Source organism: Robertmurraya sp. GLU-23 (genome assembly GCF_052983275.1).
In genome coordinates this window covers 1-57,671 of the sequence record NZ_JBRKCV010000011.1, presented here as the reverse complement: position 1 = coordinate 57,671, position 57,671 = coordinate 1, and the positions used below count along the sequence as shown (strand labels likewise).

Sequence of the window (57,671 nt, the reverse complement as noted above, 5' to 3'; positions counted from 1 at the left end):
AATAGGAAGACAGTTAAATTGATCAAATGTCCCATTACAACGGTACTCGAGGGTTGAACTATTGGTAATCCGATTCCTAAAACGAGAATGGCTGGTGTGTATATGGCCAGCATGATTTTATTAGTGGCGTGAAACAGAATCGATACACACATAAAGTTCACAACAAACGCCATGACATGTCCGTACTCTTTTTGGTCTACGAGCGTTACAATTGCACCCCAAACTAAAAACAAACTGACAAGGGTTAATAACACAGGTTTAGCCCACTTATTCCGGGAGACCTGGTGCTCGAACCAACGTATTAATAAAAGCATCGTACTAGCCATGATGACTAAAGTGATATACAGAATAAAATATGTATTTCCATCTACTAAGATTTGTTTCGTAGCGTAAGTTTCAGCCATATTCATTCCAAGTAAAATAGCTTCGAATAATATAACAATACTAGCGAATAGCTTACAGCGTTGGATGTTTTCTTTAAACAGATATTCTTCTAATAATATTTTCTTTTCCCTAGGGATATCTGGTGTAAGAAAGGAACGTTTGATCTTCATTTCACAACCTCATTTCGGTACTATTTACCTAGTATACAAAAGAAGGAAGATGAAATATATTCTTTTCTTTTTAAAAAGCTTGTGGACAATCGCCACAAGCTTTCCCGTTAGTCGTTCGATAGAGACATAGCCGTTTCCGCAGTCCTCAAATCCACCTCTAGTTGTTTTTTCGTATCTTGAGGATGATAATACCCCTTTTCCATCATATACGTCGAAATTTTCCGATGAGCATCAATCGCATCCTCGAGTTGATCCATTAAGGTTTGTCTAATTTCTGGAGTAGCGGTTTCCGTAATGGCAAATGAGTAGTTTCTTACGGCCGTTTTTGATGCCATTAAAAGGTCAGTCGCGATGACCTGATCGGTTAATGGAGCCATGCCTGTTAGTTTTTCAATGAATCCGTTCATAGTACCCTCCGTTACGTAAGATGACGTTTTAACCCTTCGATATGTCTGGAGGAAGCTGAGACATCCTCCTGCATTAATTCCTTTAAAGCCGGGTCAGTTACTAAGGCTTGCATGACTGTTGATTTGGTTAAACATAAGCTTTTAAACGTTAATAGTTCATGTAATTCCAGACTTTCGTGAACTCCGATATTGTCTATCATGATCTCACCTCCACTTATAGTTCAAGAGCTTCTGTTGCGTAAGAAATATCCTTTTTTAACTGCTCTGGGATGTTGTAAGCATCATAAATGCCCCTGTCCTGAAGGAATCCGTATATTCTTTCATGGTAGGCGATCGCGTTTCGTAACTCTTGTCGTAAAAATGTATGTACCTCATCTGATGTCGCTTCCGTAATTGCTACGGAAAGGTCTTTTATGGATGCTGTGGTTTCAAACAGCATATCCGTTGCAATCACATGATCTGTAAAGCTTAATGGTTTTACCTCCAAATATAACACCTCCTACTGGTCCATTTTCGTTTGAGCTCTTGCCAATATATCTCTCATTTGGCTCAACGTCGCTGTTCCTAATCGAATGTTTTCTTCCACTAATTCTTTTAGATCCGGATTTTCTACTCGGTCGAGTCGAGCTTTAGCCTCCACTAAACATGCCACCTTAAAGGCATTTAGTTCTCTTAAATCAATAATTTCATGTACCCCAATTTCATGACTCTCCATTTGCTTCACCTCCTGCTTTTTAGCTTTTGTTCGAACACAGAAACATATCCAAAAATAACAATGTTTGAAGAGTGGGAATGTGTAACACAATAAGAACGCTTTGAAGGAGGATTTGGATGAAAAAAGTAAGCTGTGGTTCAGGCCAAGCAAAAGGAAATGCACCAAAAGGGGATTTAAAATGGTGGCAGCTGAGCCTTATCGGTATCGGATGTACGATTGGAACAGGGTATTTTCTTGGATCTGGTATTGGGGTAAAAATCACCGGACCTGCGATCGTTTTCTCCTTTTTGTTAGCTGCGATTGGAACGTATGTGGTGTATCATTTTTTAGCGATGATGACAACGAAAGATCCGCAAGAAGGTTCGTTCTGTTATTATGCCGGAAAAGCTTTCGGACGCTGGGCTGGATTTAGCTGTGGTTGGAATTACTGGATTTCGAAAATTTTAATTATCGGAAGTCAGTTAACAGCATTAGCGATTCTTTCTCGATTTTGGTTCCCTAAGGTTCCACTGTGGGTATTTGCTGCAGGCTATGCGGTACTTTCTATAATTGTCGTTTTTTTAGGAACAAAAGGGTTTGATAAGGTAGAAAATGTGTTAGCCGTAACGAAGACGTCGGCTATTCTTATGTTTATTGTTCTTGCCATTGCTGCGCTTATAGGATGGGTTCATGGAGGTGATACCCATCAGCCAGGAATGCCAAATTCCTTTCATGACCTATTCCCTAAAGGTGGACTAGCATTTTGGTCTTCCCTGCTTTATGCATTTTATGCGTTTGGTGGAATTGAAGCGATTGGATTATTATCCATGCAGCTTGAAAATAAAGAAGATGCTCCAAAAGCAGGACAGATTATGCTAATCGTATTGACCATTATCTATGCGATATCCATGGGACTTGTTGTCACTATGGTTTCTTATCAAGCGATTGATGAAAAAGAAAGCCCCTTTGTGACTGCCTTGTCTCATTATAAGCTGCCATTTTTTCCGCATGTGTTTAATGCAGCCATTATAACAGCCGGGTTCTCCACGATGACAGCATCGTTATTTACGGTAACCAACCTGTTAAAAACATTAGCCAAAGATAAGGATGCCCCAGCTATATTTGAAAAAGAAAAGAAGCTCTTTTTCGGAAAAGAAGTTCCGCTTCCTTCGTTAGGGCTGGCTACGTTAGGTTTATCGGCATCAGTCGTTGCCGCCTTGCTTTTACCAGGAAAAATCTATGCGTATATCACAACGGCAGCTGGAATTTTACAAATGTATAACTGGGCGTTTATCATCCTCTCTGCCTTAAAAATTCTAAAGCTCAAGGCTTGGGATAAAACACTATGTATCCTCGGATTGATTTTGCTTGCTGCTGCTGTATCAGGGACGATATTTGAAAAAAGTATCCGACTTGGATTCTTTATTAGTTTGATCTTTGTCGTACTGATTGCTCTTGTCACTTTTATTATGACTCGAGTATGGAAAAAGGCAAAACCAGCGTAAATAAAGTCCCAATAAGGGCAAACTTATTGGGACTCTACCTGCTATAACAGCTGAATATTTGCCTCTCTACAAGATTGCAGAATCTCCTCATTCCATATGGACACTTGAACCTCGCCAATATGTGCTTTTTGCAGGAAAAACATACACAATCTTGATTGACCGATTCCTCCACCAATGGTGTATGGAACTTCCTTATTTAAAATGGCTTGGTGAAATTCTAACTGTGCACGATCTTCAGCATCCGCTAGTTTTAACTGCTGTTTCAAGGCTTCTTCATCTACTCGTATCCCCATAGAAGACACTTCAAATGCCATTTCAAGGGTCGGATTCCAAAGGACTATATCTCCATTCAACGTCCAATCGTCATAATCTGGGGAGCGGCCATCGTGTTTGTTGCCTGACTTTAATGCACCACCAATTTGAGAGATAAACACGGCACCGTATTCCTTAGCAACCTTATCTTCTCTTTGCTTCGGTGTTAAGTCTGGATATTGATCTTCGAGTTCCTGTGTCGTGACAAAATGAATATTCATCGGAAGCGATGGTTTTAATTCTGGGAAAAAGTCATTAAGGTAAATCTCTGTGGATCGAAGCACATTATAAATTTTTCGAACTTCCGCTTGCAAGGTTTGGACATTGCGTTGTTCTTTGGTAATGACCTTTTCCCAGTCCCATTGGTCCACATACAGGGAATGAAGATTGCTGAGGATTTCGTCACGACGAATGGCATTCATATCAGTATACAACCCTCTGCCTAAACCAATTCCGTACTTTGCTAAAGCCAGCCGTTTCCATTTAGCTAAAGATTGGACCACTTGAATTTGTGTATCTTCTATATCAAGAGCATCGAAGGAAACAATCCGTTCCACACCATTTAAATTATCGTTTATCCCGTTCCCTTCTTTTACAAGAATCGGCGCTGACACTCGAATTAGATTCAATTCTTCAGCCAAATTGCTCTCAAAATAATCCTTCACCTTTTTTATTGCTTGTTCGGTTTGTAGTAAATCGAGTTTTGACTTGTAACCTGCAGGGATTTTCCTTGTCACTTCACATCACCTATTTCTAAAGAATAATCAGATTTTTTTGCTTTAAATGGATGAAGGGCATCCACTTCACGTACAGTGTATGAATATGTTATTAGGTGGTGAATGTCCCGCATGTTCTTTTTGGATTTCTGGAAGACTTTGCATACCCCACCTTAAAATGGACATTCTATGACAGTAATAATGATTTAGGAGGTTATCTTTTTGACAGAGAACAAAGATAAAAATGCTTCAAACGGACAAGATGAGAACCGTGAGACGTTAACCACTCGTCAGGGCCATCCAGTACCAGATAATCAAAATATCCGTACGATTGGTAACCGCGGACCAGCTACACTTGAGAATTATCACTTCATTGAAAAGATTTCCCATTTTGATCGTGAGGAGATACCAGAGCGTGTAGTACACGCACGTGGCTCTGGAGCATTCGGGTATTTTGAAACGTATGGAAAAGTGGGAGATGAACCAGTAGAAAAGTATACGCGCGCCAAAGTATTTTCTGGAGCGGGGAAGAAAACGCCATTAATGGTTCGATTCTCTACTGTGGCAGGCGCGAAGGATTCGCCCGAAACCGCACGTGACCCACGTGGCTTTGCTGTAAAAATGTATACGGAAGACGGAAACTGGGATCTTGTTGGAAACAACCTGAAAATTTTCTTTATTCGTGATGCGATGAAGTTCCCTGATATGATTCACGCTTTTAAAGCGGATCCTGCTTCTAACGTTCCTAATCCACAGCGGATGTTTGATTTCGTTTCCCGCACACCCGAGGCGACACATATGATTACCTTCCTCTTCTCTCCATGGGGAATTCCAGCTACATACCGTCATATGCAGGGTTCTGGTGTGAACACTTATAAATGGGTGAATGCCGAGGGTGAGGCTGTATTGGTAAAATATCACTGGGAGCCAAAGCAAGGAATCCGAAATTTAACACAAGATGAGGCTAACGAGATTCAAGCCAAAAACGTAGGGCATGCTACACAAGATTTATATGAAGCAATTGAACGTGGTGAATATCCAGAATGGGAGCTTTTTGTTCAGATAATGGAAGATGATTACCATCCTGAACTTGATTTTGACCCGCTCGATGATACCAAACTGTGGCCAGAAGATCAGTTCCCATGGTTACCAGTAGGTCGCATGGTTCTAGATCGAAATCCAGTAGATTTTCATGCTGAGATTGAGCAAGCTGCCTTCGGTACAGGAGTTCTTGTCGATGGAATGGACTTTTCAGATGATAAAATGTTGCAAGGGCGTACCTTCTCTTACTCCGATACGCAACGCTATCGTGTGGGAGCTAACTATTTAAAAGTTCCTGTAAATGCGCCAAAGGCACCTATCCACACCAATCAGCAACGCGGGCAAATGGATGTGCGTGACCCAAAAGAGTCAGGGGATAATCCACATATTAACTATGAGCCATCGATGTTAGGTGGATTTAAGGAAGCAAGTAGAGAAGGTCGTGCACCTCACCAACCCATGTATAATGCAGCAGCCATGAGTGCGCCAATTGATCGACCTAACAACTATGGGCAGGCTGGTCACACTTACCGAAGCTTGGAAGATTGGGAGCGCGATGAATTAATTAAAAACCTATCCGAAGCACTTGCCGTGTGCGACCCGAAAATTCAAGATGCCATGATTGATCACTTCACACAAGCCGATGAAGAGTATGGTCGTCGTGTGAAGGAAGGTCTTCACATGAAAATGAAAGAAATGGAAGCTATGGAAGCAGGGAAAGTTCCAGGTCGTGAAGCAGGTCAATCCAAATATGGCCAAGGTTCATTAGCTGCGAATGAAGCAACAGAAGAAGCGGTAAAGAAAAGCCACGAAGCGGATCCTTATTAAGGCTCTAGTGAATGTTGGGTGTCAATTATGTATGAAATAGGCTGATTTTTATTAATGAGAGGCGAGCTACACGTGGTGTGGCTCGCTTTTTGTTGATTTGGAGCCACGCGTTTTGGGAAGGTCGCTGATATATTTCTTATGGTGCTGATATATTGTGGAAGTCGCTGATATATTTGATATGACGCTGATATATTACCGAAGTCGCTGATATATTTGATTATGGCGCTGATATATTGAAAGAGGACGGAAGGATCCTGGAGACCACACCAATTTCTCCCCCATTTTGTTACAGAATGCCATGAAATTCCAACCAGATTCAGCTATAATAAAACCATAAGCTAGTCTTCTATTGAATTTACCTTAGGATGTGTAAAAGAAATGAGCCATTATTCTGCAACGAATATAAAGATTAGTAAATTATCCATTTTTAGTGGGTATCAGGTTCTATTTGAAGTGAAAGGTCACTCTTATCAAATGTTAGTAGGGGGAGGCGATTTCAACTTCCCAATGAACATTATTCATTATTTTAAAGAGGACGGGAAATGTCCTGTTTGCGACAAATACACGCTAACTTATCCAATGGGACAGCAACCATGTTCTGCATTGTTGCGAGACAAAATGATGTTGTTCGATCTTTTCCAAAGAAAATTCCAGGCAAAATAAAACAAGGCAGCCCGAATTCAAAAGTGGCTGCCTTTCCTTATGCGGCTAGTTGCTGTTGCTTGAAGCTTGTTAGTTTACGATATTGGAAGAATACGACACCTGCTGCAAGAATTCCTATGAAGTTTACGGCAAGCGCAAATACAAATACGCCTTGAATATCTACATATCGGGTGATGAATCCTGATACCATCGGAATAAGAGTCGTTGCTAATCCTGTTGCGGTGTACATAATTCCTGTTACTGAGCCTTTACGATCCCAGAAGAACTCGCATAATACGGTTAATCCTAGCTGAAGAACACCTGCTAGAAAGAAGCCGATCAGGAATGCTGAAATCATTGCGAGCACTGGTGTTTTAAAAGTCAATAATACCAAAATCGACAAAAATGATAGTATCGGATACACAAGAACAATGGTGACGGGACGAATCGTCTTTCTTACTAAGAATGCTAAAGAGATAACAGAGAGAAGAGCTCCCCAGCTGTAATAAGACATCAGCTTTAACGAATCAACTAGAGGCATTCCTATCATTTCCTGCCCGTAAGTGGGAATCCAAATATTCATTAAATACAGTAGAGCTGGAGCAGTAAAACCAATTACGATAATGGCCACTCCTTCAATCTTAAAATTAGGCTTTGTATAGAACACGACAGGTGGGCCGCTTTCTGTACTTTCTGCGCTAACCTTATGATTAGGAAACTTTGCCTTTATTAACATGAAGCCAGACACCAAGAAAATGATGGCAGGAATAAAAAACGATGCTCCGTAAAAAATATCATGCTGAATAAAAAAGGCAATCAGAAATGGAAGTAAAGCAGAGCCGAAAGAAATAAATGCCTTTAAAGCAACCGTAGCTGAACCAGCTGTCTTTGGGAAAACCTCCATTAACGTTGGGTACGTTCCTGCATCTAGAAATGCATTGCCCAATCCACCACAGAAGGCAAAGACAATTGCCAATTCATAGGTTGGACTAAGAGGAATACCAATTAGGAAGAAAGCAAATAACAGACAACCAGCGACGATAAATGGTTTTCTACCAATCTTATCAGACCATACACCACCTAAATAGAGTGACAAGAGCCGACCGAGCCCAAATGCCGAAATGATAAAGCTGACTCCAGCTTTATCTGTGTGAAATTGCTCCGTTAGGAACGACATATTTTGTGCAATCATAATATAGGCCATGCCAAAGACAAAATAGTTAATGTAGCAGCCAATTGCAGTGAAAGAGTATTTATTTTTCATGTTCAGCACTCCTTTCTTCTTCAGTAAAGTACACTTTGTGAGAACTTGAGCATATTATAACAGTATTAAGATACTTATTACGGTGTAAATGCGTCTACTTTTTGAAATCAAATGGTCTAACTGGAGAACTTTCTAGAATCATAGGGGATGGCACTAATACATGTGATTAGTGCCATTTCCTTTTTAACTCGCCATTTTAACCGGAGCTGTTGCCTTTTCTGCATACTTCTTGTTCACATATACGGCAAGTCCGACACCGATGGCTGTGATGGCAAAGTTAAATAATAGTAGATACAATGGGCCATTTACTCCGCCAGCTTTCGTGATGGCTCCTGCAGCTGTTAGAATCGTGTAGTTTGCGAGACTTGAAGCGATCATTACGACAGATGTCATTTTCCCACCGTTTGCTGGTGATAACTCTACAGCTAGAGATGTGACTAATTGAAGTACTCCACCTGCAGCAGTAAACCCAAGCACGAAACCACCGACTAATAAAATAGAAGGTACTTTCACAAAGTAAATCACTAGCAACATGACGGCAGCAATCGCTGGGTAAAGAGCAACGACTTGAACCGATTGAAGAATTTTTTTGTTAATTAAATAGGATGTTACTAGAATTGCAATAACTGTACCAAGTGCATAATACGATTGAATTTTACTTGGGTCTGCTAAACCGTATAGTTTTCCTAATTCCTGATTCGCATTTAACCATAAGATAAATGTAGAAGTAACGGTAAAACCTAAGATCACAATCGCCAAACTTGGTCCTGTTAACTTTAATTTTTCTGATTTTTTAGAGTCTGTTTTTTCAACTTTCACCAACATTGGAGGGAATGGTAAAACCGACATTAGTACCCCTGATACAGCTAATAAAATTGCTGATAAATAGAATAATGATGTAAATGGCATCGTATTTGCTGCTACAAAACCAATCATAAACGGAAGCAAAAATTGTCCAATAGAGATCGAGAACTTTACAAATAGATTACCCACATCGCCTTTTTTCTTAAAAATTTCCATGATGGCCGGATAAACCGCTGTATCTATGAAAGAGTTCGCCACCCCACCTAATAAAGCAAATGCATAAGCAACATACATACTTGGTGAGAATACAAGACCGATAAAATAAGTAACATAGGCTGTAATACCAATTAATCCAGATACTCTTCGTCCAAACTTATCTGACAGTGGTCCTGCAATGGGAAGTGAGATTAAACGTCCCAAGCCTAATGCGGCAATGACCGTAAGCACCATACTAACGTCAAATGTACCATCCGTTAATGTAGTAGCCCCCCATTTTTCTGCAAAATTCTGCTTGTATTGCGCTAAGATGGATACTCCAATTCCGTGAACTAAATAAGTAAAATAAAGTGCAAAAGCGATTGGGTAATATTTTTTATTTGTCTCCATACCTTCTTCTCCTTTCAAATTTGTGAATCACTTCACATTATTAATGAAAAAAATATATTTAGCAGAGAAAGGAATACCATTCCTTTCTCTTTTAAAACATTTCCTCTTTTACATACTCAACGGGCATATCTTCGCCAGTCCAAAGCTTAAAGGCTGCGGCACCTTGCCAAAGCATCATTCCTAATCCATTGATTACTTTTGAACAACCAGCTTCTTCTGCTAATTCTAGTAATCTTGTTTTACGTGGAATGTATACGACATCAGATACAATGAGCTCTGGACGTAACCAAGATGCATCTGGCACCACGCTCTCTCCTTCTAACGGCTTCATTCCTACACCTGTTGCATTTGTAAGAATATCACTAGTTGCAATTTCTTCCTTTAAACGATCGGCATCATCTAAATTGTAAACCGTTGCCTTACAATTGATTCCTTCTATTTCTTCGTTAATGATTTGGGCATTTTTTAAAGCACGATGATAAAAGTCGTCCTCTCGGTTAAAAATCGAGATTTCAGCTACTCCATCCAAGGCAGCTTGAATGGCAATCGCTGTCGCAGCTCCACCAGCACCCATCAAGGTCATTTTCTTGCCAACAACGTCCACACCTGCTTCTTTTAATGCTCTCATATATCCAGTTCCATCAGTAATATGACCAATTAGCTTTCCGTTTTCGTTAACCACTGTATTCACTGCACCCGTAAACTGAGCAGCAGGAGAAAGTTCATCTAATAATGGAAGAATTTTCGTTTTATTGGGCATGGATACATTAAAGCCTCTTACTCCTAACGCTCTCATCCCAGTTACTACATCGGCTAATTGCTCATTTCCTACCTCGAATGCCATATATGAATAATTTAACCCACGTTCTCTTAATGACATATTTTGCATAGCTGGTGATAATGAGTGTCCGATTGGGGTTGCTAAAAGTCCAATTAATTTTGTTCTGCCATCGATGCGTCCTAAGTCTGCCATGTTCCTTGCCTCCAATTGAATTGTTGTTTACCTAGCTGGTTTATTGTGAAATGATTCACAAGATTAAACAAACTTTTTTTCATGAATTCATGTTATGCCTTAATTGTATGGGGGAGAGAAAGGAAAGTCTAATTAAAAAAAACAGTCTAATTCATAGGCTGTCCCTATTAAAAACTCCAATAAAAACAAAAAAACCATTCGTTGAATGGCTTGTTCGTCATATATTATCTTGGCTCATAAATATCCCAAGCAACTTTTAATGAATCCACGATATAGTCAGCGATCTCTTCTGCTTCCTGTGTATCGGTTTTTACCCTTGAATGGTGGTATTGATAGATCTCTTGTCTACTATTAAAAAGCTCCAAAATCTCATCAATATTCCTACCTTGAAGAACGGGTCTTGAATCAATAATTAAACTAATACGATCCTTCCAATATTCCCACGATAGGTCCAGGAAAAATACGATACAATTTTTCGTGCACGCTTCCCTTATATCTTCTTGAAGAAATGCACCACCACCTAAAGAAAGTACTGAAAGCTTCTTCTTGCTTAATTCAGTAATTACTTCCTTTTCTTTGGCACGAAAGGCTTTTTCCCCAATTTGCTTAAAAATTTCTGAAGTTGGTGCACCGTATTCTTCTTCGATCACTTGATCAATATCTATAAAATCACGATAAAGCTTTTTAGCTACTAATTTTCCAATGGTTGTTTTCCCCACACCCATAAAACCGATAAATACAATACTTTTCTCTCTTAATGGAACTTCTCTTCCTGTCACTGTCATCACTCCAACGTTCACTCCAATACTTAACCGGACTAAAGCATATTGTATGCTACCATGTTATCACTTTTTTACGTTTGTTCCAAAGTAAATTTCTGAGAATTCAAGTTTTTTTATCACCAAATGACCAATTTTATGATAATATACATATATGAACATATGCTCATATGTTAAATTACTGATTAAAGGGGCTAGATGATGGAACGTACTGATCATTCTTTTCTTAACCAAGCTACTGCGGATGAAGCAGCCAGAATTTTTAAAGCACTAGCTGATCCAACAAGAATCAAAATTTTATACCTACTCTCCCAAGAGGAATGCTCTGTGAGTCATATTACGGAAGTACTGGAGATGACTCAATCGGCCGTTTCACATCAACTGAGCACACTGCGAAAGCTTCGATTAGTCAAGTATCGTCGGGAAGGAAGCACCTTGTACTATTCATACGATGACGAACATGTTATCACGATTCTTCAGCAAGTCCTTTCCCATATTAATTGTAATTAGGAGGAATTCACATGGGTCATCATCATCACCACGGTCATGGACATCATCATCACCACCATGCTCATGACCATTGCCATGATCATTTTGATTCGCAGCGGGAAGGAAATAAAAAGGGATTATTAATCGCTTTATTGGTTACAACAGGAATTATGTTCGCCGAATTTTTTGGAGGATTAATGACCAATAGTCTTGCACTTTTGTCAGATGCAGGGCATATGCTTAGTGATGCGAGCTCTTTATTGCTTAGTTTGGTAGCTCTATGGATTGCTTCTCGTCCGGCTACACCAAAGAAAACCTTTGGATTTTACCGTTTTGAAGTATTAGCGGCTCTATTTAATGGAGTAACATTATTTGTCATTGCTGGTTTTATCGTGTGGGAAGCATTTGAACGGTTTATTGAGCCTCCGACCGTAGCAAGCGGAACGATGATCCTCATTGCTTGTATTGGTCTCGGAGCCAATTTAATTAGCGCTTGGTCTTTATTACGAAATGGTGATGTGAAAGATAACGTGAATGTGAGAAGTGCCTATTTACATGTATTAGGAGATGCGTTAGGGTCAGTTGGGGCGATTATTGCTGGAATCGTCATGCTCGTATTTGGATGGTATATCGCCGATCCTATTATTTCCGTTATTGTCGCTTTATTAATTTTACGTAGTGCATGGGGTGTCATTTCTCATTCTCTTCACATACTAATGGAGGGAACACCACCAGCTGTGAATCAAAAGGATGTAAAGAATACTCTTGAATCGATTCCAGGCGTGGTCGATGTACATGATCTCCATATTTGGACGATCACATCTGGACTACATTCGCTAACATGCCATCTGCTTGTAAAAGATGATCAGCCTTCACAAACGATACTTCAAGAGGCGATTTCTTTGGTACGTGAGAAATATCATATTGATCATGCAACCTTTCAAATCGAAACATCCACCCAACTTCATCAAGAATTGAAAATATAAAAAAGTGCTCCCTCATCTGGGAGCACCTTACATATATTAATGAGAACCAGCCTTTTTCAACTCGAATGTTTCTTCGTTTTGCGTTGCAAGCTGTTTCTTTTTCTTGGTCATACGACCTGCCAATAAAACAGCAGCAATGACTAGGATCTCAAAACCATACTTGATAAATCCGTTAGCAAAAATTCCATTTAGGAATCCTTCTCCAACGATCATTTTTGCTGCTGTCCAAGCTAGAATAGCTGAACCAATGGTTACGATAACTGGGTAACGCTCGATCCATTTAATAATCATTGTACTACCCCACATAACAACAGGCACGGAAACAAGTAATCCAATAATTACCAATGTCATATTCCCATGAGATGCACCTGCAATTGCCAGTACATTGTCTAATCCCATTAACGCATCAGCGATGATAACCGTACGAATGGCTGCCCAGAATGTATCTCCGGCTTTTACGTCACCGTGGCTATCGTCATCAGTCAATAGCTTATAAGCTATCCAAACAAGTAATAGTCCACCTACTAAATGTAAACCTGGGACTTTTAGCAACCAAACGACAGCAAGTGTTGCCACTACACGAATGACAATTGCTCCAACTGAACCCCAAAGGATTACTTTTTTCTGCTGTTCTTTTGGAAGATTTCTAGCTGCTAATCCAATAAGAATAGCATTATCACCGGCAAGAACTAAGTCAATAGCAATAATGGTAAGTAGTGCGGTTAAAAATTCTAGTTCCATAACAAATTCCCTCCTAAAAAATAAGTTCTTATCGATTTTTTTGCCCACAAAATAAAGAGACCTTGCCATTGTAGGCAAAGGTCTCGCTAAGCACATTTTATGCCAACAAAGCCGATGGATTGCTCCATGGATTGACGACTTTGTTTCAGGAAAAATCCTGACGCTACTCCCCTTTACTGAGAAAGGAAAACCGATAATATTCTTTTTACTATACTATTAATATAGTCGAAACAAAATGATTACATTCCTATTATGACACAAATTTATTACTATATGCAACTATAAAACTTGTAACATTTTCCCTTTTATAATAATTGGATATCATCAGGCAGTACCACAGTTTTTAAAATATCTACCTCTTCTATTCGCTTGTACGTATAGGAGGAGCCATTTAACAGTGCCGTATCTAAGTAAGCTGGGTGAGCCATGACTTCAATTTTTATTGGTTGGGTGAAGCTTTCCTTAAGATTGTCAAAATACGTTGCTTCCAACCCGTCTCCATAAAAATCAAATAGGGCCACATCAGAAAACGGCTCAACTCCTTGAATTTGGTCTCCCCCATTTGCTCTCACCGGTAAGTTGTATTTTTTAGATAATCGTTGAACAACCGGTAATAGTTCCTCAATCGTATGAACATGATGATGACTATCCATATGTGTAAGGGGAACACCTGAGCTGAGGAACTTTTCAATTTGAGCTGTCCATTCTCTCTCCACTTCTTCAAGATGTACAGAATCTTTTTTCAAGTGGAGCTCTGATAAGGAGTGAAAGAATCCCTCTTCATTTGTAAGTGACCCAACATCTTGTAAAAGGGGTTTGCCACATGTAAGGACCAAATGAATCCCTACTTGTAGGCTAGGATGCTCTTTTGCAAGCTGAATGGCGTGCTCGGTTCCTTCCATATTCATCATCATTGTGGCGGAGTTCACAATTCCATTCAGATGAGTGTCAATAATCCCATAATTCACTCCAGAACTAAAACCAAAGTCGTCTGCGTTTACAATTAATTGAATCATGTACATTCTCCTTATTTTAAAGTAAACTGCGGCAAATGCTCTTTATGCGCTTCTAACATTTCATTAAGAATCGTCTTTGCGGTTTGATCACTTGGAATAAAGGGATTCATGGTCATGGCTAGAAGGGCTGTATTATAGTTTCCGGTTACCGCAGCTTCAATGGCCACCTCTTCAAAGGATTTCATATACCCCACTAGTCCTCTAACCGCTACCGGCAATTCTCCTACACTAACTGGTTTCGGACCGTCTTTTGTAATGACACAGCTTACTTCTACAGCTGCTTGCGTAGGTAAATTGGAAATAGCTCCGTTATTTCTTGTATTCACTGCTTGAATATCACGTTTATCTGTATACATCGAGTGAATTAAGCGAACAGCAGCATCACTGTAGTAAGCTCCACCTCTTTTTTCTAGCTGTGGTGGCTTGATGTCAAGGCTTGGGTCCTTGTACAGCTCAAATAAATCATCCTCTAATCTTTTTACAACCTCCGCTCGAATATTTCCTTCACGGAATTTTTTAAGTTCTTCTTCTAGCATGTTACCAGACTTGTAATAATAATTATGATATGGACATGGAAGAACATTTAATGCTTGTAAAAATTCAGGTTCCCATCCCATCGCATGGATATTTTGCATCGTAATTGCCTTTTCTGGATTTGTTAAAAGAGAAATAACTTCCTTTTTCACCGATATTCCATCAACAAAAACATCCAATCCATACACCAGATGATTTAACCCAGCAAAATCGATTCTAACGCGACTGTGGTCCACACCTAATAATTTCGCCACTCCCATTTCCATCCCGATCGGAACATTGCAAAGCCCTACTACTTTTATTTTCGTATGTTTTAATACGGCCTCTGTTACCATACCAGCTGGGTTGGTAAAATTGATGAGCCACGCGTTCGGACAAAGCTCCTCCATCTCACGACAGATATCAAGGATCACCGGGATGGTTCGGAATGCTTTAAACAATCCACCCGGTCCGTTCGTTTCTTGTCCTAACACGCCATGCTTTAACGGTATGCTTTCGTCCAGTTTCCGAGCCTCTAACAATCCTACTCGCAATTGAGTTGTGACAAAGTCTGCCCCTTCTAACGCTTTTCTTCGATCGAGTGTTAAGTGAACTTCGATTGGAAGCCCTGATTTTTCGACCATTCGTTTGGCTAAGTTTCCAACAATATCGAGCTTTTCTTTTCCTGCTTCTATATCCACAAGCCATATTTCTCTTATTGGTAGTTCGTCATAATACTTAATAAATCCTTCAATTAATTCAGGCGTATAGCTAGATCCTCCGCCAATCGTTACTATTTTTAATCCTGTATTCATGGTATGACCTCCTTATATTGTTAAAAAAGAAACTCCCTGGGAAGATGAATCATTTTGCCCAGGGAATCATTTTTACATTTTCAAAGTATCAGTTGGTGCTTGAAGTTCTCTTTCGCGGTCTTTTCTTGCTTCGATCTTTCCTTGGGCAATCACAAATGGGAGATAAATAGCAATAGAGACTACTAGATTTACAGCCGAAAGAACGGCTCCAGAGATATGACCACCCGTAGCGAGTAGTCCACCTAGGATGGCTGGTGTTACCCATGGGATATCCGCCACAACTGGATGAACCAAACCGAAACTAATCGATAGATATGCAATAATTGTCATAACAATTGGACCTAAGATAAACGGAATAAACCAAATCGGGTTTAATACAATTGGGAGACCAAATAAAATCGGTTCGTTAATTTGGAAAACCCCTGGAGGAGTTCCTAGCGCTAATAGCTGTTTATGCCTTCTTCTTCCGGCAATAAACAGTGCAATCAGCAAACCAAGCGTTGCCCCTGAACCTCCTAAGTAAACAAAGGCATCTAGGAATGACCCGGCAAGAATGTTATAGTCCCCCAGCTTCTCCACACCTTGTGCATACATATTCAAGTTTTCTTGTCCAAGCTTCGTCATTAATGGCGTCGTGATTCCACCTAAAATATTGGGTCCATGTAATCCAATCACCCAGAATCCGTGAACTAAAGCAACAATCAATACCGCAAATGGTAATGAATCGACTGCACCCGTTAAAGGGGTAACAAGAACTTTATTTAACCAATCATTTAAATACGCACCATCACTAATAAATTTTCTTAAAATAAGACCAAATAAGCCCATGGTAAAAATGGTCGCCATTCCAGGAAGTAATTTTGAAAAAGATCGTGCAACGGCAGGTGGTACTCCATCTGGTAACTTAATCACCAAATACTTGATTTTCGCCAACCGCACAAAAATCTCAGTCGCAATAATAGAAACGATAATACCTGTAAAAAGTGCAGTAGCATTAAAATAATTCCAACTAATAAAGCCCCAAGCGCCACCAGTGACGGCCTCTCCTCCTTCAGGTGTGAGTGTCACATTTCCTATTTGAGGAATGAGTACAAAGAAAGCAGCTCCTGCAACGAGCATCGCTTCAAATCCATCATCACCATAAGATTTTGCAAGCTTGTAGGCAATTCCAAAGACAGCAAAAACGGTCATGAACGCAAGCGTCCCCCACCAGATGTCTCCGCCAAGTGTGTTCCATGTTTCTCCGAATAAGGCAACCATCATTTTTTGATACGGCTTTCCAATCCCTGGTACTGATCCTAAGTTGTTTAACAGGACGGCCAAAGAACCTACCATCGTAATCGCGATCATTCCAACCAACGCGTCACGAATCGCAAGTAAATGCCTGTTATTCCCCAACTTGTTCGCCACCGGCATGATGTATTTATCAATAAAACTCATCATCCACCTATTCCCCCTTATGTTGTTATTCTGAGAGCGCTTACCGAGATGTACCTTCATTGTAATGACTTATGTATTATATTTCAATACAAATATTTAATTTGTTATTACAAATTATTTTATACCTATATGAAGATACAAATTACGAATAATATTTGCTATAATGAAACAAGGAGGTTTTCCGATATGAATGAAGAGATAAAAGATGGAAATGCCCTACATTTACAAGTAAAGGAAGCGATTATCCAGCTTATAAAAGATGGAGAATATCCACCGGATTCGCAGCTTCCGACAGAGGCAGAGTTTTGTGAAACCTTTGGGGTGAGTCGTACGACCGTTCGAACAGCACTTCAGCAGTTAACATCCGAGGGATATGTTTACCGAAAAAGAGGAAGCGGTACATTTGTATCTAACAATAAAGTGAAGCAAGTGTTGACCACAACGATTGAACGATTTTCAGATCAAATTTCGATGCAAGGAAAAATACCGTCCATTAAGGTTATTAATTTAGAAGTAGTGCCTGCGGACGATTATTTGATGAATCTTCTAAAAGTGAACGAAGGTGAACCTGTAAATGTACTCGAGCGCGTTCGTTTCGTGAATGATGAACCTATTCAATATGAGGTCTCTTATCTACCTTGGTATAAAGCACCTGCTATTAATAAAGAAGGCTGTGAAGATTCACTGTACAAGCTGTTACAAACTCAATACAATCTTCACATAAATAAAACGGTTGAGCATTTAGAATTGTATCTTCCAGATGAGGAAGTAGCACAAAAGCTCCAAATTCCAGTGGCCAGCCCCTGCTTTTCTTTAGATACACATGCATACTTAGAGGATGGAACCATTATTGAGTACTCCAAAACGATATTCCGTGGAGATTTGACCCATTTTATTATTGAAAGAAATTACAACAGAGTGTAAAACTCTGTTGTTTTCATTTGTTGTGACAACATAAGTTTCCATTTAATTTACCCATGACAGATTTTAGAAAAACTTATATAATAATCTTCGGGAAACGAAATTTTTTATCAACATAAGAATATATTAAATTAAAAAAGAGGCTATAAAATCATGTGGAAAAATCGGAATGTATGGATTATTTTAATTGGCGAGTTTATTGCTGGGGTTGGATTATGGACCGGAATTATCGGAAACTTAGAATTTATGCAAGAGAAGGTGCCCTCTGATTTTGTTAAGTCACTTATCCTCGCTACTGGCTTGTTAGCAGGAATTCTTGTTGGTCCACTTGCTGGTCGAATGACCGATCAGTATAGTAAAAAAACAATTATGATTTATTCGGGAATTGCCCGTATGTTCAGCGTTATCTTTATGTTCCTCGCTCTTTACACCGGTTCCGTCTGGTGGATGGTCGTATTTATGATCGGTATTCAGCTCTCAGCTGCTTTTTATTTTCCAGCTCTACAATCAGCCATCCCTCTAATTGTTGCAGAAAACCAACTTCTCCAATTGAATGGAGTACATATGAATGTGGCAACCATTTCACGTGTACTAGGTACGGCTTTAGCTGGCGCCATGCTGGTTGTTATGCCGTTATCTATGTTGTATGTTGCCTCATTTGTTGCTTACGGTGTTTTACTCGGTTTCACCTTCTTTTTAAAAATGGATGAGCCAGCTCTATCTAGTTCATCACTTAAAAATAACGGATCTAGCGGATTTAAAGACGTCCTCCCTGTTATCAAAGGAATGCCCGTTGTCTTGATGACACTCATTATGGCACTTGTTCCATTATTGTTTCTAAGTGGCTTTAATTTGATGGTTATTAACATTAGTGAGATTCATGATGACTCTTCCATTAAAGGATTGATTTATACAGCAGAAGGGATCGCCTTTATGCTAGGAACATTTGTGATTAAAAGGCTCAATGATAAATGGTCTCCTTTTACAATTATTTTCGTTTTTTCAACCGTGATCGGTTTGGGTCAAATCTCCTTGTATTTCGTTGAGAACAAGGCTCTTGCTATTCTTTCCTTTGCGATTGTAGGTTTTGCGGTTGGCTGCTTTTACCCGACCGTCTCTACTTTGTTTCAAACAAAGGTTCCAAAGAACTTCCACGGTCGCTTCTTTTCGTTCCGAAATATGCTTGACCGAATCATGTTTCAGGTCGTGCTACTAGGAACCGGGTTTTTATTAGATGTAGTGGGACTGCAAATCATGGTGATTATTTTCGGAGCCATTTCATTACTCACCACAGGTATCTTCTATAGTAGACATAAACAGCATCCGGTCGAGTTAGAGGTAAAAGCTGTTACAGTTACCAAATAATAGACCCTGAGACATCCGAAACGGGCACCTCTTTGTTCGTATTTTATTGATAGTTTGCTATTTTTTCATATTTATCTGACTATTGAAACCCTTAACACGAATATTAATGCATCTTTTTACCAATAATTTTCGGAATTAATTGTGATTTCTCTATTGAACTACAATATAATGGTGGTATAATAATACCTAACTTCATAGGATTCACTCATATAATAGCGAGAATACGGCTCGCAAGTTTCTACCGAATTACCGTAAATAATTCGACTATGAGTGAGCAATGGGAATTGCTAAGATATTTGTATATCCATGCAAACCACGCCTTTTAAAGTCTAAGGTCATTGCTTCACTCAAATTTGATGTGAATGCAATGAAGTTAGGCTTTTTTATTTTTCTTTCTTAGGGAGGACATATGAAGTTATTACAGGATAAGATTTTACAAGAGGGAAAAGTACTCTCGGAGTCTGTTTTAAAGGTTGATTCGTTTTTAAACCACCAAATAGACCCTCAGCTCATGCTAGAAATTGGTGAAGAATTCACAAGGCTTTTTGCAAATGAAGGTATTACAAAGATTCTCACACTCGAGTCTTCAGGGATTGCCCCTTCGGTGATGACAGGACTTAAGCTTGGCATCCCTGTTATTTTTGCTAGAAAACGCAAATCTCTTACATTAACAGACGATTTACTAACGGCCACTGTTTATTCATACACGAAACAAGAGTCGAACGAAATCTCTATTTCTAACAAATTTATTAAAAAGGGTGATCATGTCCTTATCATTGATGACTTTTTAGCAAATGGAGAAGCGGCCTTAGGTCTTATCGAGCTTGCTAAACAGGCAGAAGCAACGATTGCTGGAATTGGAATCGTGATTGAAAAATCGTTCCAAGCTGGTGGAAAGAAATTAAGAGACCAAGGCTGGAAAGTTGAGTCACTAGCAAGAGTAGAGTCCCTTTCAAATGGAAAGGTCAAATTTGTAAAAGACAAGGTGGAGGAATCGGTATAATGAAAACAAATCCGTTCAAACTTACTTCTTTAGGAATTCAACATGTACTTGCCATGTATGCTGGGGCAGTTATTGTTCCACTAATCGTTGGGGGAGCCCTTGGATTAACTGGCGAACAATTAACATACTTAGTTTCAATCGATATTTTAATGTGTGGTGTGGCAACACTTTTACAAGTCTGGAAAAATAAATTCTTTGGAATCGGCTTACCTGTTGTTCTTGGTTGTACATTTACAGCAGTTGGTCCGATGATTGCCATTGGTGGAGAATATGGAATTTCCGCTATCTATGGATCCATCTTGGTTTCTGGTTTATTCGTCGTTTTGATTGCGAAGTTCTTTGGAAAGCTTGTTCGATTTTTCCCACCTGTCGTAACAGGTTCAGTTGTAACGATTATCGGGATTACATTAATTCCTGTTGCTATTAACAATATGGCTGGTGGTCAAGGAAGCCCTGATTTTGGTTCGATGACGAACATCTCATTAGCTTTTGGAACTCTTCTTTTTATTATTGTTTTATACCGCTTTTTCACCGGTTTTGTTCGTTCAATCTCAATTCTTTTAGGCTTATTAGCAGGTACAGTGGTTGCTGCCTTTATGGGAATGGTTAATTTTTCGGCTGTAGCTGAAGCTAGCTGGTTCCATATGGTCACTCCTTTCTATTTCGGATTGCCAACATTTGAAATCACAGCGATTTTAACGATGATTCTTGTTGCGATGGTAAGTTTGGTTGAGTCTACTGGAGTATATTTTGCTTTAAGTGATATTTGTGAAGAGGAAGTTACGGAAAAAGATCTAGCGAATGGGTATCGCGCAGAAGGTTTAGCAATTCTTCTTGGAGGACTATTTAACGCTTTCCCTTACACAACTTATTCTCAAAACGTTGGTCTTCTACAAATCACGGGAGTAAAAAGCAAAAATGTGATTTATACTACGGGAGCGATGTTAATTCTATTAGGATTTATTCCTAAAATCGGTGCGTTAACAACGATCATTCCTACATCTGTCCTAGGTGGAGCTATGATTGCAATGTTCGGAATGGTTATTGCTTATGGTATTAAAATGTTAAGCAAGGTAAACTTCGCATCACAAGAAAACTTATTAATCATTGCTTGTTCGGTTGGAATTGGTCTTGGTGTAACAGCTGTTCCTGACCTATTTGCTCAAATGCCATCAAGCATTCGTATTTTGACTGACAATGGAATTGTTGCTGGTAGTATCACAGCCATTTTATTAAATATTGTATTTAATGTTGCTCCCAAAGCAGAACGTGTTCAACCCGTTTTGAATGAGCAAAAAGCTTCTTAATATAGACATTCGGCCATCCCACTGATATGGGGTGGTTTTTTTTGTTATTATGTAAGAAACGAAAATAGAAATGAGGATATATATGGCAGAGTTAATTAAAGATAGATATAGCCCTTCATTTTTTAACCAATTTATTAAAAACTTGAAGTCAACTTATCCGAGCTTTGATGAAAACCAGTTTTTAACCTTTATTTATGATGACGAATGGGAACAGCGGGAATTCAAGCAACGAATTCGCCATATATCACATGCATTAGGAGAATCCTTACCGCAACCGTATGATTCTTCTATTGAACTATTGCTGACGATCGCTCCACAATGCAAGGGTGTAGAATATTTGTTTTTCCCTGATTTTGTTGAAGTATACGGTCTAGACCATTGGGAAACCTCGATGATTGCACTAGAGCAGTTCACCAAATATTCGAGTTCTGAATTTGCGGTTCGACCGTTTATTTTAAAAAACCAAGCAAAAATGATGATTCAAATGCAGCATTGGGCATTAGATAAGAATGAGCATATACGAAGATTAGCGAGTGAGGGCTGCCGTCCGCGTCTCCCTTGGGCTCCAGTTTTACCTGCTTTAAAGGAAGATCCCACTCCCATCTTACCTATCCTTGAAACACTAAAGGAAGACCCTTCCCTTTATGTAAGGAAATCTGTAGCAAATAATTTAAACGATATTTCAAAAGATCACCCCAATCTGTTAAAGCAAATCGTTCGTGAATGGAGAGGAAAACGTCCGCACACCGATTGGATATTAAAGCATGCTAGTCGCAGTTTGCTGAAAAAAGGGGATGTTGAGATTCTTCAATTATTTGGATACACATCAGCGGCTAATATAGGTGTTCAAAATTTCACTCTTTCATGTGATCAACTGTCACTTGGTGAGAAATTAACGTTTTCATTTGACGTTATTAACGAATCCATTGAATCACAAAATCTTCGGATTGAATACGGCATTGATTTTATGAAAGCGAATGGAAAACAAGCGCGAAAGATTTTTCATTTATCACAGAAGATCTATCCAAGTGGAACAACCCGTTTGGCCCGAGAACATGTATTTAAAAATTTGACAACACGTAAGCATTATGAAGGGTTACATGGGATTTGTATTCTCGTAAATGGCGAGGAAAAGGTGAAAGATGAATTCACGCTAACTATGAGTAAATAGAAAGACCGTTGGATTCATATCCAACGGTCTATTTTCATTAGTTCTCTTCCATTTCTTTACGATTTTTCTTCAACATTTTTGAAAGTACTTCATATACAATCGGTACAATCACTAGTGTTAGAAGGGTGGATGATGTTAAACCACCAATTACCGTGATCGCTAATCCTTTTGAGATAAGACCAGCTCCACCAGCGCCAAATACCATTGGTACCATTGCCCCAATTGTTGCAATAGCAGTCATTAGAATTGGACGTAATCTAGTCGCTCCCGCTTCAATAATTGCGTCACGGATCGACATTCCTTCACGTTCCATATGAATAATACGGTCGACGAGAACAATTGCGTTCGTAACAACAATACCAATTAACATCAATAGTCCCATCATTACAGATACTGAGATTGTCTCACCAGCTATCCAAAGTCCAACGAAAGAACCAATCACTGCAAATGGTAAAGAGAATAGAATCGCAAATGGCGCTAACCCTTCACCGAATGTGACAACTAAGATAAAATACACAATCAGAACCGCTGCTAACATCGCTACCCCAAGTTGCGTAAATGTTTCTTGCATATCCGCCGCTACACCAGATACCCCAAGTGTTACTCCTTTAGGCAGATCAATGTCATCGATTTTTTTGTCTGCTGCAGAGGTTGCTGCAGAGACATCGTCTGTCGTGACTGTTCCAGATACAGTAGAGTAGTATTCCCCTTCACTACGAGCTAATGTGTTATAGGCTGTTCCCTCTTCTACGGAAACAAGCTCAGACAACGGCATGGTCGTACCTAATGCAGTTGGTATTTGAGTTTCCAATAATTCATCGATTGATTTTGCGTCTGTTTTTGCTTCCCGTTGAACAATGACATCAATTTTTTCACCGTCATTTTCTACGGTTGTTAACACATCTTCAGAACCTGTATTTGCTAGTGCTCCAACGATTTGTGCGGTAGTTAAACCGTACTGTAACACATCCTGTTGATCCACATTTAACACATGCTCCACATATGGATTTTCCATATCAGATGTAACGTCTTCCAAGTTTTTTACATCGTTTAATGCCTCTTCCACTTGGTTCACTGCTTTATTTAAGTCTTCTAAATCTTCACTGTACAATGTGTAGCTTACTTCATTTGAACTGATGCTACCCATCGCCATATTTTGTGATTTCCATTCACCAGAATGATCCATGTTAAATACATAATCTTCTACTTCTTTTTTTGCTTCTGGGAAATCTTTCATGTCAGGGTCAAAAATTAGGTACATTAACGCACCTTTTGCCCCTCCCGTCATAATAGCCGACATGTCTGTAGACGCACTATTGTTGTAAGAAATTTGAACAATGTCTATATCATCACGTTTCATCAGCTCTTGTTCAACTTCTTCAATATTCTCTAGCGATTCTGCCTCAAGCTCACCAGCAGCTGGTGTGTAGGTTAGGTAAATGGTTTTTTCTTCTTCAGAACCCATAAAACTAAATCCAATGATTGGAGTTAATGCAAGAGATCCCCCAAGTAATACTACCGCAATTAGAGAGGTAATAATCTTATGATTTAACGCTTTAGCTAGCACACCTTTGTACCATGTTGCTAATCTTCCAACTTCGTTGTTTTGTTTAACTTTCTTTTCTCCGTATAAATTCTTACGGAATAAGAAATGTGATAATGCTGGAACAATCGTAATCGCAACAATTAGTGACGCACCTAAAGCGAAGGCCATCGTTAATGCAAACGGTCTAAAGAGCTCTCCAACCATGCCGCCAACGAACATAAGTGGTGCGAATACCGCAACCGTTACGAGCGTGGATGACAGGATTGGTTTAAACATTTCAATCGTTGCTTCACGAATTAACGCACGACCTCTAAGCTTTTCATTTTCCAAATTCATTCGTCTATAGATGTTTTCTACAACAACAATCGAGTCATCAATTACACGACCAATCGCTACCGTAATCGCACCTAACGTCATAATGTTTAAGGTAATATCAAGCCAGTTTAATAGCAAGAATGCCATAAAGATAGACACTGGAATCGATACGATGGATATAAGTGTTGATTTTACATCACGCAGGAATAAAAGAATGATGATGACCGCAAACAATCCACCAAACAACGCTTTTTCAACCATTGTGAAAACAGAGTCTTCGATTGGATTTCCTTGGTCTAACGTTACATCAATAACTAATCCATCAATGGCCTCTTTTTCATCCTCAATTAAGTCTTTAATTTCATTAACTACTTCAACTGTATTTGCCTGTTGGCCTTTTGTGATTTGAATAGAAATAGCCTCTTCCCCATTTGTACGGGAAATGGATTGTACTTTTCCAACTGTTTCTATCGTAGCGATATCTCCTAATGTAACAAATGGAGTTGGATTTTCAGCCGTAGGTGTTACAGGAATGAGCATCTCTTTTAGTTCATCCACCGTTTTTATATCTCCATCAATGGCTACCGCTTCTTCTCCTTCTTCATACTGTTGGAGACCTAGTGATAAAGCCATATCGCTTGCTTGAACCATTTGTTTCACGGTATCTTCCGTTAAACCAAGCGCTTCCATCTTCTCTTGGTTATACGTGAATTGTACTTCTTCGATATGTTGACCTGTAATGGTTGTGGATCCAACACCATCAATATTGTTGATTTCCGGTAAGATGGTTTCTTCAACCGTTGTTGATAATTCAACAATATCTTCCTCCGTGCTGGATATGGATAAAGCCAACACAGGCATCATATTCATACTAAGCGCCATAATCGTTGGCTCTTCAGCAGCTTCCGGTAATGTTATATTATCTAGTGCTGATTCTAGTTCACGTTTTTTCTCATCCATATCAACGCCATAGTCGTACTCAATTTGCAATTGAGCTACGTTTGCAGATGAATTTGAAAAGACTGCCTTAACATCTTCAAGCCCCTCAATCGTCTGCTCCATCGGTATGGATACTTCATCCATTACTTGTTCAGCCGTTGCACCTGGATACACATCCATGACAATCAAATATGGAATCGAAACATCTGGAATACTTTCCATCTTCATCTTTGTGCCAGAGTATATACCAGCAGCTGTAACAATAATGGTTAATAACCAAACAGCAAGTTTATTTTTCAGGACAAAATTAACTAAACTTTTCAAACATTTTTCTCCCCTTTTGATTAATTTCAAGTGATTTGTTATAATCAAAACTATACATGACCGAACAGTCATCACTATAACAATATAACTGACTGATCGGTCAGTCGTCAACTTGTTTGTACTCACAATGTGTTAATACGGAATACTATAAATAAAGATTCAAATTTTATAATAAAAAAATTACAATTAATATCGGAACTTGTTTTAACGGGGGTTTTTCTATGAATGAAAAAGATAGGCAAATTATTGAAGTGAGCATGAGGCTTTTTGCCAGTAAAGGCTTTTCAACCACATCCATCCAAGAGATTGCAACAGAAAGTGGAATTTCTAAAGGGGCCTTTTATTTACACTTTAAATCAAAAGATGACTTACTATTAGCTATTTTACAATACCATTTTGAAATGATAGAGCAAGCTTTTTCAGAAGTAGTAACAAGCACACAAAGCCCTCGAGAGAAGTTTATTTCTCAACAGATGGCATTATATTCACATTTTCTTACGCATAGAGACTTTCTTATTATGCTTACAAAAGAGCAAGCGATACCGAGAAATGAAACCATCAAACATTTGTTACTAGGGAAGCAAATGGAATCACATCAACACTATCGCCAAAGCATTATTGATATTTACGGTCCGGACATTGAACCGTACTCATGGGATATAACGATTATCCTTGAAGGCATGATCAAATCATATATGGGTGTTTTATTATTTTCTTCCCCAGATTTTAATATCAAACAGGTTACTGAGTTTATTCTTAAAAGAACAGATAGTATAGTGAAGGATATTTATGAAGACAGTCCCTTCTTAACAAACGAGAAAGTCGAAGAAATCATACACTTCTTCCTTTCGTCTGATCAGCCATCGTTATCCAATGTACTAAAAAACTTAGAAGAAGAGATAGATAAAATAGGAGAAGACGAGCTGCTAGTCACTTTTCAAGTATTAAAAGAGGAACTTGAAAAAGAAAAGCCGCGAGCTCCTGTCATCCAAGGCATGCTATCAAACTTCAGTGGATATCCTAGCCTTGATCACTATAAAAATCTCATATCAGAATATTATTCAAGAAAATAAACGCTCAGAGATTGTGCGTTTTTCACATAGTTTGACCTTCAAGTCATTTAAAACATATACTTTAACTGACCAATCGGTCATACAGAATGAGGGGTAAAGATGAAGCTAAATGAGGTAGTAAAACAAGCAGTTCGTGAAACGATGATCATAAGTAAACGATTAACGAGTGCGCAAATTGTTGAAAAGCTACAAAAACAAGGAATACAAGCATCACTCTGTAAGCGCCTTGTAGCACATGAATAGGAGTAAAATCATTTGAAAACAGCCATGTTCAGTAGGCTTGTCCTAACCATTATTTTATATAGCTTTTTTACCTTATATATCAGCTGGAATGTACATCTGTGGCTACAGTCCACTTTTTCAATAGAAATTTTCGGAATCGTTGTGGCTGTTATTTTTCTGTTTTCCTACAGCTATGTTCTAGCGAGATTTTTTAAAAAATTATTAATTCTCAAATACATAGGTTCGTATTGGTTCGGAATCATTCAATACACCTTGTTGCTCCTTCCGATTGCTGATTTTATTGGTTGGCTATTTATTTTTGCTGGTTTTTCTCCTGACCGCGTTATTTTTTGGGTTGGTACCTTTGTCCTTTTGGTGATGATTGGTATTTTGGGGCTTGGTACTTTCAACGCCTATAATCCTGTGATTCGGGAGCATTCTATTAAAATAGACAAGGAAGCTTCGTTTTCCTCTCTCCGGGTTGTCATGGCATCTGATATGCACTTTGGCCATTTATCCGGTAAAACTCATGCGAATCGTTTGGTTCAAGAGGTGAATTCGTTACAGCCCGATCTGATTCTGTTGCCAGGGGATATAATTGATGATGACCCTGAACCTTTTATTCAAAAAGGCTTCGGTTCCATTATGGAAAACCTATCAGCTACATATGGTGTTTACGGGGTTTTAGGAAATCACGAATATTATGGTGGCGGAATTCCCCTGTATGTAGCAGAAATGCAGCGTATTGGAATTCCTATCTTAATGGATGAAACCGTTGTCCTTGAAGGTGGTATACAGCTGGTTGGGAGAAAAGATAAGACCGATCGTAACCGAAAAAACATGGAAAACCTGCTAGATAGTTTAGATGAGACAAAGCCGATCTTTATTATGGATCATCAACCACTAGAACTCGTTCAAGCCGCAGAGCACGGGGCCGATTTAATGCTGTCTGGACATACTCATCGTGGACAGATGGCACCGAACCATTTGATTACTAGAAGAATTTTTGAACTTGATTGGGGATATTTGAAAAAAAGTCAACTTCATGCATTCGTCTCCTCAGGTTTTGGCTTTTGGGGGCCACCGCTCCGGATTGGGAGCCGTTCGGAAATACTATTAATTGATATTACTTTTACTAAGGCTCTTTTCTAAAACAACAAACTTTACGAAAACAGCCTTTAAAAAAACAGTTTGCGTTCGTAGCGTGAACTGTTTTTATTTTTCCCGAAAATTTATTTATTGACAAAGGTTTGAACCATATCATATAATTACTTCGAAATAAAATATATTTAATTCAAGATATATGAACTAAAACAAAACAATTGGAGGTATTTTAAAATGACAAAAGCAAAATGGGCAGTAGACACAGCACACAGCAACGTTGATTTTTCTATTAAACATATGATGATCGCTAAAACAAATGGTGCATTCCATAAGTTCGATGCAGAAATTGATGCAGATCCAACTGATTTAACAACTGCTAACATCGTGTTTAACGTAGATGTGGCAAGCATTGACACTCGTAACGAAGATCGTGACAACCACCTTCGTTCGGCTGATTTCTTTGATGTAGAAAACTATCCAACTATGACTTTTAAATCTACTTCAATCGAAAGAAAAGACGAAGATGAGTACAACGTAACTGGCGATCTTACTCTTCACGGCGTAACCAAATCCGAAACTTTTGTTGTCACTTTCGAAGGTCAAGGTAAAGATCCTTGGGGAAATGAAAAAGTTGGTTTCAGTGCAGAAGGTACAGTAAACCGCAGTGATTACGGTCTAACTTGGAACGCTGCTCTTGAAACAGGTGGAGTTCTTGTTGGAGATAAAGTGAAGTTTTCTATCTCTTTAGAAGCTGCAAAAGCTGAGTAATACTTACTGAAACCTAATAGGCTGTTACTTTCTTATTAAAAGACACAGGAAAAGACGTATGAATTGGTAGCATACGTCTTTTCTCATTATATATGGTTAAGCACCCGAGCAGATAATAGACGGAGAAATTCCGCTTAACTTAATATTTTTTTAAAAAAAGGCTTAAATAAACGGAGAGTTTCCGCCTATTGGCTCGAAAATTGAAAAAAAGGAAGATTTCGCTCTGCATAACCGGAAAACCTCCCCTTATTGACCCCAAAACGAGCTCCATTTTCCACCTAACCGGAAAGTCTCCGGTTATTTCACTTTTACTAGTTACTCGATTTCAAACGTTACCTGCTGAAGCTCTTCTTTTATCGATATCCTAACCGTCTTGAAATGTTTAATCCTGATTCGAGGACATGTGGTTTCAATTCTTCCATACGTTCGTCCGTCATTCGAATTGTTGGGCCCGAAACACTTAACGCTGCCACTGCATTCCCCTTATTGTCGAAAATGGGCACGGCAATGCACGTGATGCCCACTTCATTTTCCTGTAAATCTAGCGCATACCCTCTTTGTTTAACGGCTTCTAATTCAGATAGAAATTTTGCACGATCGGTAATGGTATAGTTTGTATGAACAGGCAACCCTTTTCGTTGAATGATCTCCTCAGTGGTGCTAGTCGGTAAGTAGGCTAATATGGCTTTTCCTACTCCTGTACAGTGCATAGGTGCTCGTCTCCCTACCTTTGAGTGCATACGTAGCGTCTCTGTTCCTTCAAATTTTTCAATATAAACGACCTCATCATGATCATACACGACTAAGTGGATAACCTCATCAGTCACCTTTCCTAGCTCTTGTAAGTATGGCTTAGCTTCTGTTCGTAAATCGATGGAATCCAAAAGCTTTGAGCTAATATCCAAAAATGTATATCCCAGCCGATATCGACCACTCTCAGCATCTTGCTCAATATACCCGTACTGCGCCAATGTCGTTAGTATACGGTAGACGGAACTTTTGTTTATATCCATTTGATTGGCGATTTCTGTAACGCCAAGACCTTCTTTTTTCATAGAAACAAGAGTAATAATATCCAGGGCGCGACTCACCGATTTGACCATATTTTCTCTTTCCATTTTCTTCACCTCACGCCCTGATTTATTGATTATTTTTGATGGGCAAATTTTCTTTTGGCTTCCATTCTTCGACGATGCAAGATGGGTTCAGTATACCCGCTCGGCTGTTCATATCCTTCAAACACTAACTCACATGCTGCTTGGAAGGCAACGGAATCCTCATATCTTTCGGCCATTGGACTGTAATGAGGGTCTCCGGCATTTTGTTCGTCTACTACTTTTGCCATTCGCTTCATCGTGTCTAGAACTTGTTCCTTTGTACAAATTCCATGATGTAACCAGTTGGCCATATGTTGACTTGAAATTCGTAAGGTTGCTCGGTCTTCCATTAAACCGATATGATGGATATCCGGAACTTTTGAACAACCCACTCCTTGCTCGACCCAACGAACGACATAACCAAGTATCCCTTGTGCATTATTGTCTAGCTCTGCTTGAATCTCTTCTTTACTCCAGCTACGATCTCCTGCCACTGGAATGCTTAATATATCAGCTTGATAGCTTTGTAGGTTTCGCTTCAGTTCCTCTTGAACCGAACCAACATGAACTTGATGATAATGAAGAGCATGTAGGGTCGCAGCCGTCGGTGATGGCACCCAAGCCGTGTTTGCTCCTGCTTTTAGATGACCGATTTTTTGTTTCATCATCTCATCCATCAAGTCAGGCATTGCCCACATTCCTTTTCCAATTTGCGCCTTTCCTTGCAGACCCGCAGTTAGTCCTGTTGCCACATTGGACTTTTCATAGGCTTGAAGCCAGGTGGATGTTTTCATCTCATTTTTTCGTATCATCGGTCCTGCTTCCATGGAGGTATGAATTTCATCTCCCGTACGGTCAAGGAATCCAGTATTGATAAACACTACTCGTTCTTTAACTTCATGTATGCAATTCTTCAAATTGAGACTCGTACGTCTTTCCTCATCCATTACCCCAATCTTTATCGTGTTCCGCGGCACATTGATTAAGTCCTCCACCCTATTGAATAATTCATTGGCAAACGCGACTTCCTCAGACCCGTGCATTTTTGGTTTTACGATATAGATAGAGCCCTTTGAAGAATTTTGGTAGGAGCCATTTCCTAAAAGAGAGTGCTTCGCAATTAAGCTTGTTAGTACAGCATCCATGATCCCTTCTGGCACTTCGTTTCCTGCTTGATCGAGGATAGCATTCGTCGTCATTAAATGACCAACATTTCTAACAAACATAAGGGAGCGACCTTTTAAAGTGAATGAATTACCCGTTGGACTCGTGTACTCACGGTCTGGTTGCAGACTACGCGTGAGTGTGGTCGAACCTTTTTGGAAGGTGGCGGTTAAGTCCCCTCTCATTAATCCTAGCCAATTTCGGTACACACGTACTTTATCTTCAGCATCTACTGCGGCAACAGAATCTTCGCAGTCCATAATGGTAGTTAAGGCTGATTCCATGACAATGTCTTTTACACCAGCCGCATCTGACGCTCCGATGGGTGATTGGCGATCAATTTGGATTTCAAAGTGAAGGTCGTTATTTTTCAACAAGATTGCTGACGGTTTTTCGGTTTCACCTTGGTATCCGACGAATTGCTGTTGGTTCTTCAGCTGTGTCTTACTTCCATTGGCTAAGGCAATGATTAACTGATCTTCTTGATTATAATAATTGGTTACGTCTGAATGGAAACCTTCCTGAAGAGGAGCTGTTTGATCTAAAAATTGCTTTGCAAAAGCGATTACTTTTTTCCCGCGGATCGGATTATAAGCTCCTGTTTTAGATGCTCCACCTTCCTCACTAATAACATCCGTTCCATAAAGGGCATCATACAGACTTCCCCATCGGGCATTGGCGGCATTTAATGCATACCTGGCATTGTCGACAGGAACAACAAGCTGAGGACCTGCTTGAAGACTAATTTCTTCATCCACGTTTTCTGTTGTTACTTCGAAATCAGATACTTCTTGTTCTAAGTAACCGATCTCCGTTAAGAAGTTTTTGTAGGACTCAGGAGTGAAGGATGGTTGTTGTTTATGAAATATGTTGATTTGCTGTTGGAGATGTTCTCTTTTTCTTAAAAGGGCTTCGTTTTTCGGTGTTAATTCATTGAAAAGCTCAATAAGCTCCTCCCAAAATGCCTCTTCATCAAGATGAGTTAGTGGCAACGCTTCCTTTTGGATGAAATGGTAAAGCTCTGCTGCAATCTTTAAATTCCCCTTTGTTACATAAATAGACATTCTCTTTCCTCCCTATGAAAATAGACTGTTTCTTATTACGCAACGCTGTTTGTTATTTTGTATATTTTTATCCTAACACACCATTGTAAGATTATTCAAACAATATTTTCAAAAACAAAAACCTAGATCCAACCGAATCTAGGTTTCTCATAAATTTTATTGTGCTTCTGTTAACAAGGCTTCTTCGCCCTCAACATCTGTAGGAATTTCTATCGCTCGTTGTTCTTCGTATTTAATGAACGCTTCAACCACACGATTAGCAATGTGTTTGTTAACCGGATGTTTGTCATTTGAAGCCCATGGAACGACGACAGAGAAAGCTACTTTAGGATTCTCGGATGGGTAGTAACCGACAAATGTTAGGTTGTAGGTTGCCTGTCCCCACTTTGAACGGTCTGGTCCATAGTAATAGGTTTGTGCCGTTCCTGTTTTTCCTGATACGTCCATCGTGAAGGAACCTTTGGCCGTACCGTTCGCTCCATTAACAACTCGGTAAAACCCTTCCCGAACACGAGCCAAATCTTCATCCGTGTTTAATACACGATTTAATACTTCCGTCTTGATGTTCTGAACAACTGGCCCTAATCCTTGTTCACTAATAGGTTCATGGACACTTGCCACAAGGTGAGGCTTCACACGCATGCCGCCATTTGCAATCGCTGATACGTATTGTGCCATTTGAAGCGGTGTATACGTATCGTACTGTCCAATGGCCATATCGAGTAGCAATCCAGGATTATCTGGGTTTCCTTGGAAGCCTGTTGCTTCGTTCGGAAGGTCCACTCCTGTTGACACACCAAGACCAAATTGCTTATAGATATTTCTTAATCTCATGTAATCCTCTTGTTGAACGGATATAGGAGAGTTAGCCACATAATTCACGCCTGCCATTTTCATAACAGTATGGAACATGTACACGTTACTCGATACTTCTAGAGCTTTTAAGTCATTCAAGCTTCCGAAGTTTTTCCATGATGACTTTGGCTTTGCCCCTTTTAAAAGAATCGGTGAATCATAGAAATATGAACCATGCTTAATGGCTCCTGTTTGGTATCCAGCCAGAACGGTTGCTCCTTTGACTGTTGATCCCATTTCATACTGACTGGCAAACGCTCCAACAGAGTAGTCGAGTAGTTCGCTTCTATTTTCCTGGTTAATCATTTTCCCTGCGATGCTATACACTTCTCCAGTATACGGGTGCATCATGACCACAAAGGCACGGTCTAGGAGATTATTTCCTTTTCCAGCTTTTGCATTTCGGATTTCTTCTTCTAGTATCTTTTCTACTTCCTTTTGCAAATCAGCATTGATACTTAAACGTAGATCCATTCCTCTAGATCCTTCAGAAACGATTACTTCATCAACCACGTTTCCGCTTCGGTCGGTTACGTATTTCTTTTGACCTTTATTCGGATGCAGTAATTCTTCATATTGGTACTCTAAATAGCTTTTTCCCACCCGGTCGTTACGCGAGTAGCCTCTAGATAAGTAAAAATTGCTTCTTTCTTCCAATATCCCCTGCTTGGCTGTTGTTACACTGCCTAAAACCGGCTTTAACATTTCACCATATGGATAAATACGATTCCAATCTGTAATAATTTCTACACCTGGAAGATAGCTGAGATTTTCCGATACGGTTGCCATCTCTTCAAGAGTTAGGTTCTCAGATTTAATTGTTTGAATTTCATACATATAGCCACTAGTCATGCGCTTATAGATAATGGCTTCCTCAAGTTCTTTTTCTTCTATTTCTTTCAAAGCTGTTTCAGGAACTCGCTCGATTTGAAGGGCATATTGTTCTTTCCCGGTAAGCGAAAGTTCTTTTTCCTTTAAAAGCTTTTCTGCTTCGTCTGGATAAGCCGCTAACCAGTAATCTTTTAAATCTCTTTCTTTATAACTCTCTTTTTCTAAGCTTAATAGTTTTGCAAGTTTACGTGTAACTTCAATTTTATCTTCAGTTGTCATGCCTGGTTCTTCTGAAAAGGCGACAGCATCCATTCCTTCATTATCGACAATCACTTGTCCATGTCGGTCATACATTTTGCCCCGTGGTGCTGGCAAACTAACAACCGTTGCATCTAGTCTTGAAACTTCTTTACTATATGATTCCCCGAATACGATTTGTACTAATCCTAAACGGATAATGAGAAGTGTAAATAGACAAAATATAACAAAGAACAGTAGGTTTAAACGAAATGATCTACTTTTTAAATTCTTTTTTAGTAATTCCCTATTCCCCAATTTTCAATTCTCCCTTCCACACCCAACTAATTATAACAAAGTTTTAAGGAGAATTAGGAGACGAATCGACATTTTTTTCTAAGCACATTTTACCTTTTATGTTCCTACATGTATTAGTAAATACTAAAACTTGTACCAGACCAGTGAAAGGATTGGTTGAGATGCTATCAAGTCAACAACTACAGCAATTTAAGCAAACGTTAGAAGACCGTAAAGCACAGATAGAAGAGGAATTTGAAAACAATGATCATTTTAATTTGCAGCGAAGTCTTTCCGATTCGGTAAGTGAACTTTCTGTTTACGACAACCACCCTGGTGATGCTGGAACCGAATTATATGAACGGGAAAAAGATCTCGCCCTTAACGAACATTATCGATTGGAATATCGTAATACTCTTGAAGCCATAGAAGCCATCAAAAACGGAACATATGGTACATGCGTGGTTTGTCATAAAGAGATCCCAGTGGAGCGATTAGAAGCTCTTCCCAATACACTTTATTGTATTGAGCATACTCCAGATAAAGTGACCTCTCATGAAAGACCGATTGAAGAGGGCGTATTAATGCCTCCTTTCGGAAAGTTCGATATGGATGAGACCGATGAAAATGTCTCGTATGATGCAGAAGATTCCTGGCAGGATGTTGCAAGCTACGGAACGTCTGAGAGCCCTTCTGATTTAGTGGAGCAAGTGGATCATTATAATGACATGTATATTGAACCGCAAGAAAATGTTGGTTATGTGGAAGATTACGAAAACTTTGTCGGAGTGGATATTACCGGTAAGCATGTGACCGTCTACCCAAATAAGCAACATGAAAAGTATGAAGAAGAACTCGATGAAGAAGGCATTATGACATCCTTTGGTGATCTTCCGGCCGTTGAGCACGACCCTTATACGGAAGAAGCTCTAGAGAGGGATGAAAAAGGACAATGATTTCATTGTCCTTTTCTCCTTGTTAAAAGAGTTGTTCAAACACTTCGCTTAATTGCTTAGCACGAGTATCATCATCTTCATTGTTCGCATGCTGAATTTCTTCCGGCAAAATACTGTTTAAAAAATTATTCTCTTCATCAGATAAGCTTCGAGCAAAGCTTTCTTCACTTGAAAATTGCCCTTGCTCTATCTTATTGAATATGAATTCAGCTGTGTCAGATCGATCCGTATAGTTCGATAATATTTCTCTTAAATAAGCTAATGACTTGTTCATTCGTTTCCCTCCTTTTCATGGCACACACGTACATTTTTGCTGTTTTGCTCGAGATTTATGTATGTTTCTCGCTTCCTTAAAATTACCATCAATACTAGCACTGTTACTGAACATCCTAATAGTAGGAAATAAACGTTGAGGTGAGAAGGATGTTTCGAAGAACAAGACCGCTTATGCTTATTGGATTAGCATTATTACTTATTATAGGTGTTGCTCGAATGATGCCCGATCGAGAAGTAAGAACGCTCGATCGAAATACGATAGATATGCGAAAAGTGAATGTTGAGCCTTCTCAAGAACCAACATCCAAACTCATGCATCTAAATAATGATCCATCCAACAACCGCTTAGTTTCAAAACTTAACCATCATTCAGAAGTTCAAATTATTAATCATAATGAAGATGATCAAAGTCACTACTATGAGCACGAGGCAACTGTGAAATTTAAAACTGACATTACTGATGAACGGCTTGCCCAAATAAATAAAGAGATTGATGCAAGTAGAAGTGAAAAATTAGCGAACCTATATATGTTCCGCTCCAAATCCAAAACGACTCACCAAATGCTTCTTTACTTCCGTGGGTTAGAGGAAGTAGAGTATGCGGAACCTAATTTCATTCTTTTACAAAATGAAGCAGTTGCCCCAAATGACACTTATTATCAAGAGCAGTACCAATGGAATCTACCTGTAATAGAAACAGAAAAAGGATGGGATATTTCAAAGGGTGATAAAAATGTCGTAATTGCCGTGGTGGATACAGGGGTAGATCTAGACCATCCGGATTTACAACATAAGTTGGTAGAAGGATACAACGCGATTGATGAAAAGGCTACCCCAGATGACGATAACGGTCACGGGACACATGTCGCAGGTATCATCGCTTCCGAAACAAATAATCACGAAGGAGTGGCGGGAATCACATGGTACAATCAAATTATGCCCGTAAAAACATTGGCGAAGGACGGATATGGCTATACGTTCGATATTGCAAAAGGCATTGTCTGGGCCACAGACCATGGAGCCGATGTCATTAATTTAAGCTTAGGGAATTATCAACCCGCTACCGTTTTAAAAGAAGCCATTCAATATGCATACGATAAAGGCGTCGTTCTTATCGCTGCTTCGGGTAATGATAATACGAACCAGCCAAGTTACCCTGCCGCCTTTGACCAAGTCCTTAGCGTATCAGCTATCGGTTATTCAGGGGAACGGGCCTCTTTTTCGAATTATGGAAATTATATCGATGTAGCCGCACCAGGAGTTGATATTCCAAGCACCTATTTCCAAAACCAATATGCCGCCCTTTCCGGAACATCCATGGCGTCTCCACATGTGACAGGATTAGCTGGGCTAATCTTATCTACGAATCCGACCTTATCAAATAAGGAAGTCATGGACATTATCCGTTCTTCCAGCTATGACATTGGAGAAGTTGGGAAAGATGAATACTTTGGCGAAGGATTAATTGATGTAAATAGAGCATTGGCTGCGGCTAAAAGGAAATAAGAAAAGCGCAAGCGCCCTGGTCAGCGCACGACAGGCCTGGAGCGCTCCAACTGAGATAAAGGAAACACGAAGAGCCAGAGGCGCATTCGTGCTTGACTTATCGTAGGGCGGAGAGCGAAGGACACTAGCCGCTAGGGCGCTGGAGCTAGACAATTTTCAAAGTTGAAAATCTTATACTTTCTTATCAAATAACGTAAGACCCTCAATCCTGAGGGTCTTTCTTCGAGTTTAACACAAATGGATATGGTCTATACTTTTAGAGACACTTCCAAGAGGTGAGGATATGCACCACCGAATTTATACTAGTTTTTTGCGATTGCCGACACTTGTCCGAATATTAACTATGGCTATATTACTCGTTCTTTTCTTTGGAGTATTGATTCATATTGTTGAGCCAGAGAGTTTCCCTACTGTTTTTGAAGGAATCTGGTGGGCCATCATTACAACATCTACCGTTGGATATGGGGACTATTCTCCAGAAACATTTCTAGGAAGAATAGTAGGAATTCTCCTCATTTTTATAGGCGCTGGGTTCTTATCAACCTATTTTATTACACTTGCTACCACTGCCGTTTCTAGGCAAAACAATTATCTAGAAGGAAAAGTTCATTTTAGAGGAGATAAACATTTGATTATCGTTGGTTGGAATGAACGGTCAAAAGAAATTATTCAAACAATTCGAACACTCGACCAATTTACAGATATTATTTTGATCGATGAAACCTTGGAATCCAATCCAGTTATGGATGCAAAGGTGCATTTTATTAGAGGAAGAGCTTCTCAAGATCATGTCTTAATAAAAGCAAATATAGCAACAGCCGAAAAGGTCCTTATTACAGCCGATCAACATAAGGATGAGCTTGATGCGGACATGAATACGATTCTTGCATTACTTACCATCAAAGGTCTAAATCCCAACATTACTGCCATTGTAGAAGTTCTTACCCGTGAGCAGATGGCCAATGCGAAAAGAGCTGGAGCTGACGAAATTATTCAGTCAAACCGAATGATGAGTTATATTATGACCAATTGCATCGCCACTGATCGAATTGTTTCGACTTTTGTTGAGGTACTTGACGAACTTCATGGAAGTAGAGTTCATTTCTATCCAAGTAAAGACTTTGTTAATCAATCATTTTATACCGCGAATGGGAGTTTACTTAAAGATGGAAAGCTTTTAATCGGCATTAAAAGAGGAGAAAACACGATGGTGAATCCTCCTCAAGAAACGATTATTGATGATCAAGATGAGTTACTTATTATTGACAGTCTTAGTCAATAAGAATTTGTTCGAGTTCTTGGACGAGTGCCTTACCGATATCTACAAATTTTTCAGGAAAGCTTGCGTCCTTTTCCACTGGTTCCTGAAACTGGTCAAAGGAAGCAGATGCATTACCAATATAAGCATGGTCGTCTAGGTCATCTTGATACAAATGTGATATCAAGAATGGTCTTTCAATCGCTACCGTACAATTTCGTGCGTCTAATTGTCCATCAACTACTCGAAACGGAATCCTTAAAAATTGATAGCCTTTTTCATCATCAATTTTATAATCTAAGTATCCATGATCGTAATCCCAATTACCGCCAATCGTATAACCAAGCGGTTTCAATGATTGCTCTAGCTTATACAAATCAAAGTGCTTGCCTTCAATTTGTGAAGGAATTTGAATCATAGCCATCCCCCTTTTTCTTTTAGTTTCTCACAAAAAAAAGAGTGTTAGTCAAAAGAGAGGAAATCTCTAATGACTAACACCTTTTTTAATTATAAACGCTTTTCAAGCTCTGCTTTCTTCTCTTCGAATCCAGGTTTGCCTAATAATGCGAACATGTTTACTTTATATGCTTCTACTCCAGGTTGGTCAAATGGATTTACACCAAGTAGGTAGCCACTCATTGCACATGCTTTTTCAAAGAAGTATGCAAGGTAACCGAATGTGTATGCATCCATTTGCGGAATCGTCACCACTAGGTTAGGAACTCCGCCGTCTGTATGAGCAAGCAATGTACCTTCGAATGCTTTGTTGTTAACAAAATCAACCGTTTGGCCGGCAAGATAGTTTAATCCGTCTAAATCGCTATCAGCTTCTTCGATCGTTAGCTCGTGACGAGAATTTTCTACACGTACAACTGTTTCAAATAGGTCACGACGACCTTCTTGAACGTATTGACCTAAAGAGTGTAGATCGGTTGAGAAGTTTGCAGATGAAGGATAAATTCCTTTTTGGTCTTTACCTTCGCTTTCTCCAAACAACTGTTTCCACCATTCTGCAAAATACTGCAAGCCTGGCTCATAGTTAATCAGCATCTCAATGGTTTTCCCTTTGTTGTAAAGGACGTTACGAACCGCTGCATATTGGTATGCTAAGTTTTCTTCTAGCTCTGAGCTTCCGAAGTCATCGCGTGCAGCTGCTGCACCTTTCATCATTGCTTCGATATCTGCTCCACTTGCAGCAATCGGAAGTAAACCTACAGCCGTTAGAACCGAATAACGACCACCCACATCATCAGGAATGATGAATGATTCGTATCCTTCTTCAGTAGCTAGAGTTTTTAATGCTCCTCTTGCTTTGTCAGTAGTTGCATAAATACGTTTCTTCGCTTCTTCTACTCCATACTTTTCTTCTAAAAGCTTGCGGAAAATACGGAAAGCGATCGCTGGTTCTGTTGTTGTACCAGACTTAGAAATAACGTTAAGAGAGAAATCCTTTCCGTCTAAAAGATCCATCACATCTCTCATGTATGTAGAACTAATGTTGTTTCCGATGAAGATAATTTGTGGTGTGCTACGCTTTTCCTTTGGCAATGCATTGTAAAAACTGTGTTGTAGCATTTCAATGGCAGCGCGCGCACCTAAGTATGAACCACCAATTCCACAAACTAAAAGAACATCAGAGTCTTGCTTAATTTTTTCTGCTGCTTTTTGGATACGAGCAAATTCTTCTTTGTCGTAGTTAACTGGAAGGTCAATCCAACCTAAGAAGTCATTTCCAGCTCCTGTTGCTTCATGTAATGAATGATGAGCAACTTTTACAAAATCACGTAAATAAGTAACTTCATGTTCCCCAAAAAAACTAAGTGCTTTTGAGTAATCAAAACGAACGTGTGTCATGAATGATCCTCCAATGATTTGTTGTTTACTATATCACTTTATCGAAAGCTGGTTAAGGAATCAAGAACCGTCTACTTATGTAAGCGCACACATTTAAAACAAATGTGTTAATTGTTAAGAAATGCTCAAAAACCCACCTTCTTACCGTAGTATTTCCACCGAAAAAAAAGAAACACGTGCAATTATGAAAATTGCACGCAAAAAGTATTTTTATAAAGAGGCACGGTAAATCGCCATGACGTCTTCTTTGTTTAATTTTGTGAAGTTACCGAATTCGCCGTATACCATTGCTTTGTCAGCCATCACTTCGATTTGGCTATCGTCAATGTCGTAGTCTGCTAAGCGTGATGGTGCACCGATGGAGTTCCAGAATTCACGAAGTTTAGCGATTCCTTCTAAACCAACTTCCTCATCTGTTTTGCCTTCTGCGTTTACTCCGAAGACGCGTACAGCAAGCTTCTTGAAGCGTTCTGGTTTCACCTTTAAATTATGCTTCATCCAGTTCGGGAATAGAATCGCAAGTCCCCCACCGTGTGGAATATCGTATACAGCCGAAACCGCATGCTCAATATTATGCGATGCCCAGTCTCCACGGTAGCCCATAGAAAGCATGCCGTTCAGTGCCATCGTTCCACTATAAAGTATCGTAGCACGATGCTCATAACTTTCAAGGTTTTCAAGAAGCTTTGGCGCCGACTCCATTACGGTAAGTAATAACCCCTCACACATACGGTCCTGAAGCTCAGTGTTTTCGGTTAAATGGAAATAATGCTCAAACACATGGGACATCATGTCGACAATTCCATATACCGTTTGATCTCTAGGAACTGTGTATGTATTTACTGGATCTAGAATAGAGAATTGTGGGAATGTGACTGCACTGCCCCATCCGTATTTTTCATTGGTTTCCCAGTTTGTAATAACTGACCCAGAATTCATTTCTGATCCTGTTGCCGCTAAAGTTAAAACCGTACCAAACGGAAGCGCTTCCTTTGCAACGGCTTTACGGGTCATTAGATCCCAAGTTTCTCCTTCGTACTTAGCACCTGCTGCAATTGCCTTTGTACAGTCAATAACACTTCCTCCACCAACAGCTAACAGGAAGTCAATGCCTTCAGCTCTACAGATTTCTACTCCCTTTTTAACAGTAGACAGACGTGGATTGGGTTCAACACCCGCTAGCTCAAATACCTCAACATCTACTTCTTTTAGCAATGACAAGACCTGATCATATAGGCCATTTCGTTTAATGCTTCCTCCTCCATACACAAGTAACACTTTCTTGCCGTATTGAGGTACTTCAGCCTTCAATTGTTCGACAGTATCTTTACCAAAAATCAATTTCGTCGGATTAAAAAATGTAAAATTATCCATACTTCATCCTCCTATTCAATCTTTATTATGTTCCAAAAAAGTAGTGAATGCAAAAAAATAGACTCCAAATTTCTTACTATAAAAATGCATAAAAGGTGGGCAGAAATCAAACGATAAGATTGTGTAACTTTATATAGCCAAACTATATAAATAAAACATCCCAAGGAGGAAACAGCATGAGTACCATTCAACGTATTGCACTAGTACTTACCATTATCGGGGCTATCAACTGGGGACTAATTGGATTCTTCCAATTTGACCTAGTTGCAGCTATCTTCGGCGGACAAGGTTCTGCTCTTTCTAGAATTATCTACGGCTTAGTTGGTATCGCAGGATTATTAAATCTAGGCCTACTATTTAAACCAAATGAACAAACCGTGAGAGATCCAGAACCTAGAGCGACAAGATAAAGCGGAAGCGCCTTGTTCAGCTCCGACAGGCATAAGACGAATCGCGCAGGAAGGCCTGCCTGCTGGAGAGATTTGGCTTATGACCCCGAGGAGCTAGGCGCTGCAGCTAGGCAATTCTCAAAGTTCAAAGAACGTCAAGCTAATAGTAAAAATCCTTGCACCCAAAAAGTGCAAGGATTTTTTCATGCGCTTAATACCTTCTTAATGCGTTCAATCGCCCAGTCGAGGTCTTCGTTACTGATCACTAATGGTGGAGCAAAGCGAATTACTGTGTCATGTGTTTCCTTACATAACAATCCCTCTTCTTTTAACTGCTCGCAGTATTTTCTAGCTGGGACCGTCAGTTCAACACCGATAAACAGTCCACGACCGCGAACTTCTTTAATGATTGGGTTCTTGATTTCTTGTAATTTTGATAGAAAATAGCTCCCAAGCTCCTGAGAACGTTCTGCTAACTTTTCTTCTGTTAGTACTTGTAAAGAGGCAATGGAAACTGCACAGGCCATTGGGTTGCCACCGAATGTGGATCCGTGTGACCCTGGATTAAATACACCGAGAACTTCTTTGTTTGCGACAACGCAAGAGATCGGGAATACGCCCCCACCAAGCGCTTTTCCTAAAATATACATATCTGGTTCAATGTCTTCCCATTCACAAGCAAACATTTTCCCCGTACGTGCCAGACCAGCCTGAATTTCATCGGCAATAAAAAGGACATTGTTTTCTTTACAAAGATCAAAAGCAGCACGCATAAATCCTTCAGGTGGAATGACAATACCTGCTTCTCCTTGGATAGGTTCGATCAAGAAGGCAGCCGTATTTGGAGTGATGGCAGCTTTTAATGCTTCGATGTCTCCGTAAGGAATCAGCTTAATTCCTGGTAACATTGGTCCGAATCCACGCTTATACTCTTCCTCAGACGAAAGAGAAACCGCTGTCATTGTACGTCCGTGAAAATTACCTAAGCATGCAATAATCTCTGCTTGATCATCTTCTACACCCTTCACATCATACGCCCACCGACGGGCTGCCTTAACTGCTGTTTCCACAGCCTCTGCACCCGTGTTCATTGGCAATGCCATTTCTTTATTGGTCATTTCACAAATCATTTCATACCATGGTCCAAGCTGGTCATTATGAAACGCACGTGATGTAAGCGTTACTCGATCCGCCTGTTTCTTTAATGCTTCAATTATTTTCGGATGACGATGACCTTGGTTCACAGCTGAATACGCGCTAAGCATATCCATATATTTGTTACCTTCAGGATCTTCCACCCAAACACCTTCTGCTCTAGAAATAACAATCGGAAGAGGATGATAATTATTTGCCCCAAACTTTTCCGTTTGCTCAATGACTTCTTGTGATTTATTCGCCATATTATTTACCTCCGATCTCATTCATTCGTGGTGTAAAAACTACCTTATCTTAGTGTATCTTAAAAGAATAACTTATGTCCTTTCTCGAGAAAAAAACATAAAAAAAAGTGGGAGAATCTCTCCCACACTTTGATTAATAATTATCTTTGTGATTGTTCAATCCACTCTTGTAACTTGTCTTTTAGCGTGTTAAAGCCTTGTGGTGCTTCTGTATCTTGCTTGATAGCAGCTGCAGCTGTACGCTTTCTTGGCTTCTTCGGAGCAGCCTTTTGTGCAGCTACTGGTGCTTCAGGAGCTTCTTCAGTTGCGCGGATAGAAAGACCGATTTTTCCAGCATTTTCATCGATAGAAAGAACCTTTACTTGAACTTCATCTCCTACTTTAAGGTGCTCGTTAATATCTTTAACGAATCCGTGAGTAATTTCTGAAATATGAACTAACCCTTGAGTATTTTCATCAAGTGCAACGAACGCACCGTATGCTTGAATTCCTGTAACCTTACCTGTAACAACACTTCCAACTTCAATTTTCTCTGACATAGAAACACTCCTAAATTTAGTTTATTTATCCTTTTTATACGCAATATAAAATTATATCACATTGTCACATCTTATTCAAAAAAATTTACTACACAATAGTCCGAAAATATAGTATTATGGGAAAATATCTTTTAAAGTAGGTGTAAAAACTGTAATGAAAACACATGAGCAATGGACATCAAAGATCGGCTTTATACTTGCAGCAGCTGGCTCTGCAATTGGTCTAGGAGCCATTTGGAAATTCCCATACATGGCTGGAACAAATGGTGGAGGACTTTTTTTCCTTCTTTTTTTATTGTTAACTTTATTTATCGGTGCACCGATCCTTATTGCTGAATTTATTATTGGTAGAAATACACAAAAGGATGCAATCACCTCCTATAAAATTCTTGCTCCAAACTCAAACTGGAAGGTTATAGGGTATTTAGGAGTCATTGTTTCAGGACTTATTTTATCCTTTTATAGTGTGGTAGGAGGATGGATCTTATCCTATTTAATCCGTAGCGTTACTGGGAGTTTAACAGGACTTTCTCAGGATCAGTACGGAACTCTATTCGGTACGGTTATTAGTAATCCTATTGAGGCGATCCTTGCACAAGCAATCTTTATGATCTTAACCATATTCGTGATCCAAGGTGGGGTTCAGCAAGGAATTGAGAAAGCTAGTAAGTACATGTTGCCAGCCCTATTCATTCTATTTATCATACTAGCCATTCGTTCCTTAACTCTTGATGGAGCCTCAAAAGGGGTAGAGTTTCTCCTAAAACCGAATTGGAGCAGTCTAACCCCTGACACCATCTTGCTAGCGCTAGGACAATCCTTTTTTGCACTAAGCGTTGGTATTTCCGTCATGGTTACGTATGCATCTTATCTTTCTAAAAAAGAGAATATTACGAAGTCAGCTTTTTCAGTTGTTGGTCTAAATATTTTTATTTCTCTACTTGCTGGTATTGTTATTTTCCCAGCAGTATTTGCTCTCGGATTTGAACCTGGGGCAGGCCCTGGTTTAGTGTTTGTGGTCCTCCCGGCCGTATTTAACGAAATGGCATTTGGCGCTTTCTTTTTAACAATTTTCCTTGTGTTGCTATTGTTTGCGACATTAACCTCTGCTTTTTCCATTTTAGAGATTGTTGTAGCGGCTCTTGTTAAAGAAAAAACAGAACTTCGTAAACAATGGGCTTGGAAAACAGGGATTGTTATTTTTATCTTTGGTATTCCTAGCGCATTGTCTTTTGGAGTTTGGTCTGATGTTCTTATTTTCGGAAAAACGATTTTTGATTTCGCTGATTTTATCGCAAGTAATATTGGGATGCCGTTAGGAGCCTTTTTAATTTCTATTTTTGTTGGGCACCGGCTTCCATACAAACTATTGAAAAGTGAGTTAGCATTAGGAACATTTGGGAATATAAACAAGCTGTTTACGATCTGGTATTTCACCATTCGATTTATTGTTCCCGTTGCGATTATCTTTGTATTTTTACGTTCAATTGGCCTTTTGTAACTGTAACGAAACGTTCACGATTAGGATAGATTCTCCCTATCCTAATCGTGATAAAATAAATAATATAATCTTTTTCGAAAGGAAGATGAGCCATGACTGCAATTGGGCAAAACATTAAACGCTTTCGGGAAGAATTAGAAATGTCACAGCAGGAGCTTGCTATTAAGATCCGTGTTGGCACTGCTACGATTGACAAATATGAGTCAGGCCTACAAACTCCTGACACACAAACCATTTTAAAAATATCTACTGTACTTGATATTCCAGTCTCTGAATTGATGCAAGAAGAAAGTCAAATATAAATGGTAATAGGTAAAGCGAGGGATTTGTTCCTCGCTATTCGTTTGTTTCATTCATTTTATTTGGAGATTATTTTTCATTATCATAGTGCTTATATAACATCTTTCGGAGGTCATTATGGCAAAGAAAATTGCTTGGGTAACTGATTCGACAGCTAGCTTCTCAGAAAAAGATCAAACTTGGTTACAAGACAAACATATATACGTGGTTCCCCTTTCATTTACGTTTGGAAATGCAACCTTTAAAGAAGGGGTAGATATAACGACTGAGGAATTTTATGAAATGATGAGTAACTCAAGTTTTCCGCCAACTAGTTCACAGCCTGCCTTAGGAGACTTTATTGACCTTTATACCCAATTAAAAGAAAGCTACGATGAGGCAATCATCATCCATGTTTCTAGTGAACTATCTGGGACGTACTCCACATCCACACAAGCGGCCGAGATCGTCGGTTTCCCTGTACATCCAGTTGACTCGTGGATCGGTTCTTTTCCGTTAAAATTCTTAATAGAAGAAGGAATCACCTTGTATAATAAGGGACTAAAGCCGTCTGAAATTGTGAAAGAACTTCTTTCGTTAAGAGAAAAATGCCGGTTGATCTTAATACCTGCAAACTTAGATCAATTGAGAAAAAGTGGACGAGTCTCGAATTTTGGCTCAATTTTAGGAAATCTTCTACAAATAAAGCCAATACTTGCATTTAAAGAAGGGAAAGTAAATATTGTTGAAAAAATTCGTACGATGAGAAAAGCGGAGCAGGCATTAATTGACCGTTTGCACGAAGCGTACAAGCAGGGAATCTATGATCGAATCGGAATTATGCACGCAGGTGAAAAGGAGATCATTGAAGGAATACTTGCAAAAATTGTGACCGAGTACGAGTCACTGAAGATTGAAGTACTCCCATTAATTCCTGTGGCTGGTGTTCATACAGGAGTGGGAACTATTGCTTTGTCATACATCATGAAGGATTAATTTTAAAAGGACAACTGTTTTAAATAAGTATAGGGTTCCGTTTTGAAGTGCTTTTCTGTACCAGCAAAAGTCAAATAAGCGGAGAATTTCCGGTTAGATGCAAAGTGGAGCCTCGTTTTGGGGTAAATAAGGGGAGTTTTTCCGCTTATGCAAAGCAAAATCTTTTATTTTCGAATTTTTCGAGCCAATAGGCGGAATCTCTCCGCTTATTTAAGCTTTTTTTAAAAAAAATTTCTAATTAAGCGGAATTTCTACGTCTACTTAGTGAAGAAAAAATGGCATTTCGTAGAAGCTTTAATAAAATAAAGAAAGACGTATGTCACACACATCATACGTCTTTTCTTGTTGTGTCTTTTATCAGAAAGCACCCGAATGCCAGAAAATAAGCCAGTTGTCCTTGCTTATAGGCTAATTACTTCTCAACAAACCGTTTCATTCGTTTCACGGCTTCTTGTAAATGTTCCATGGATGAAGCGTATGAGCAGCGAATATGTCCTTCTCCGCTCCTTCCAAACACATTACCTGGAACAACAGCTACTTTTTCTTCGATCAATAATTGTTCAGCAAATTGCTCTGATGACAGACCTGTACTAACAATGGATGGGAAAGCATAGAACGCACCACCAGGGATATGACAGGAAAGCCCAATATCATTTAGTGACTGAACAAAATAGTTTCTTCTTCTGCGATAACTTTTTTTCATATCCTCTACGTCTTCTCTGCCGCCTTTTAATGCCTCAAGTGCCGCGTACTGTGCCATGGTCGGAGCGCACATCATAGCATATTGATGAATTTTTAACATGGCTGCAGTTAGTTCCTCGTTTGCACAAACAAAACCAAGTCTCCAACCTGTCATTGCAAAGCCTTTCGAGAAACCGTTAATAAGAAGAGTTCTATGTCTCATGCCTTCAATCGCCGCAAAACTTACATATGATTCATCATAGGCAAGCTCTGCGTAAATTTCATCAGATAACACGAGAAGGTCGTGTTTTTCAATAAATATGGCAAGCTCTGTTAATTCTTTTTCATTAAGCATCGTGCCTGTTGGATTATTGGGAGAACAAAGCATAATCGCCTTCGTCCGGTCAGTAATCGCCGTTTCTAACTGATGAGTTTGAATTTTAAAATCGTACTCTTCGGTTGCTTGAACCGCAACCGGCTTTCCACCTGCTAACGAAACGAGTGGTGCATAAGAGACGAAGCTTGGTTCAATCACAATGACCTCATCACCTGGGTCGAGGATCGCACGTAATGCGATGTCTAATGCTTGGCTTGCTCCAACCGTAATGATGATCTCGCTTTTCGGATTGTAATCCACATGAAATTGCTTTTTCATATACGAGGACACTTCGTTACGAAGCTCTAATAATCCAGCATTGGCTGTATAAGATGTGTATCCTTGCTCTAGGGAAAGAATGGCTGCTTCTCTAGCAGACCAAGAGGTAACAAAGTCAGGCTCTCCTACCCCTAAGGAAATAACTCCTTCCATTCCTGCTGCAAGATCAAAAAACTTACGAATTCCAGATGGCTTAAGGTCTTCCACCGTTTTTGCCAAATAAGATTTTGTCTGTTTCATTATGGTGACACCACAATTCTCTTATCATCGTCTGCTAATGGTTCAAAAATCGTTCCATCATGCTTATATTTCTTCAAAATAAAATGCGTAGTTGTTGATAAGACAGAATCCAGAGTGGATAGCTTATTAGAAACAAATCTAGCTACTTCATTCATCGATTTCCCTTCAATAATGACGCTCAGATCATAAGCACCTGACATGAGATAGACAGACTTTACTTCCTTGAATCGGTAGATACGCTCTGCTACTTCATCAAAGCCCACTCCTCTCTTCGGAGTGACCTTTACATCAATCATCGCTGTAACGCCTTCATGACCATCAATTTTAGACCAGTCCACTACGGTTGTGTAATGAACAAGAACTTTCTCTTTTTCAAGCTTCTTAATAAGCTCATCTGTTTCTTGCAAGCTAAGTCCGATCATTTTTGCTACATCTTCAGATGAAATTCGGGCATCTTTCTCAAGAATTTCTACAACTTCGAGTTCTTTTTCCGAAAGTTTCATGTGTTAACATCCTTTTCTGCTTTATCGCTTAAAATAGTTACATTATAACAAAAATGCGTAAAAAATAATTTAATTTTCAAATTTATCATTAGATTTTTTTATGATTGTTTTTGTCATTGAAGGGTATTCTATGAAAAAACAAAAAGTCGTTAAAGGAGTGAATACAACTATGAATGACGCTAGCATCAACGGTACGATCAATATTAACGGAAACGACCTGTATTATGAACATTACAAGCATTCTCATGCAACAGACACACTATTGCTCATTCATGGGTTTCTCTCGTCTACCTTTAGCTTCCGAAGACTAATTCCTCTTCTTCGTGAAGAATTTAACGTTATTGCCATTGATTTCCCGCCATTTGGCAAAAGCGGTAAATCGAAGAAATTTATTTACTCGTATGAAAATATAGCCCATGTGATCATTTCCTTTGTGGAGCATCTTCAAATAAAAAATGTATCCATTATCGGCCACTCGATGGGAGGACAAATCGCGTTAAAAATATCGCAATTACGACCTGATCTTGTAAACCGGTCGGTATTATTATGTAGCTCCGGATATTTAAAACGCATGAAGCTTCCTCTTGTGTTATCCAGTTATCTCCCTTTTTTCCACCTGTATGTAAAAAGACATTTAGCGAAATCAGGTGTAAAAAAAAATCTCCTCAATGTCGTGCATGACCATTCAATGATTGATGATGATATGTTGAACGGATATTTAGTCCCTTTTTTAAAAGGAGATATTTTCCCAGCCCTAACTCGGATGATACGTCATCGAGAGGACGAGCTAGATGAGTACGACCTAAAGAAAATTGAGACCCCATGCCTGCTCATTTGGGGCGAGCATGACAGAGTCGTCCCACTTAGGGTTGGAAAACGATTGAAGCAAGATTTAAAGAACTCCGAGCTCATTGTATTAAAGGAAACAGGACATCTTGTACCTGAAGAACGACCTGAAATGGTTCACAAGTATATTAAGGAGTTTCTTGTATAAATAAAGCTTCAAGACGAGGATCCGCTTGAAGCTTTTTTTAACATCACAACGAGCAAGAGCTCTCGTTTTTAATGGCTAACAATTCTTCGGCCATGCTTGTACATTCAGATAAAGGAATGATTTCTTCAAAAGAAAACTCATATATGCTTTGGATTTTTCGAGCAAGCTCTTTTGCAGATGACAAAACATGTACCGCTTGAATCGTATCCGCGATTTCCGTATCATAGCTGTCTTCCCCATATCCGAGTGGATCCCAATCCATAAGACGCTGTAACAAACTTAAATTCATTTCGAGCATTTCCATGTAAAATCACCTTTTATTTTATCTTTTCGTTCACATATCTTATCATATTACATAGATCAAATAAAATGGAAAAAGGTGAGGTACTTTATGACTACGTATGATTTTGATAAAGTGATTGACCGAAATAATACTGGATCTGTTAAATGGGGGCTCCTCCACGATGTGTTCGGAAGCAGTGATCTTCATCCAATGTGGGTGGCAGACATGGACTTCTCACCACCTGCTGAAGTAACAAATGCGATTCGAAAACGATTAGAACATGAAATTTTCGGTTACACCTTTGTTCCCCCGTCTGTTGGAAAAGCCATTCAGGCTTGGGTGAAAACAAGACATCATTGGGAAATTCGACAGGCATGGATTACATACAGTTCAGGAGTCGTCCCAACAATCAGTACCGCCGTTCGAGCATTTACTTCTGTTGGAGACAAGGTGTTGCTTCAATCACCCGTGTACACTCCTTTCTTTTCCATGGTTGAAAAAAATGAACGAGTGGTCGTAAACTCTCCATTAAAAAATGTAAATAACCGTTATGAAATCGACTTTGAGGATTTTGAAGCTAAGTTAAAAGAAGGCGTTAAGCTATTTATCTTATGTAATCCCCACAATCCAAGCGGAAGAGTGTGGAAAAAAGAAGAACTCCTTCAAATCGGTGAACTTTGCAAAAAATACAATTGCTTGATTTTAGCAGATGAAATTCATTCCGATCTTGTATTTGAAGGAAATACGCATGTACCAATTGCAAGCTTAGAGGATTTTGCTGATTTTGTTGTCACTTCTATTGCTCCTAGTAAAACCTTTAATTTAGCAGGCTTGCAAGCTTCTGCAGTGATTACGAGCAATCAGAAACTTCGAGAGCTATTCCAAGGTGAACAGCAAAAGCAAGGTTTTCATACATTAAATACGTTTGGCATCGTCGGAATGGAGGCCGCTTATCTTCATGGTGAAACATGGTTAACCGAAGCGCTTGCCTATATGGCAGAAAATATTCGCTATGTACAGGAGTTCCTAGAAGCCGAGCTTCCACAAATAAAGATGATGCAACCGGAAGGAACGTACTTAATCTGGATGGATTGTCGTGAGCTTGGACTTTCAGATGATGACTTAAAGAAAGCTCTGATCGAAAAAGGAAAAATAGGACTCGAGCCTGGACCAAAATATGGAGCTGGTGGAGAAGGCTTTGTACGTATGAATGTGGCGTGCTCAAAAGAACATGTAGTAGAAGGATTGGAGCGCTTGAAAGCAGCATTTGCTTAATAATCAGACGGAAGAGTAGGATTCTCTTCCGTCTTTATGTTTCAATTAAAAAAACGCACACTTTCCTAGAAAAGTGTACGTTATCCTTTATTTTGGTGCTCACTCATAATTTGGTTCTCTAATTCTTTTGCTTTCGCTTCTTCTTTTCGTGAGATTTTGACGATAAATCGCATCGTGAAAATACAGAGGATTAAGAAGATCGTAAAAGAAATAGCAGCTGGGATATATTCAGACTTATCTTCAGGAAAATATAGAAACAATGATACTATAAACCCATCGATCATAAGGATCTTCCTTTCTGCAAACAAGCAGTCATTCATGCTTATTATATCAAGGTTCCTTTCCTCCGTCCAAGGACAATTACTTTAGCACGGTAATCTTCTTGATGACCACATCTTCTTCCGGCTTATCCCCTTCACCTACTGCAGTGGTAGCGATTTTATCCACCACATCCATCCCTTCAATCACTTGACCAAACACGGTATGTGCTTGATCGAGCCATGGAGTACCACCATCTTCATACTGCTTGATCACTTTATCGTTGTAACCAGCCTGCTTCATTTGGTCTACTAAGCTAGATTCGACTGTTTTATTTTGAACGATAAAAAACTGACTTCCATTCGTGTCTGCTCCTGAGTTAGCCATGGATAAGGCGCCTCTGAAATTATAAAGCTGATCTGAGAACTCATCTTCAAATGGCTCTCCATAAATGCTTTCTCCACCCATTCCTGTTCCATCAGGGTCTCCACCTTGAATCATAAAGTCATTGATCACTCGATGGAAAATAACTCCTTCATAATAACCCTCTTCACTATGAGTAATAAAGTTTTCTACTGCCTTTGGAGCTTGTTCTGGGAACAACTTGATTTTAATATTCCCCATGGATGTTTCCATTTCAACTAGTCTTTCCTTTTCACCAACCTCTGTAGTTGTCTGTGGAAGCTCAATATTCTCTTGGTTAGCGGTTTCATTATTGCTTGCATTTCCGTTTGAATTTTCAGTACCTTCTTCATTGCTTGTCCCACATCCAGTGACAAGGAAAACAACGAATAATAGATACACTAGGAATTTCTTCATGTAATCACCCTCCAAAATACTTTGTTTTTCATAATGCTTACGTCATAATTATTATCATATACAGTTCTAGCTCAATTTGAAAGGAGAAACAAAATATGTCCGACATTCAAATCGGTGACAAGGTCACAGCTATTTATAAAACCGGAAAGTATATTGGTGAAGTAACAAACATCCGCCCAGAGACCATTCTTGTACGGGTCCTCGCTGTTGTTACTCATCCGACACAAGGAGATTTACATAGCCATAAGGATGCAGATGCGCCTCTGTTTCATGAAAGACGAGCTCTTGCTTACCGAGAGCAGGCGAACATCCCCGCAAAAATGGTCAAGCCCTATACAGAAGAAATTCCTGAGTACAAAGAGTCACTAAGGAAGGCCATTCAAATATTAAGAGACAAATTATCTGATGATGACACTCTTTGGGCAACAAAGAGCCTTGAAAATATTTCGACACTTGAGAAAGAATACTTCTAACACATAAAAGCCAAATCCAATATGAGGGATTTGGCTTTTTATGCGAACTTATTAAGTACTTGGGAGAAATCAATGCGGTCACCAATTGTGGTTGGTGCATGTCCTTGAAGGTACTTTTTATCCTTCTCAACTAAACGAAAAATATTAAATGTGGTTAATGCATCGTCCAGCGCCCGGTGGTGCTTGCCTGTTCCTTCCTTGCCATACTCTTGCACCGCTTTCCATAAGCCTGTTTGATTTTGGTCTCCAAAGAATCGTTTGTACTCCATCGATAAATCGAGTTCTTCGCCTCTTAAAGGAAAAGGCAGACCGGCTTGTTCACAGTTATTGCGAAGAACCCTCATGTCCATATTCCCCCACGTAACGATTGTAAGGTCTAATGATGGGGAACTTAACTGCTCAAACTTTTTCACAAGATCTGTAAAACTAATGCCTGTATTGACTTGCTCCTGTGAAATTTTTAAAAATGATTTACAGCGGTCCGATAGCATAGGGAAACGATTAGGAGTGACATACGAAGAAAATTTCTCGCAGATTTGGTCATTTACAACCGACACAATGCCAGCCTCAATGATTTCTGGGTAAAAACCTTTAAACCTCTCAGATCTCTCAGGCATCGTAAACTCAAAATCAATAAATAAATACTGATGCTCCTTCCTCATCTTACGTACCCTCTTTCCTCCTTTGACTATCACTACCATTATATGAAATAACCATTCCAAAAAATGAACATGAATGTTTTTTTATTATATCATGTTTTCTGATAATTTTTTCATTTTTCTGTTTAATTCATTCGAAGAAAGTACGAAAAGGAATATCAGCCCTAAAATATGCTATAATTTCCATAAGCTAATATTTAGCAAAACGAAATAATAACCATAAGAAGGTGTTTATGCTTTGTATCAAAAAAGAAATTTACGAATTATGTGGATCGCAAATTTCCTCGTATCTGCAAGTGCAACGATGATTCTTCCTTTTTTATCGTTGTACATTGAAACATTTGGATCTTATTCCCCGGACTATGTTCAAAAATGGGCTGGCTATGTGTTTGGGGTAACCTTTTTAGCCGCTTTCTTTATTTCACCTTTATGGGGACGGTTTGGAGATAAACATGGGTATAAGCCTATTTTGATGATTACCGGATTCGGTATTGGTATCAGTATCTTTTTCATGGGGTTTACAGATTCTGTTATGGAGCTCTTTATCCTGCGACTTGTTATGGGCGTCGTTACTGGATTTATCCCCACCTCACTCGCCCTCATATCCTCACAAACTCCAAAAGAGATTGCTGGTAATGTACTTGGAACGTTACAGATGGGCACCGTCTCTGGTGGCCTGCTCGGTCCATTATTCGGAGGATTGTTAGCAGACAGTTTTGGTTTTCAATATACGTTTTTCATCACCTCCTTCGTCATCGTTGCTGCTACTCTTTTAGTCTCGTTTGGAATTCATGAAGGGAACGACCGACAAAAGGTGAAGGAGAAGAATTCTTTTACCCAAAAGGAAGTGTTTTTTTATATTTTTAAAAATCCTGTCCTGCTTTCGATCATGATCCTATCATTATTAATTCAAACCGCTAACTTTAGCGTTCAGCCACTATTAGCTCTATATGTCAATGAGCTTGTCCAAACGACCCATATCGCGTTTCTAGCAGGGGTTGCTTTTTCAGCCACCGGATTTGGGAACTTGTTAGCCACTCGGCGTTGGGGGAAGCTTGGTGATGATATCGGGCATGAGCGAGTGATCCTCATTTTATTACTGTCTGCGTCCATTCTATTTATTCCGCAAGCACTTGCTACCCAGTTATGGCAGCTTGTGTTATCCCGTTTTTTGTTTGGTATGGTGGTTGGGGGAATTATTCCTTGTATGACGGCTTATATCCGACAAGTCGCTCCCCTCTCGATGCAAGGGGAAGTATTAGGCTATAACGTAAGTTTTCGATTTTTAGGAAACGTCATTGGACCTGTAATGGGTGGACTTATTTCGGGGTGGTATAATATCTCAACTGTCTTTTTTGTCACTAGTGCTTTATTCCTTGCTGCTTTTGTCTTATTATGGTGGAGTGTGAGAAAAACAGAATCACTGCTATCTTCATCATAATTTTATAATAGAAAGGGAAGCGACCGACATGAAAGTAGCTACCGGTTATTTTTTTATTTTCCTGCTTCTCCCCGTCTTTTTCCTGCTTGCCTATTTTTCTAGCAACGAGGTACGCTCTTTTGATACTTTCGATCATGTGATAGAAAACAAGATACAGTTAGAAAAAACAAACTTATCACAAACAAGCTTGATCAAAGATCGCAATGGGGAAACCGTTTTAGAATGGTACAGCACGGTAAATCGTATCGTTTTACCATCTGAGAACATTCCCGAGCTATTGCGTGAGGTGTTTGTTCTATCAGAGGATCAGCACTTTTATGAGCATATTGGCTTTGACTTAACAGCTATGGGTCGTGCCCTTACGATCAATATTCAGTCAAACGGGATTGAACAGGGAGCAAGTACGATTACACAGCAGCTCGCTCGAAATCTTTATTTAACTCACGAGCAATCTTACAATCGAAAGCTTACTGAAATTCTTTACGCCTACAAACTAGAAAAAACTTACTCAAAAAAGGAAATCATAGATTTATATATTAATTCTATTTATTTTCAACATGGGGCTTACGGAATTGAAGCCGCGGCTAAGTACTACTTTAACCGCGGAACACTTGAACTCACAAAAGCAGAGCTATTTTTTCTAGCTGCTGTTCCAAACAATCCGACTTACTATGATCCATTAAGCCACTTCGATCGAACAAAAGCGCGTCAAGAGCGTCTCATCGATTTATTAGTGGAAAAAGACAAGTTGACCGCTTCAGAAGCAACAGAAATAAAAAATTCGCCTATCAATCTAACCGTACATGAACGAATTGACCAAGCACCTGATTATATGGCGTATGTTCAAAATGAATTATCTCAATTAATTGCCCTTTCAGAAGAATTAACTGAAGAGGAAGAGATTGACCATCGAGTAAAAGAAGTGATTGCTTCCGGAATTAGCATTGAAACTTCCTTGGACCAAAGTCTTCAAAATCGAGCAATAACGGCGGTTAGTGATAATCTACCATTTATCGATGTGGAAGGTTCTGTGGCCGTTATTGATCATACGAATGCACAGATACTAGCACTTGTTGGTGGAAAAAACTATCAAAAGGGTGAATTTAATCGAGCGTTCCAAGCTTATCGTCAGCCTGGTTCATCGATTAAACCATTACTTGTTTACGCTCCTTATTTACAAGAGACGCACTCCTCTCTATCTAAAACAGTAAATGCAGGAGAGCTCTGTATTGGTAATTATTGTCCTGAAAACTATGGTGGAAAAATATATGGAAATGTAACACTTGAACGAGCGTTTGCGAACTCATACAATACACCTGCTGTTCGACTGTTAAACGAAATTGGAGTAGAAACGGGCTTTCAATATCTTACATCCTTTCCTTTTAAGAAGTTAGTAGCAGAGGATCATGTGTTACCAGCTGCCGTTGGTGGTTTTACGTACGGAATGTCGCCATTAGAGCTGACAGGAGCTTACACCTCCTTTTATGATGGAGGGTATCAGCAACCACGTGCCATTCGTAAGGTGACCGACTTACAAGGAAACGTTCTTTACGAGTGGAGAGATGAGAAAAAACAAGTCTGGTCTGCTGAAACCGTCAGCAGCATGCGCAGTCTATTATCGGAAACGGTCTCTTCAGGAACCGCTCGAAAAGCCCATTTATCGCGAGCAACCTACCAAGGCGGAAAAACAGGCACAACGAATAATTACCAAGACTACTGGTTTGTTGGTTTAACAGATACACTAACAGTCGGAGTTTGGGTCGGAAGAGACATGCCATCTAGCATTGAAAATATTGAGCAATACTCTCCACATCTATATATATGGAAAGCTATTATGTCTAACTAATAAAATCCCGGATGAGTTCTTCAAACGGGTTTACATTAGAGGTTCAGGCATTATAAAACACTCATGAAAACGCACTTGAATTCACGATAGAATTCACAGTGCGTTTTTTATTTGATATTAATAAGCGGAGATTTTTCGGTTAAACTCCAGATTAGAGCTTGATTCATAGTAAATAGGCGGAGGTTTTCCGGTTAAGCAAAGAAAAATTGTCCATTTTCACGTTTTTCGAGTCAATAGACGGAATCTCTCCGTCTATTTTGGCTATTTTCAGTACAATTTCCTATTTAAGAGAAATTTCTCCTCTTATTTTTTTTTCAAACCCACTTTAGCCGCATGTACCTCAAAAGAAACCCCGGATGAGTTTGGAGAGACCCAGATAAATGAGACAAGGAAAAAACACCCCCTGGATCGTATTTATACAATATGATTCTTAGGAGGGTGTTTTTCTATGGGAACAAGAGTTCATTATCCAGAAGAGATAAAATGGA

At 39.4% G+C, this 57,671-nt stretch carries 55 protein-coding genes, 1 pseudogene and 2 riboswitches (1 of these 58 running past the window's edge); of the genes and pseudogenes, 26 read left to right on the top strand and 30 right to left on the bottom strand.

Annotated features, from left to right (window positions below):
* The 5 genes from ACVBAX_RS16735 to ACVBAX_RS16715 all read right to left on the bottom strand — a co-directional run.
* Positions 1-554, bottom strand: partial view of a GGDEF domain-containing protein gene (locus ACVBAX_RS16735; RefSeq protein ID WP_447118024.1) — the 5' portion only. The gene continues 655 nt to the left of window position 1, outside the view; only the first 554 of its 1,209 coding nucleotides appear in the window; the start codon lies at positions 552-554; its stop codon lies beyond the left edge, outside the window.
* Between the two features lie 107 nt (positions 555-661).
* On the bottom strand, positions 662-961 hold the full coding sequence (locus ACVBAX_RS16730) for a spore coat protein (RefSeq protein WP_447118023.1): 300 nt from the start codon (positions 959-961) through the stop codon (positions 662-664).
* Between the two features lie 11 nt (positions 962-972).
* On the bottom strand, positions 973-1,161 hold the full coding sequence (locus tag ACVBAX_RS16725) for a hypothetical protein (protein WP_447118022.1): 189 nt from the start codon (positions 1,159-1,161) through the stop codon (positions 973-975).
* 14 nt (positions 1,162-1,175) lie between these two features.
* Entirely contained in the window at positions 1,176-1,448 is a 273-nt protein-coding gene (locus ACVBAX_RS16720) for a spore coat protein (RefSeq protein ID WP_447118021.1), read from the bottom strand.
* A 12-nt stretch (positions 1,449-1,460) separates the two neighbouring features.
* Positions 1,461-1,676, bottom strand: coding sequence for a hypothetical protein (locus ACVBAX_RS16715; RefSeq protein WP_430775148.1), 216 nt, complete (start codon positions 1,674-1,676; stop codon positions 1,461-1,463).
* Positions 1,677-1,792: 116 nt separating this feature from the next.
* On the opposite strand from ACVBAX_RS16715, the gene ACVBAX_RS16710 reads away from it, so the two are divergent.
* Positions 1,793-3,160, top strand: a complete 1,368-nt coding sequence (locus ACVBAX_RS16710) for an amino acid permease (RefSeq protein ID WP_447118020.1) — start codon at positions 1,793-1,795, stop codon at positions 3,158-3,160.
* A 41-nt stretch (positions 3,161-3,201) separates the two neighbouring features.
* On the opposite strand, the gene asnA is transcribed toward ACVBAX_RS16710, so the two are convergent.
* Positions 3,202-4,209, bottom strand: a complete 1,008-nt coding sequence (asnA, locus tag ACVBAX_RS16705) for an aspartate--ammonia ligase (RefSeq protein WP_447118019.1) — start codon at positions 4,207-4,209, stop codon at positions 3,202-3,204.
* Positions 4,210-4,410: 201 nt separating this feature from the next.
* Between asnA and ACVBAX_RS16700 the strand changes: the two genes are divergently transcribed.
* Positions 4,411-6,057 carry a catalase gene (locus ACVBAX_RS16700; protein ID WP_430775144.1) on the top strand — a complete coding sequence of 549 codons (1,647 nt, stop codon included), beginning with the start codon at positions 4,411-4,413 and terminating at the stop codon, positions 6,055-6,057.
* Positions 6,058-6,435: 378 nt separating this feature from the next.
* On the top strand, positions 6,436-6,720 hold the full coding sequence (locus tag ACVBAX_RS16695) for a hypothetical protein (RefSeq protein ID WP_447118018.1): 285 nt from the start codon (positions 6,436-6,438) through the stop codon (positions 6,718-6,720).
* Between the two features lie 37 nt (positions 6,721-6,757).
* On the opposite strand, the gene ACVBAX_RS16690 is transcribed toward ACVBAX_RS16695, so the two are convergent.
* The 4 genes from ACVBAX_RS16690 to ACVBAX_RS16675 all read right to left on the bottom strand — a co-directional run bounded on the left by ACVBAX_RS16690 (position 6,758) and on the right by ACVBAX_RS16675 (position 11,131).
* A complete protein-coding gene (locus tag ACVBAX_RS16690; RefSeq protein WP_447118017.1) occupies positions 6,758-7,963 on the bottom strand; it encodes an MFS transporter in 1,206 nt (401 codons plus the stop codon).
* Between the two features lie 183 nt (positions 7,964-8,146).
* The gene (locus ACVBAX_RS16685) at positions 8,147-9,373 is read right to left on the bottom strand and encodes an MFS transporter (RefSeq protein ID WP_447118016.1); all 1,227 of its coding nucleotides are present in this window, start codon (positions 9,371-9,373) and stop codon (positions 8,147-8,149) included.
* 91 nt (positions 9,374-9,464) lie between these two features.
* Positions 9,465-10,346, bottom strand: a complete 882-nt coding sequence (locus ACVBAX_RS16680; RefSeq protein ID WP_447118015.1) for a shikimate dehydrogenase — start codon at positions 10,344-10,346, stop codon at positions 9,465-9,467.
* Positions 10,347-10,570: 224 nt separating this feature from the next.
* On the bottom strand, positions 10,571-11,131 hold the full coding sequence (locus tag ACVBAX_RS16675) for a shikimate kinase (RefSeq protein WP_430775233.1): 561 nt from the start codon (positions 11,129-11,131) through the stop codon (positions 10,571-10,573).
* A 195-nt stretch (positions 11,132-11,326) separates the two neighbouring features.
* Here ACVBAX_RS16675 and ACVBAX_RS16670 point away from each other — a divergent pair, with 195 nt between their 5' ends.
* Together ACVBAX_RS16670 and ACVBAX_RS16665 are read left to right on the top strand one after the other, a co-directional pair.
* Complete coding sequence (locus ACVBAX_RS16670) at positions 11,327-11,635, top strand: ArsR/SmtB family transcription factor (protein WP_430775139.1); 309 nt, start codon at positions 11,327-11,329, stop codon at positions 11,633-11,635.
* An 11-nt stretch (positions 11,636-11,646) separates the two neighbouring features.
* Complete coding sequence (locus tag ACVBAX_RS16665; protein WP_447118014.1) at positions 11,647-12,600, top strand: cation diffusion facilitator family transporter; 954 nt, start codon at positions 11,647-11,649, stop codon at positions 12,598-12,600.
* 36 nt (positions 12,601-12,636) lie between these two features.
* Here the strand turns inward: ACVBAX_RS16665 and ACVBAX_RS16660 are convergent, their stop codons facing one another.
* The 4 genes from ACVBAX_RS16660 to ACVBAX_RS16645 form a co-directional block, all read right to left on the bottom strand.
* Positions 12,637-13,341 carry a TerC family protein gene (locus tag ACVBAX_RS16660; protein WP_447118013.1) on the bottom strand — a complete coding sequence of 235 codons (705 nt, stop codon included), beginning with the start codon at positions 13,339-13,341 and terminating at the stop codon, positions 12,637-12,639.
* An 88-nt stretch (positions 13,342-13,429) separates the two neighbouring features.
* A riboswitch (yybP-ykoY riboswitch) is annotated at positions 13,430-13,525 on the bottom strand.
* Positions 13,526-13,646: 121 nt separating this feature from the next.
* Complete coding sequence (gene chbG / locus ACVBAX_RS16655; protein ID WP_447118012.1) at positions 13,647-14,357, bottom strand: chitin disaccharide deacetylase; 711 nt, start codon at positions 14,355-14,357, stop codon at positions 13,647-13,649.
* Between the two features lie 11 nt (positions 14,358-14,368).
* Entirely contained in the window at positions 14,369-15,685 is a 1,317-nt protein-coding gene (locus ACVBAX_RS16650; RefSeq protein ID WP_447118011.1) for a 6-phospho-beta-glucosidase, read from the bottom strand.
* 72 nt (positions 15,686-15,757) lie between these two features.
* A complete protein-coding gene (locus ACVBAX_RS16645) occupies positions 15,758-17,128 on the bottom strand; it encodes a PTS sugar transporter subunit IIC (RefSeq protein WP_447118010.1) in 1,371 nt (456 codons plus the stop codon).
* A 183-nt stretch (positions 17,129-17,311) separates the two neighbouring features.
* Between ACVBAX_RS16645 and ACVBAX_RS16640 the strand changes: the two genes are divergently transcribed.
* From ACVBAX_RS16640 to ACVBAX_RS16620, 5 genes are all read left to right on the top strand, one after another.
* Positions 17,312-18,049: a GntR family transcriptional regulator gene (locus ACVBAX_RS16640; protein ID WP_447118009.1), complete on the top strand. Its 738-nt coding sequence runs from the start codon at positions 17,312-17,314 to the stop codon at positions 18,047-18,049.
* A gap of 150 nt (positions 18,050-18,199) precedes the next feature.
* A complete protein-coding gene (locus tag ACVBAX_RS16635; protein WP_447118008.1) occupies positions 18,200-19,411 on the top strand; it encodes an MFS transporter in 1,212 nt (403 codons plus the stop codon).
* Between the two features lie 185 nt (positions 19,412-19,596).
* A riboswitch (purine riboswitch) is annotated at positions 19,597-19,698 on the top strand.
* A gap of 122 nt (positions 19,699-19,820) precedes the next feature.
* Positions 19,821-20,414 (top strand): xanthine phosphoribosyltransferase, encoded by a 594-nt coding sequence (locus tag ACVBAX_RS16630; protein ID WP_447118006.1) that lies wholly within the window; start codon positions 19,821-19,823, stop codon positions 20,412-20,414.
* Entirely contained in the window at positions 20,414-21,721 is a 1,308-nt protein-coding gene (locus tag ACVBAX_RS16625; protein ID WP_430775130.1) for a nucleobase:cation symporter-2 family protein, read from the top strand. Before ACVBAX_RS16630 ends, ACVBAX_RS16625 begins: the two co-directional genes overlap by 1 nt.
* A gap of 82 nt (positions 21,722-21,803) precedes the next feature.
* Positions 21,804-22,892, top strand: a complete 1,089-nt coding sequence (locus tag ACVBAX_RS16620) for a DNA alkylation repair protein (RefSeq protein ID WP_447118005.1) — start codon at positions 21,804-21,806, stop codon at positions 22,890-22,892.
* 37 nt (positions 22,893-22,929) lie between these two features.
* Here ACVBAX_RS16620 and ACVBAX_RS16615 read toward each other — a convergent pair whose 3' ends face one another.
* Positions 22,930-26,016 (bottom strand): efflux RND transporter permease subunit, encoded by a 3,087-nt coding sequence (locus ACVBAX_RS16615; RefSeq protein ID WP_447118004.1) that lies wholly within the window; start codon positions 26,014-26,016, stop codon positions 22,930-22,932.
* 221 nt (positions 26,017-26,237) lie between these two features.
* On the opposite strand from ACVBAX_RS16615, the gene ACVBAX_RS16610 reads away from it, so the two are divergent.
* The 4 genes from ACVBAX_RS16610 (at position 26,238) to ACVBAX_RS16595 (ending at position 29,183) form a co-directional block, all read left to right on the top strand.
* On the top strand, positions 26,238-27,089 hold the full coding sequence (locus tag ACVBAX_RS16610; protein WP_447118003.1) for a TetR/AcrR family transcriptional regulator: 852 nt from the start codon (positions 26,238-26,240) through the stop codon (positions 27,087-27,089).
* A gap of 99 nt (positions 27,090-27,188) precedes the next feature.
* Positions 27,189-27,332: a hypothetical protein gene (locus tag ACVBAX_RS16605; protein ID WP_447118002.1), complete on the top strand. Its 144-nt coding sequence runs from the start codon at positions 27,189-27,191 to the stop codon at positions 27,330-27,332.
* Positions 27,333-27,344: 12 nt separating this feature from the next.
* Positions 27,345-28,463: a metallophosphoesterase gene (locus ACVBAX_RS16600; protein ID WP_447118001.1), complete on the top strand. Its 1,119-nt coding sequence runs from the start codon at positions 27,345-27,347 to the stop codon at positions 28,461-28,463.
* Positions 28,464-28,649: 186 nt separating this feature from the next.
* Positions 28,650-29,183, top strand: a complete 534-nt coding sequence (locus ACVBAX_RS16595; RefSeq protein ID WP_447118000.1) for a YceI family protein — start codon at positions 28,650-28,652, stop codon at positions 29,181-29,183.
* A 353-nt stretch (positions 29,184-29,536) separates the two neighbouring features.
* Here ACVBAX_RS16595 and ACVBAX_RS16590 read toward each other — a convergent pair whose 3' ends face one another.
* The 3 genes from ACVBAX_RS16590 to ACVBAX_RS16580 all read right to left on the bottom strand — a co-directional run bounded on the left by ACVBAX_RS16590 (position 29,537) and on the right by ACVBAX_RS16580 (position 34,749).
* A complete protein-coding gene (locus tag ACVBAX_RS16590; protein WP_447117999.1) occupies positions 29,537-30,301 on the bottom strand; it encodes an IclR family transcriptional regulator in 765 nt (254 codons plus the stop codon).
* Between the two features lie 29 nt (positions 30,302-30,330).
* Positions 30,331-32,508 carry a malate synthase G gene (locus tag ACVBAX_RS16585; protein WP_447117998.1) on the bottom strand — a complete coding sequence of 726 codons (2,178 nt, stop codon included), beginning with the start codon at positions 32,506-32,508 and terminating at the stop codon, positions 30,331-30,333.
* A gap of 156 nt (positions 32,509-32,664) precedes the next feature.
* Positions 32,665-34,749 (bottom strand): peptidoglycan D,D-transpeptidase FtsI family protein, encoded by a 2,085-nt coding sequence (locus ACVBAX_RS16580; protein WP_447117997.1) that lies wholly within the window; start codon positions 34,747-34,749, stop codon positions 32,665-32,667.
* Positions 34,750-34,910: 161 nt separating this feature from the next.
* On the opposite strand from ACVBAX_RS16580, the gene ACVBAX_RS16575 reads away from it, so the two are divergent.
* On the top strand, positions 34,911-35,684 hold the full coding sequence (locus ACVBAX_RS16575; protein ID WP_447117996.1) for a TraR/DksA C4-type zinc finger protein: 774 nt from the start codon (positions 34,911-34,913) through the stop codon (positions 35,682-35,684).
* Positions 35,685-35,706: 22 nt separating this feature from the next.
* Here the strand turns inward: ACVBAX_RS16575 and ACVBAX_RS16570 are convergent, their stop codons facing one another.
* On the bottom strand, positions 35,707-35,958 hold the full coding sequence (locus tag ACVBAX_RS16570) for a sigma-G-dependent sporulation-specific acid-soluble spore protein CsgA (protein ID WP_447117995.1): 252 nt from the start codon (positions 35,956-35,958) through the stop codon (positions 35,707-35,709).
* 149 nt (positions 35,959-36,107) lie between these two features.
* Between ACVBAX_RS16570 and ACVBAX_RS16565 the strand changes: the two genes are divergently transcribed.
* Positions 36,108-37,466 (top strand): S8 family peptidase, encoded by a 1,359-nt coding sequence (locus ACVBAX_RS16565; protein WP_430775117.1) that lies wholly within the window; start codon positions 36,108-36,110, stop codon positions 37,464-37,466.
* Between the two features lie 241 nt (positions 37,467-37,707).
* Complete coding sequence (locus ACVBAX_RS16560) at positions 37,708-38,748, top strand: potassium channel family protein (protein ID WP_447118116.1); 1,041 nt, start codon at positions 37,708-37,710, stop codon at positions 38,746-38,748.
* Here the strand turns inward: ACVBAX_RS16560 and ACVBAX_RS16555 are convergent.
* From ACVBAX_RS16555 to ACVBAX_RS16545, 3 genes are all read right to left on the bottom strand, one after another.
* Positions 38,738-39,142, bottom strand: coding sequence for a YugN-like family protein (locus ACVBAX_RS16555; RefSeq protein WP_447117994.1), 405 nt, complete (start codon positions 39,140-39,142; stop codon positions 38,738-38,740). The genes ACVBAX_RS16560 and ACVBAX_RS16555 overlap by 11 nt on opposite strands.
* Positions 39,143-39,231: 89 nt before the next feature.
* On the bottom strand, positions 39,232-40,578 hold the full coding sequence (locus ACVBAX_RS16550; RefSeq protein WP_430775115.1) for a glucose-6-phosphate isomerase: 1,347 nt from the start codon (positions 40,576-40,578) through the stop codon (positions 39,232-39,234).
* Positions 40,579-40,788: 210 nt separating this feature from the next.
* Complete coding sequence (locus ACVBAX_RS16545; protein WP_447117993.1) at positions 40,789-41,952, bottom strand: iron-containing alcohol dehydrogenase; 1,164 nt, start codon at positions 41,950-41,952, stop codon at positions 40,789-40,791.
* Positions 41,953-42,128: 176 nt separating this feature from the next.
* Between ACVBAX_RS16545 and ACVBAX_RS16540 the strand changes: the two genes are divergently transcribed.
* Entirely contained in the window at positions 42,129-42,362 is a 234-nt protein-coding gene (locus tag ACVBAX_RS16540) for a DUF378 domain-containing protein (RefSeq protein ID WP_119709751.1), read from the top strand.
* 182 nt (positions 42,363-42,544) lie between these two features.
* Here ACVBAX_RS16540 and ACVBAX_RS16535 read toward each other — a convergent pair whose 3' ends face one another.
* Both ACVBAX_RS16535 and yugI read right to left on the bottom strand, forming a co-directional pair.
* The gene (locus ACVBAX_RS16535) at positions 42,545-43,741 is read right to left on the bottom strand and encodes an ornithine--oxo-acid transaminase (RefSeq protein ID WP_447117992.1); all 1,197 of its coding nucleotides are present in this window, start codon (positions 43,739-43,741) and stop codon (positions 42,545-42,547) included.
* Between the two features lie 140 nt (positions 43,742-43,881).
* Positions 43,882-44,280, bottom strand: coding sequence for a S1 domain-containing post-transcriptional regulator GSP13 (gene yugI, locus ACVBAX_RS16530; RefSeq protein WP_447117991.1), 399 nt, complete (start codon positions 44,278-44,280; stop codon positions 43,882-43,884).
* A 154-nt stretch (positions 44,281-44,434) separates the two neighbouring features.
* On the opposite strand from yugI, the gene ACVBAX_RS16525 reads away from it, so the two are divergent.
* From ACVBAX_RS16525 to ACVBAX_RS16515, 3 genes and pseudogenes are all read left to right on the top strand, one after another.
* The gene (locus ACVBAX_RS16525) at positions 44,435-45,781 is read left to right on the top strand and encodes a sodium-dependent transporter (protein WP_447117990.1); all 1,347 of its coding nucleotides are present in this window, start codon (positions 44,435-44,437) and stop codon (positions 45,779-45,781) included.
* A 92-nt stretch (positions 45,782-45,873) separates the two neighbouring features.
* Positions 45,874-46,065 (top strand): annotated as a pseudogene (locus tag ACVBAX_RS16520) (helix-turn-helix domain-containing protein); the annotation flags it as partial.
* 133 nt (positions 46,066-46,198) lie between these two features.
* Positions 46,199-47,056 carry a DegV family protein gene (locus ACVBAX_RS16515; protein ID WP_447117989.1) on the top strand — a complete coding sequence of 286 codons (858 nt, stop codon included), beginning with the start codon at positions 46,199-46,201 and terminating at the stop codon, positions 47,054-47,056.
* Between the two features lie 412 nt (positions 47,057-47,468).
* On the opposite strand, the gene ACVBAX_RS16510 is transcribed toward ACVBAX_RS16515, so the two are convergent.
* The gene (locus tag ACVBAX_RS16510; protein ID WP_447117987.1) at positions 47,469-48,632 is read right to left on the bottom strand and encodes an aminotransferase; all 1,164 of its coding nucleotides are present in this window, start codon (positions 48,630-48,632) and stop codon (positions 47,469-47,471) included.
* On the bottom strand, positions 48,632-49,135 hold the full coding sequence (locus tag ACVBAX_RS16505) for an Lrp/AsnC family transcriptional regulator (protein WP_160546212.1): 504 nt from the start codon (positions 49,133-49,135) through the stop codon (positions 48,632-48,634). Before ACVBAX_RS16505 ends, ACVBAX_RS16510 begins: the two co-directional genes overlap by 1 nt.
* Positions 49,136-49,304: 169 nt before the next feature.
* Here ACVBAX_RS16505 and ACVBAX_RS16500 point away from each other — a divergent pair, with 169 nt between their 5' ends.
* Positions 49,305-50,129: an alpha/beta fold hydrolase gene (locus ACVBAX_RS16500; RefSeq protein WP_447118115.1), complete on the top strand. Its 825-nt coding sequence runs from the start codon at positions 49,305-49,307 to the stop codon at positions 50,127-50,129.
* A gap of 43 nt (positions 50,130-50,172) precedes the next feature.
* Here the strand turns inward: ACVBAX_RS16500 and ACVBAX_RS16495 are convergent, their stop codons facing one another.
* Positions 50,173-50,433 (bottom strand): DUF1871 family protein, encoded by a 261-nt coding sequence (locus ACVBAX_RS16495; protein ID WP_430775106.1) that lies wholly within the window; start codon positions 50,431-50,433, stop codon positions 50,173-50,175.
* 87 nt (positions 50,434-50,520) lie between these two features.
* On the opposite strand from ACVBAX_RS16495, the gene ACVBAX_RS16490 reads away from it, so the two are divergent.
* Positions 50,521-51,687 carry a MalY/PatB family protein gene (locus ACVBAX_RS16490; protein ID WP_447117986.1) on the top strand — a complete coding sequence of 389 codons (1,167 nt, stop codon included), beginning with the start codon at positions 50,521-50,523 and terminating at the stop codon, positions 51,685-51,687.
* 80 nt (positions 51,688-51,767) lie between these two features.
* Here ACVBAX_RS16490 and ACVBAX_RS16485 read toward each other — a convergent pair whose 3' ends face one another.
* Positions 51,768-51,971 carry a hypothetical protein gene (locus ACVBAX_RS16485; protein WP_430775104.1) on the bottom strand — a complete coding sequence of 68 codons (204 nt, stop codon included), beginning with the start codon at positions 51,969-51,971 and terminating at the stop codon, positions 51,768-51,770.
* Between the two features lie 76 nt (positions 51,972-52,047).
* Positions 52,048-52,764 carry a peptidylprolyl isomerase gene (locus ACVBAX_RS16480; protein ID WP_447117985.1) on the bottom strand — a complete coding sequence of 239 codons (717 nt, stop codon included), beginning with the start codon at positions 52,762-52,764 and terminating at the stop codon, positions 52,048-52,050.
* Positions 52,765-52,859: 95 nt separating this feature from the next.
* On the opposite strand from ACVBAX_RS16480, the gene ACVBAX_RS16475 reads away from it, so the two are divergent.
* The gene (locus ACVBAX_RS16475) at positions 52,860-53,237 is read left to right on the top strand and encodes a kinase-associated lipoprotein B (protein WP_447117984.1); all 378 of its coding nucleotides are present in this window, start codon (positions 52,860-52,862) and stop codon (positions 53,235-53,237) included.
* Between the two features lie 38 nt (positions 53,238-53,275).
* On the opposite strand, the gene kapD is transcribed toward ACVBAX_RS16475, so the two are convergent.
* On the bottom strand, positions 53,276-53,899 hold the full coding sequence (gene kapD, locus ACVBAX_RS16470; protein ID WP_430775101.1) for a 3'-5' exonuclease KapD: 624 nt from the start codon (positions 53,897-53,899) through the stop codon (positions 53,276-53,278).
* 262 nt (positions 53,900-54,161) lie between these two features.
* Here kapD and ACVBAX_RS16465 point away from each other — a divergent pair, with 262 nt between their 5' ends.
* Both ACVBAX_RS16465 and ACVBAX_RS16460 read left to right on the top strand, forming a co-directional pair.
* Positions 54,162-55,337, top strand: a complete 1,176-nt coding sequence (locus ACVBAX_RS16465) for an MFS transporter (RefSeq protein ID WP_447118114.1) — start codon at positions 54,162-54,164, stop codon at positions 55,335-55,337.
* A 28-nt stretch (positions 55,338-55,365) separates the two neighbouring features.
* Positions 55,366-57,183, top strand: a complete 1,818-nt coding sequence (locus ACVBAX_RS16460) for a transglycosylase domain-containing protein (RefSeq protein ID WP_447117983.1) — start codon at positions 55,366-55,368, stop codon at positions 57,181-57,183.
* Positions 57,184-57,671: the final 488 nt, after the last annotated feature.

Coding starts and splice junctions, on each gene's coding strand:
- ACVBAX_RS16495 (WP_430775106.1), bottom strand. CDS start 50,433: ATGGAAATGCTCGAAATGAATTTAAGTTTGTTACAGCGTCTTATGGAT.
- ACVBAX_RS16715 (WP_430775148.1), bottom strand. CDS start 1,676: ATGGAGAGTCATGAAATTGGGGTACATGAAATTATTGATTTAAGAGAA.
- ACVBAX_RS16670 (WP_430775139.1), top strand. CDS start 11,327: ATGGAACGTACTGATCATTCTTTTCTTAACCAAGCTACTGCGGATGAA.
- ACVBAX_RS16480 (WP_447117985.1), bottom strand. CDS start 52,764: ATGAAGAAATTCCTAGTGTATCTATTATTCGTTGTTTTCCTTGTCACT.
- ACVBAX_RS16650 (WP_447118011.1), bottom strand. CDS start 15,685: ATGAATACAGGATTAAAAATAGTAACGATTGGCGGAGGATCTAGCTAT.
- ACVBAX_RS16485 (WP_430775104.1), bottom strand. CDS start 51,971: ATGATCGATGGGTTTATAGTATCATTGTTTCTATATTTTCCTGAAGAT.
- ACVBAX_RS16640 (WP_447118009.1), top strand. CDS start 17,312: ATGAATGAAGAGATAAAAGATGGAAATGCCCTACATTTACAAGTAAAG.
- ACVBAX_RS16665 (WP_447118014.1), top strand. CDS start 11,647: ATGGGTCATCATCATCACCACGGTCATGGACATCATCATCACCACCAT.
- ACVBAX_RS16630 (WP_447118006.1), top strand. CDS start 19,821: ATGAAGTTATTACAGGATAAGATTTTACAAGAGGGAAAAGTACTCTCG.
- ACVBAX_RS16605 (WP_447118002.1), top strand. CDS start 27,189: ATGAAGCTAAATGAGGTAGTAAAACAAGCAGTTCGTGAAACGATGATC.
- ACVBAX_RS16555 (WP_447117994.1), bottom strand. CDS start 39,142: ATGATTCAAATTCCTTCACAAATTGAAGGCAAGCACTTTGATTTGTAT.
- ACVBAX_RS16585 (WP_447117998.1), bottom strand. CDS start 32,508: ATGTCTATTTATGTAACAAAGGGGAATTTAAAGATTGCAGCAGAGCTT.
- ACVBAX_RS16730 (WP_447118023.1), bottom strand. CDS start 961: ATGAACGGATTCATTGAAAAACTAACAGGCATGGCTCCATTAACCGAT.
- ACVBAX_RS16465 (WP_447118114.1), top strand. CDS start 54,162: ATGTGGATCGCAAATTTCCTCGTATCTGCAAGTGCAACGATGATTCTT.
- ACVBAX_RS16675 (WP_430775233.1), bottom strand. CDS start 11,131: ATGACAGTGACAGGAAGAGAAGTTCCATTAAGAGAGAAAAGTATTGTA.
- yugI (WP_447117991.1), bottom strand. CDS start 44,280: ATGTCAGAGAAAATTGAAGTTGGAAGTGTTGTTACAGGTAAGGTTACA.
- ACVBAX_RS16490 (WP_447117986.1), top strand. CDS start 50,521: ATGACTACGTATGATTTTGATAAAGTGATTGACCGAAATAATACTGGA.
- ACVBAX_RS16475 (WP_447117984.1), top strand. CDS start 52,860: ATGTCCGACATTCAAATCGGTGACAAGGTCACAGCTATTTATAAAACC.
- ACVBAX_RS16545 (WP_447117993.1), bottom strand. CDS start 41,952: ATGGATAATTTTACATTTTTTAATCCGACGAAATTGATTTTTGGTAAA.
- ACVBAX_RS16540 (WP_119709751.1), top strand. CDS start 42,129: ATGAGTACCATTCAACGTATTGCACTAGTACTTACCATTATCGGGGCT.
- ACVBAX_RS16515 (WP_447117989.1), top strand. CDS start 46,199: ATGGCAAAGAAAATTGCTTGGGTAACTGATTCGACAGCTAGCTTCTCA.
- ACVBAX_RS16570 (WP_447117995.1), bottom strand. CDS start 35,958: ATGAACAAGTCATTAGCTTATTTAAGAGAAATATTATCGAACTATACG.
- ACVBAX_RS16590 (WP_447117999.1), bottom strand. CDS start 30,301: ATGGAAAGAGAAAATATGGTCAAATCGGTGAGTCGCGCCCTGGATATT.
- ACVBAX_RS16550 (WP_430775115.1), bottom strand. CDS start 40,578: ATGACACACGTTCGTTTTGATTACTCAAAAGCACTTAGTTTTTTTGGG.
- ACVBAX_RS16510 (WP_447117987.1), bottom strand. CDS start 48,632: ATGAAACAGACAAAATCTTATTTGGCAAAAACGGTGGAAGACCTTAAG.
- ACVBAX_RS16710 (WP_447118020.1), top strand. CDS start 1,793: ATGAAAAAAGTAAGCTGTGGTTCAGGCCAAGCAAAAGGAAATGCACCA.
- ACVBAX_RS16625 (WP_430775130.1), top strand. CDS start 20,414: ATGAAAACAAATCCGTTCAAACTTACTTCTTTAGGAATTCAACATGTA.
- ACVBAX_RS16595 (WP_447118000.1), top strand. CDS start 28,650: ATGACAAAAGCAAAATGGGCAGTAGACACAGCACACAGCAACGTTGAT.
- ACVBAX_RS16500 (WP_447118115.1), top strand. CDS start 49,305: ATGAATGACGCTAGCATCAACGGTACGATCAATATTAACGGAAACGAC.
- ACVBAX_RS16680 (WP_447118015.1), bottom strand. CDS start 10,346: ATGGCAGACTTAGGACGCATCGATGGCAGAACAAAATTAATTGGACTT.
- ACVBAX_RS16505 (WP_160546212.1), bottom strand. CDS start 49,135: ATGAAACTTTCGGAAAAAGAACTCGAAGTTGTAGAAATTCTTGAGAAA.
- ACVBAX_RS16535 (WP_447117992.1), bottom strand. CDS start 43,741: ATGGCGAATAAATCACAAGAAGTCATTGAGCAAACGGAAAAGTTTGGG.
- ACVBAX_RS16575 (WP_447117996.1), top strand. CDS start 34,911: ATGCTATCAAGTCAACAACTACAGCAATTTAAGCAAACGTTAGAAGAC.
- ACVBAX_RS16685 (WP_447118016.1), bottom strand. CDS start 9,373: ATGGAGACAAATAAAAAATATTACCCAATCGCTTTTGCACTTTATTTT.
- ACVBAX_RS16690 (WP_447118017.1), bottom strand. CDS start 7,963: ATGAAAAATAAATACTCTTTCACTGCAATTGGCTGCTACATTAACTAT.
- ACVBAX_RS16645 (WP_447118010.1), bottom strand. CDS start 17,128: ATGATGAGTTTTATTGATAAATACATCATGCCGGTGGCGAACAAGTTG.
- ACVBAX_RS16460 (WP_447117983.1), top strand. CDS start 55,366: ATGAAAGTAGCTACCGGTTATTTTTTTATTTTCCTGCTTCTCCCCGTC.
- ACVBAX_RS16695 (WP_447118018.1), top strand. CDS start 6,436: ATGAGCCATTATTCTGCAACGAATATAAAGATTAGTAAATTATCCATT.
- ACVBAX_RS16565 (WP_430775117.1), top strand. CDS start 36,108: ATGTTTCGAAGAACAAGACCGCTTATGCTTATTGGATTAGCATTATTA.
- ACVBAX_RS16525 (WP_447117990.1), top strand. CDS start 44,435: ATGAAAACACATGAGCAATGGACATCAAAGATCGGCTTTATACTTGCA.
- kapD (WP_430775101.1), bottom strand. CDS start 53,899: ATGAGGAAGGAGCATCAGTATTTATTTATTGATTTTGAGTTTACGATG.
- ACVBAX_RS16610 (WP_447118003.1), top strand. CDS start 26,238: ATGAATGAAAAAGATAGGCAAATTATTGAAGTGAGCATGAGGCTTTTT.
- ACVBAX_RS16725 (WP_447118022.1), bottom strand. CDS start 1,161: ATGATAGACAATATCGGAGTTCACGAAAGTCTGGAATTACATGAACTA.
- ACVBAX_RS16635 (WP_447118008.1), top strand. CDS start 18,200: ATGTGGAAAAATCGGAATGTATGGATTATTTTAATTGGCGAGTTTATT.
- ACVBAX_RS16660 (WP_447118013.1), bottom strand. CDS start 13,341: ATGGAACTAGAATTTTTAACCGCACTACTTACCATTATTGCTATTGAC.
- chbG (WP_447118012.1), bottom strand. CDS start 14,357: ATGATTCAATTAATTGTAAACGCAGACGACTTTGGTTTTAGTTCTGGA.
- ACVBAX_RS16620 (WP_447118005.1), top strand. CDS start 21,804: ATGGCAGAGTTAATTAAAGATAGATATAGCCCTTCATTTTTTAACCAA.